Source organism: Sorangium sp. So ce281 (genome assembly GCF_051527395.1).
In the GTDB taxonomy this organism is placed as follows: domain Bacteria; phylum Myxococcota_A; class Polyangia; order Polyangiales; family Polyangiaceae; genus Sorangium; species Sorangium cellulosum_B.
The window spans coordinates 9,957,654-10,014,471 of record NZ_CP150322.1 but is presented as its reverse complement, the minus strand read 5'-3'; the positions used below and the strand labels follow the sequence as shown (position 1 = coordinate 10,014,471).

Sequence of the window (56,818 nt, the reverse complement as noted above, 5' to 3'; positions counted from 1 at the left end):
CTTCGTGATGTTCTTCGGCTGGGAGGGCGTCGGCCTCTGCAGCTACCTGCTCATCGGGTTCTGGTACAGCGACTACAAGAAGGCCTCTGCCGGCATGAAGGCCTTCGTCGTGAACCGGATCGGCGACTGGGGCTTCGTGTGCGGCCTCGCGTTCCTCTTCTGGGGGCTCGGCGCCAGGTGGCTCGACGACGGCCGGTTCCTCTCCGATTACCGCGCGCGCTTCATCGCGGTGGCCGCGGAGGCGCGCGGCGATGACGGCGCCTCCGCCGGGGCGCAGGACGGCGCCGCGGGCAAGGCGGGCGAACGCAGGGCGCAGCCGCTCGCCGGGGCGAAGGGGTACCTCACCTTCACCGGTCATCCCGGCGCGCGCGTGTACCTCGGTATCGCCGACGCCGCTCAGCTCGCCTCGAGCCCGCGGCCGTTCGGCGTGTCCCCCTTCATCCGCAAGGAGATCGACGCCGGGGCGCACTCCGTGGTGATCGTGCCGGGCGACGGCGCCGTGATCGGGGGCGACGGCGTCGAGATCGCCGCGATCGAGCGGATGCGCGTCGAGCCGGGCAAGGAGATCGTGGTGGCGACCGTGGGCTCGACGGTCACGTTCCGCGAGATCCACGATCAACTCGTGATCAAGGACGCGAGCGGCAAGGCGTTCCTCAAGGATGCCCTCGAGTCGAAGACGGTGTGGGGCGGCGTCGCGCTGATCACGCTGGCTTGCCTCTTCCTCTTCGTCGGCGCCGCCGGCAAGAGCGCCCAGATCCCGCTCCACGTCTGGCTGCCGGACGCGATGGCCGGCCCGACCCCCGTCTCCGCGCTGATCCACGCCGCCACCATGGTCACGGCCGGCGTTTACATGATCGCGCGCCTCAGCTTCCTGTTCTCGCTGAGCCCGGTCGCAGGCGGCGTCATCGCGCTGATCGGGGCCTCGACGGCGCTCCTCGCGGCGACGATCGGCTTCTTCCAGTACGACATCAAGAAGGTGCTCGCCTACAGCACGGTGAGCCAGCTCGGCTTCATGTTCATCGGGGTCGGCGTCGGGGCGTACTGGGCCGCCGTGTTCCACCTGATGACGCACGCCTTCTTCAAGGCGTGCCTGTTCCTCGGCTCCGGCTCGGTGATCCACGGGATGCACGCGGTGGAGCACGACGAGGCCGCGGCCCAGGACATGCGCAACATGGGCGGCCTCCGCCGCGTCATGCCGCGCACGGCGCGGGCGTACCAGGCGGCGTGCCTCGCCATCACCGCCGCGCCCATCCCGTTCTTCGCGGGTTTCTGGTCCAAGGACGAGATCCTCTGGAAGGCGTTCGGCACCGAGAACACCGGCCCGATCCCGGGGCTGCTCCTCTACGGGATGGGCCTCGCGGCGGCGCTCGGCACCTCGTTCTACATGTGGCGGAGCTATTTCCTGACGTTCGAGGGGCCCCACGCCCGCAAGGAGATCGAGACCCAGGTCCACGAGTCGCCGCCGGCGATCACCTGGGTGCTCGCGGTGCTGGCGGTCCTGTCGGCGTGCGCGGGCGCGGTGTTCGGCTTCTCCAGCCACTTCATCGGCGGCCACGGCGAGCCCCTGCTGGAGGCGTGGCTCCATCCGGTGTTCGCTCACGCGGACGTCTCGTTCCGGCGCCACGGGCTGGGGCTCGAGCTCGCGCTCATGGCGCTCTCCGTCGGCGGCGCGATCGTCGCCTTCTCGCTCGCGCGCTCCCGCTACGGCGCGCGTCGCTCCCCGCGCTGGGCCGAGGAAGAGCGGCGGCTCCCGGGCTTCCAGCTCCTCTCGAACAAGTACTACGTCGACGAGATCTACGACGCGACGGTGGTGCGCGCCGTCCTCTCGCTGCGCCTCTTCTTCGCCGAGATGGACCGCTGGATCGTCGACGGCATCGTCAACGGGGTCGCGGTCCTGGCCCGGGCCGCCGCCTGGGTCACCGGCGCCATCGATCGGTACCTCGTCGACGGCGTCGTGAACCTCGTCGCCGAGGGCACGCTGAGCGCCGGGGCGAAGCTCCGCTCCCTGCAGACCGGGCGCATCCAGAGCTACGTCTATTTCCTCCTGGGCGGCGTCGCCTTGTTCAGCATCGTTCATTACTTCCTGCGGTGAACGGCCGATGTCGAACCTCTCCCTCGTCAGCATGCGCCGTGGATTCGCACTCGCGAGATCGGCCAGGTCCACCTCGATGAAGCTCCTGATCCCCCTCCTGGTCGCGCTCTCCGTCGTGCTCGGGGCGGCGCCGCCGGCGCTGGCGCTCGATGCGCCGAGGGCGCCCGGGCCGCGCGGCCAGATCGCGCTGCGCGCGGAGCCGCCCGGCGCGCCGGTCGAGCTCGCCGCGAGCGGGCCGGATCACGCCGGCTCGTTCACGATCGAGAACCAGGGCGACGGCCCCTTGAAGGTGACGCGGGTGATCGTGCGGACGTCCCCCGAGGACCCGCGCGTCCCGCCGGGCGTCAGCGTGGAGCTCGAGGGCGGCGGCGCCGCGGCGACCCTCCCGCCGGGCGCGAGCCGGAAGGTCGTGGTCCGGTGGAAGACCGCGGGCGTGCGCGCGCGGGAGCTCTACGGGCACGTCGTCGTCGAGTCCGACGCGGTGGCGGCCGGCGCGGCCGGCGTGCTGGGTGTAGCGCGGACCGTCGCGATGGGCATCCACGCGGAGCGCGGGAGCAGCCTGGGCTTCGTCGGCGACCACATCCTCTCGATCCTGACGTTCCTGCCGCTGCTCGGCGTGGTCGCGGTCTTCCTCGCGCACCTCTTTCGTTACCAGGACGACAGGAAGCTCCGGCTGATGACCGTCGTGCTGATGGGCGTGAACCTCGTGCTCGCGGCGTGGCTCTACGCGCACTTCGACCGGGGCTTCACCCGGGCCGACGGGAACGACGGCTACCAGTTCATCGAGCACGGCGTGTGGATCCGCTCGCTGAACGTCGAGTACTTCGTCGGCGTCGACGGCGTGTCGATCTCGATGGTCCTGCTCACGGCGCTGATCTCGTTCGTGGGCGCCCTCGCGAGCTACAGCGTCCACGACCAGCTCAAGGGCTACTTCGCGATGTACAACCTCCTCGTCACGGGGATGTTCGGCGTCTTCATCGCGCTCGACCTGTTCCTCTTCTTCGTCTTCTGGGAGGTGATGCTCCTGCCGATGTACTTCCTCATCGGCATCTGGGGCGGACCGCGGCGCGAGTACGCGGCGATCAAGTTCTTCCTCTACACGCTGGCCGGCAGCGTCTTCATGCTGCTCGCGTTCATCTGGTTCTACCTGAACGCCGGCCACACCTACCTGGTCGACGGCCAGGCCACCGAGCGCATCTTCTCGATCCCGGAGCTCTCGCGGGTCGCCTGGGCGGCGCAGGGGCTCACGATCCTCGGCGTCGCCGCGGTGAAGGTGGTCTGGATCTGGCTCTTCGTCGGGTTCGCGATCAAGATCCCGATGTTCCCGTTCCACACCTGGCTGCCGGACGCCCACGTGGAGGCGCCGACCGCGATCAGCGTGATCCTCGCGGGGGTGCTCCTCAAGATGGGCACCTACGGCATCCTCCGCGTCAACTTCACCCTGCTGCCCGAGGCGACGCAGTGGGCCGCGCCGGCCATGGCGGTGTTCGGGGTGGTCAACATCCTCTACGGCGCCTTCTGCGCCATGGCGCAGAGCGACCTGAAGAAGCTCGTGGCCTACTCCTCCGTCAGCCACATGGGCTTCGCGCTGCTGGCGCTCGGCGCGATGACGCCGCAGGGCATCCAGGCCTGCCTCGTCCAGATGTTCAACCACGGCCTGATCACCGGGATGCTGTTCACCCTGGTCGGCGTGGTCTACGACCGCGTGCACACGCGCGACATCGACAGGTTCGGCGGCCTCGCCTCGGAGATGCCGCTCTACACCGCGCTCGTCGGCTTCGCGTTCATGGCGTCGCTTGGCCTGCCCGGCCTGTCCGGCTTCTGGGGAGAGGCGATGACGTTCATCGGCGCCTTCCCGCGCTACCGCGCGCTCACGATCCTCGCGGCCATCGGCGTCATCCTCACCGCGGCCTACCACCTCTGGGCCCTCCAGCGGATGTTCCTCGGCACGTTCCGCGCGTCGTGGCGGCAGAGCAAGTACCTCGAGCCGTTCGGCGGGAAGTTCCCGGAGATCAGCGGGCGAGAGCTCGCGTCGATCGCGCCGCTCGCGGCGCTGGTCCTCGTCCTCGGCTTCTGGCCGCGCCCGCTGCTCAGCCTCATCGATCGCGGGGCCCTCGACGTGCACCGCCTCGTCGACAGGCCCGGGCAGTCCCAGATCGCCGGCGCGCCAGGCGCAGACAGCGTGGGCGGCGCCGCGTACGCCCGCGCGGGCGCCCCGGGAGAGGGCGCCTCGCCGGGACAGGGCGCCCTCGCCAGCGCCAGGTAAGCCGTGGAACCCCGCACCCTCGACAACGTGGCGAGCCTCGCCTACTTCGCGCCGGAGCTCGTCCTCATCGCGGCGGCCCTGCTGCTCGTCGTGTGGGACCTCGCGTCCCCGGCGCGCTTCAAGCTCGCCGGCCTCGTGAGCCTCAGCCTCGCGGCGCTCGCCTGCTCGGGCGGGCTGGGCGCGTACTTCCTGGCGACGGACGCCGCCCCTCGCGCGCTCTTCCACGGACTGCTCGCGTTCGATCGCTTCTCGAACCTCTTCCGCGTGATCTTCGCGCTCGTCACCGGGGCGATCGTCCTCTTCTCGGTGCCCCCGCGGTCCCCCGGGATCGAGCCCGAGCTCCGCCGCGACTCGGGCGAGTTCTTCACGCTGATCCTCGTGCTCTCGCTGGGCATGAACCTGATGGCGGCGAGCCGCCACCTGCTGCTCATCTACCTGTCGATCGAGCTCGTCAGCGTCATCAGCTTCGTCCTGGCGGGCTTCAAGATCAACGACGCGAAATCGAGCGAGGCGGCGCTGAAGTACGTCATCTTCGGCGGCGTCGCGTCGGGGATCATGCTCTACGGGATGAGCTGGATCTTCGGCATCACCGCGTCGATGCGGCTCGACGAGTGCGCGGCGCGGATCGCCGCGCTCACGGCGCAGCAGGGCAAGGTGCCGGAGGCCGTGTTCGTCGGCACGGCCTTCATGCTCGCGGGCTTCGGCTACAAGATCAGCGCCGCCCCGTTCCACATGTGGACGCCCGACGTGTACGAGGGCGCGCCGACCCCGGTGACCGCGTTCCTCTCGGTGGGGCCGAAGGCGGCCGGCTTCGCGGTGCTGATCCGCTTCTTCTCGGACGCGCTCGGCGCCGGGAGCGCGCCGCCCGGCGTCGCGACGCCGTGGCCGGTGCTCTTCGGGTGCCTCGCGATGGCGACCATGACCGTCGGCAACCTGTCGGCGCTCGAGCAGGAGAACGTGAAGCGCATGCTCGCCTACTCGAGCATCGCGCACGCGGGGTACATGCTGCTCGGCTTCTCGGTGTTCAGCGGCGCCGGCGTCGCCGCGATCGCCTTCTACATCGTCACCTACTGCTTCATGAACCTCGGCGCGTTCATGGTGGTGATGGCCGTGGCCGAGGAGAGCGGCGGAGACGAGACGTTCGCCGCCTTCCGGGGGCTCGGGCGCCGCGCCCCGCTCGTCGCCGCGGCGATGGCCGTGTTCCTCGTCTCGCTCACCGGCCTGCCCCCGACGGCGGGCTTCATCGGCAAATTCTACCTCTTCTCGGCGCTGCTCGCCGCCGGGGGCGCGTGGAGCTGGGCTATCGCGGTCGTCGGCGTGCTGAACAGCGTGATCTCGCTCTTCTATTACGCGCGCCTGCTCCGCACGATGTATCTCGACAAGAGCGATCGCACCGAGCCCACACTGGTGCGGCCGCTGCTCGGCGCGACGACGTGCGCGCTCGCGGTTCCGACCGTGCTGCTCGGGGTCTACTGGGGGCCCGTTTACGACTTCGTGGCGCGCTCGGTGACGATCCTGCGCTGAGCGCTGTGCCGCGGCGCCGACGCCGTCTCGTCCGGCGCGCGCCGGGCCGAACGCGGCGGTATCGATCTCCCCGCGATCCTTGCTAGTGTGCGCGCGCGTGGCCACGACCCAGGACGCGATCTCTCCAGAGGAACGTTTCGCGCGGGGGGTACGCCTTGTCCCGGGCGGCCTGGACATCGGCGGCAAGCTGGTCCCGCTGTACGCCGGCAGCGTGCACTACTGGCGGCTCGACCCGCAGCACTGGCGCGCCTGCCTCGAGGCCACGCGCTCGCTCGGCGTTCACCTGATCGACATCTATGTGCCGTGGGCCGTCCACGAGACCGGCCCGGGGCAGTTCGATTTCGGCCGGCTCGATCCGCGCCGCGACGTCGGCGCCTTTCTCCGCCTCGCGCACGAGCTCGGCTTTTACGCCATCGCCCGCCCGGGCCCGCACATCAACGCGGAGCTCACCTGCTTCGGCATCCCCGAGCGCGTCATCTGGGACCCGAGCTGCCAGGCCCGCTCGGCGCGGAACAACCCAGTCGTGCTCCCGATGTTGCCGTACGGGTTCCCGGTCCCGAGCTATGCGAGCAACGCATTCCACGACGAGGTCGCCCGCTATTTCAACGCGCTCGCCCCGGTCCTGAAGCCGCACCTCTACCCGGACGGGCCCATCGTGCTCTTGCAGATCGACAACGAGGGCGCGCTCTACTTCCGCGACGGGGCGTACGACCAGGATTACCACCCGGACGCGATCTCCCTGTACCGCGACTTCTTGCGCGAGAAGTACCGGACGATCGAGGCGCTCCAGCGCGCGTATGCGACGAGGAGGGTGGAGCCCGCGCCGGAGGGCGACGCGACCGAGGACGTCGGCGCGGCGCTCGTGCGCGCGATCGCCCGCGAGCGCGCGCAGGCCGAGGAGGGCGATCTGCGGTTCGCCACGATCATGCCGCCGGTCGCGTTCGACGCCGAGACGCCGGCCGATCTCGCGCGCCACCTCGACTGGAGCGAGTTCCACGAGCACCTCCTCGAGACCGCCATGGGGCGCTTCGCGAGGGCGCTCTCCGCGGCGGGCGTCGACGGCCTGCCAACGATGCACAATTTTCCGATGGGACAGGACGCGACGCCGCTCAACCCGGCGCGCATCTCGCGCGTCGTCGACCTCGTCGGCCTCGACTACTACAGCGTCGCGAGCCCGAGCAGCCGGCAGATCATCGCGCGCCGGACGAGCGAGCTCGCCGTGCGCTGCGAGGCGCTCTCGCTGCCGCCGTTCGCGTGCGAGATGGGCGCCGGCTTCCCGCCGTTCTTCCCGCCGCTCGAGGAGCGCGACAGCGTGTTCGTGATGATGGCCGCGCTCGCGTACGGGCTGCGCGGGTACAACATCTACATGGCGGTCGAGCGCGACCGCTGGATCGGCGCGCCGATCGATCCGCGCGGCCGCCCTCGCCCCTTCGCCGCCTTCTGGCGGAAGCTCGCCGCGGCCCTCGAGGCCACGAGGTTCCACGAGCTCCGCCGCCCGGCGCCGGTGCGCATCGTCACGCCGCGCACGGAGCGCCGCCTCTCCCGTGTGATGCATGCCTTCGGCCCGCTCACCGGGGCGTTCTTCTCGATCATGAACTTCGGCGCCCGCGATCGCTGCCTCGAGGACGACCTCGGGCTCGGTTACCCGCTCGCGGTGGAGTCCGACACGTTCGTGCGTGCGTTCGAGGAGGCGCTCGACGCGCGCGGCGTCCCCTACGCCCACGTCGGCGGCGAGGATCGCGACATCTCGCTCGTCGGGGCGCGCTGGGTCATCTGCGCCACCTCGGGCGGCCTGAGCCCGGAGCTGTTCGCGTGGCTGGAGGCGACGTCCCGGCAGGGGACGCTGATCACGCTCGGCCCCCGCGAGCCCACCTTCGACGGCGCCTTCCGCCAGCTGCCGCGGCCCTACGATCTGAAGCGGCTCCTGGCCCCCGGACAGAACCTGCCGGCGCTCCTCCAGGACGACCCCGCCGCGGCCGACGCCGCGGTGTCTCGCGCCATCGACGCGCTCGGCCTGCCGGCCTTCGCGTGTGATCCCGACAGCGTCTTTGCGACGCTGCACGAGGACGCGTCGGGCACGCCGCGGGTGCTCTTCCTGCTGAACCCCGGAGACGCGGACGTGGTGGCGCGCGTCACCGTGAGCGCCCAGCGCGCGCGCGATGTGCTGGACGACGCGCACTTCGATGCGCGGCGCGGGGCGCTCGAGGTGCGGCTCGTGCCTCGCTCCGTGCGGATGCTCGCGCTGGAGTAGCCCCGTCGCCGCGCGCTGCGCGGCGACGGCCAGCGAGGCTCGGTATCTCCGCTCGCTCCCCTCCTGCCCCGGTGTGCCCCTCGATCAGCGCTCGAACCGCAGCGAGTTGCCCTCTGCGTCGCGGAAGCGGCCCATGCCGATCATGAGGATGTCGATCAGCGACCAGATGCCGAGCCCACCGCACGTCAAGAGCTTCGCTATGCCGAGCCCGGTCTGTCCCAGATAAAAGCGATCTACGCCAAAGTAGCCGAGGAAATAGGAGAGCAAGAACAGCGTGGACTGGCTCTTGGTCGGGTGACCGACGGGCGCGTCGCGCCTGAGCACGAGCCCCTGGGCGTCTCGCATCGATCCGGTGCCGATCAGGATCGTGTCGATGAGGCTCCAGAAGCCGAGGCCGCCACACGTGAACAGCTTGAGGAGCCCGAGCCCCGTCTGGCCCAGGTAGAAGCGATCGACGCCGAAGGTCCCGAGAAACACGGCGAGCATGAAGGCTGTCGCCTGGTCCTTGTCGGAATAGGCCTGCGCCGGGGCGCCGTGAGGCGGCCCGCCGCCGTGAGCCGGCGGCGGGCCCCAGCCGCCTCCTGGCGGCGCGCCGTAGCCGCCTGGGGGCGCGCCCCATCCTGCGCCAGGCGGCGGGTATCCTCCGCCCGGCGGCGGGGTTCCGCCCGCCGAGGACGCGCCGCCACCGCCGCCCGGCGCCACGCCCTGGCCGCCGGGCGGGCTCGACCCCCAGCCGCCATTCCCCCAGCCTCCGCCTGCGTTGCCCCAGCTTCCGCCGCCGGGCGGAACCCCGCCTCCGCTCGTGCTCATCCTCGTTCCCTCCAGCTGATGCGGTCGTGGAGGCGGACGCGTGCGCCCCGTGGTCGTCAGCCGAGCCTGACTGTATCCTGGAACCGCGGCGCCGCGCTTGCGCAACGCGGAAATCGCTGGTGGTTGCCAGATGCCCACCCTACCTTGACCCACGATGGGCCGCTGAGCGCGGCGCAGGAGCGAGCGCACCCGGCGATGCAGCAAGATTTTCAGTCCGATCGATGGCTGTCGTTCGCCCTCCGGGCGGGGCTCATCGCTCTGTTCTTCTGGATGGTGAAGGGGCTGCTCGTCCCCGTCCTGCTCGGCGGTCTGGTCGCGCTCCTCGTCTCCCCGCTCCAGCGCCGCCTCGCGCCTCGGCTCGGCCGCTTCCGCCAGTTCGCGCCCGCGATCTCGACGGTGGGCGTGATCATCCTCGTGTGCATCCCGCTCGCGGTGATCATCATCGAGGCCTCCGCCTCGATAAGCCGCTTCTTCGCGCGGGATTGGTCGAACACGATCGAGCGGGTCGAAGGCCTCCTGAACGACGGGAGGGTAACGGGGCTCCTCAACAGGGCTGGCCTGTCCGGGGACGATGTCCGCACGTACGTGAGCAACCTGTTCGAGCGGGTGGGCAGCTCGATCGCCGGCTTCGCGGGCGGCATGGTCGCCGCGGTGCCGCAGACGATCGTCGACGCCTTCCTGTTCGTCGTCGGGCTCTACTACCTGCTCCGCGACGGGGGCCTGCTGCTGCGCTGGCTGCTCACGCAGTCGCCGTTCAGGAACGAGGAGACGGACGTCCTCTTCGCGTCGATCCAGGACACGGTGCACGGCGCCGTCCTCGGCCTGCTCGCGACGGCGGCCGTCCAGGGGACGCTGACGACGATCGCGCTGTTTGCCTGCAAGGTGCCGGGCGCGTTCCTGCTCGGCCTCCTGGCCACGCTGCTCTCGCTGGTCCCCATGATCGGCACCACGCCGGTCACGCTGGGTGCGGCCATCTACCTGTTCGTCGTCGGGCGCATCGGGGCGGGCATCGGCATGTGCGCCGCGGCGGTCCTCATCGGGCTCTCGGACAACGTGATCCGGCCGTGGGTCCAGAGCTCGCACGGCGGGATGCACCCGCTCATCGCGCTCCTCGCCATCTTCGGCGGGCTCGAGCTGTTCGGCGCGGCGGGGATCTTCATCGGCCCGGTCGTCGCCGCGATCGTCCTCTGGGCGGTCGACACGCGCGCGGGCATCTCCGGTTCGGGCCTCCCGCTGGGCCCGCACACGTCGCAGCCGCCACCCTCGCTGACGTCGCCGACCTCGCGACCGCCGCCGACCTCGCGACCGCCTCCGACGTCGCGACCGCCGGCGTGACGGCCGGTGTGACGGGACGGCGCGCCGGAGCGCCGCGAAAGGCGCGGTCCGCGCCCTCGATCGAGGCGCTCACGGCGACAGGCCGTAGCCGCGGGCCAGGGTGAGGGAGAGGAGGTTGCACGCCGCGTGGAACACGAGCGGCGCCCCGATGCCGCCTGTGCGCGCCCGCAGCCATCCGAAGAGGAGCGCGGGGAAGAAGACGGCGAGCCGGGCCGGGTGCTGGATCGTGAGCACGTGGCCGATCGCGAAGATCGCCGACGAGAGGAGCCACGCCGGGCCGAGCGTCGCGCCGGCGACGCGGAAGCGCGGCGGGAAGACGCGGTCGAGGGCGCTCTGGAGGTAGCCCCGGAAGAACGCCTCCTCGGGCAGCGCGACCACGAGCAGCTGCGCGGCGATCTCGTCGGCGAGCGAGGGCGGCGGCCGCAGCACGAACGGCGAGGTCGCGCCCCAGTACAGCCGGTAGCCCAGCCAGAAGAGCGGGAAGACGATCGCGGCGACCAGCGTCGCCCAGGCGACGGCGTGGAGCGCGGCGCGGGCGAGGCGCCTCGCCGACAGCGGCACGGGCTCCAGGAGCCCCCCGAGGGACAGGCCGTGGGCGCGGATCGTCGACTCGTCGTACCTCAGCACGAGCCAGGACGTCGCCGCGAAGAACGTGAGGCCGACGAGCGTGCCGGCGTAGCTCTTCGGCGCGGCGTAGGACACCGCCGTCACGGCGGCGGTCGTGATGCCAGCGGCGAGGAGCGCGCGCCCCGCGGTCGGCTCGGGCGGCCGCGGGCGCTCGCGCTCGCGCTCGCGCTCGCCGACGCTCGCGTGCGCGGCGTTCGCGTCTGCCGGCGCGCCATGTGTCTCGTCGCCGGCAGGTGCGCGGGCGTCTCGGCTCGGTTCGATGGGTGTGGGCGGCTGCAAGGCGTGTCCGTCGCGGAGGGGAGCGCGCGGTGCGGGGGCTTACGCGGGGATCGCGGCGACCAGGGGTCGCGGCCGCGCGCGCTCAGCCTAGCCGCCACGATGTCTCTCCGCGATGGTCAGCGCTCGGGGCGGCGCGATTCAGGTGCTGTACACGGGTCCAGCCACCGCCCATTTTCTAGCCTTCCAGCCCGGTCACGTTAGAGTGCGGCCGCTGTGGCGTTTTCCCGACTTCGCTGTCTGATGAAGCCGTTGGCCTGCGCGCTGCTTGCGTCCGTCGCGACGCTCGGTCCGGCGCCCGCGTCGGCCGCGTCGCCGTTCCTCATGACGCCGGAGGCGAGCGTCGCCGAGGCGTCTCCGGCGTACCGCTACGCCAACATGACGAACGAGGAGGCGCTGGCGGAGCTGGATCGCCGGAAGATCCTGTACCTCAAGGTCGATCACGCGCCCGGGGTGCGCGCTCCGATCCGGCTCACGGGTCGGCTGAACGGCGTGAACTTTCATTCGGTGCTCCCGCCCGAGCAGCGCGTGACGAGCATGTTCGAGATCCTGGACGCGCGCCTCGCGCTCGCCCTCGACGATTTCGCGGCCGTGCTCTCGCGGCACGATATCGACGAGGTCGTCCATTACACGATGTATCGACCCAACGTGCCGATGCGCGGCCGCGAGGGCGTGGACGGCGACGGCGAGCACGGGCACCCGATCGCTCATGCCAAGGCCGCTGACAGCGCGGTGCAACAGGCAAAGGCCGCGGACGGCGCTGCCCGCGAGGAATCGACGAGGCAGGCCTCGCTGGTCGAGCCTGCGCCGCCGGTGGAGCTCGGCAAGAAGGGCGCGCTCGACGGGACGCCCAAGGCACCTGAGGAGCGGCCGCGACGCGTGAAGGAGAAGGGGGCGCCGGAGGCCGCGCCGAAGGAGAAGGGGTCCGCGGAGGCCGCGCCGAAGGAGAAGGGCGCAGCGGGGGCCGCGCCGAAGGAGAAGGGCGCCTCGAAAGCCGAGCCAGGCGCCGCTTCCAAGGCTCCCGGCCAGCGGACGCGGACGATCGCTGCGCGCAGCGGGCCGGCCAAGAAGGCCGCCGGCAAGGTCGGAGCGCGCCGCGCTGCTCGGCGCAAAGCCGCGGGGCCGACCCGGGCGACAACGTCTCCGGTCAAGCACCGTGGCGACGTCGCGCTGCGCAGCGATGCAGCGCAGAAGCCCCGCGGCACGTGGGCTCCGCCGGGCACGCGGCACCCCGCCGGCCTGGCCATCGACGTCGGTGCCCTCAAGAAGCGCGACGGCACCTGGATCAGCGTCGCGCGCCACTTCCACGGCCGCATCGGGGACAAGACCTGCGGTGAGGGGGCGCCCCAGCCCGAGCTCCCCGAGGCGCGCGAGCTCCGGTCCATCGTGTGCGAAGCGGCGGATCTCGGGATTTTTACCTACGCGCTGACGCCCAATTTCAATGCGGCGCACGCCGATCATTACCATATGGAGATCAAGCCGGGCGTCCGGTGGTTCCTCTATCACTGAGCGAAGGCCGCGCGCCCCTTGTACAGCCCTGAACGGCTCGCAGCGCGCCCCACTGCACATCCGTTGATTGCGCGTTTTTTGATGATCTGAGCGGTTTGTTCGCGCAACTTCTGCCACGAGGGCGACGATTCCCTTCCCGAACGAGGGCGCCGGCGCTCCGCCGCGCGCCCCCGCGAGGGAGGTCGACGGACATGGTGCAAAAGAAAGACGGACAGCCGCTGCCGGGGACTTCCTACCGTGTGCTCCGTCGGATCGGGGCAGGCTCGTGCTCGGAGGTCTTCGAGGTGACCGGGCGCCGCGGCCAGCTGCGCGCGCTCAAGCTGCTCCGCGCCATGCACGAGGGGTCGAGCGAGATCGGAGCGCGCCTGGTCCAGGAGGGGCGCGCTCTCTCGGCGCTGAGCCATCCCCACATCGTGAAGGTCGAGGAGGTCGGCGTGACGAGCGACGGCCGGCCGTTCCTCGTCATGCCGCGCCTCTTCGGCGAGACGATGCGCGAGCGGCTCGACGCGCGCGGACCGCTCGCGACGCCCACCGCCGTGCACATCGCCATCCAGGTGCTCGGCGGGCTCGCGGCGACGCACCGCGCTGGCATCGTCCACCGCGACATCAAGCCGGCGAACGTCTTCCTCGCGCAAGACAGCTGCGCCGAGCAAGGCGTCGCCGATCTGGAGAGCGCGCCCGGTGCGCCCGAGGCCGAGCACGCCGTGCTCATCGACTTCGGCATCGCGAAGGTGAGCCGCGAGGGGCTGGAGCCGTCGACGGGCTCGAACGTCCTCGGCACGCCGCGCTACCTGTCACCCGAGCAGATCCGCGGCGAGGAGGTCGACGCTCGCACCGACGTGTACGCGGTGGGCCTCCTGCTCTTCGAGGCGATCACCGGGCGCGGTCCATTTCCGGTGGTCGACTCGATGGCGGTGATGCGGGCGCACCTCGACACACCGGCGCCGCGGCTTCGCTCGCTCCTCTGGGTGCCCCCGGCGCTCGATCATGCCGTCGCGCGCGCGCTCGAGAAGGATCCGGGGCTCCGCTGGCAGACGGCGGACGCGATGGCCGCCGCGCTCGCGGAGGCGCTGGGCGAAGGCGGGGGCAGGGAGACGCCGGCTCACGGCGGAGCGGGGCGCGCCGCGCCGCCGGAGGGCGAGCGCAGCGCGCGGGCGCGCCTCGCGGTCGGAGAGGCGCGATGAGCGGCGCGTCCGCCGAGTGCTCCGGGGCGCGCACGCTGCTCTACGCGCGCGGGGTGTCGCTCGCGCCGAGGGCGCCTTTCGCGCGGTCGCTCCGAGCGCCGGGCGAGGGCGAGCCGTCCGAAGGCGCGTGGCCGCTCCGCGCGCTGGGTGAGGGCGAGCCGCTCCCCGGCACACCGTATGTCGTGCTGCGCCTGCTCGGTCAGGGCGGCATGGGCGAGGTGTACGAGGTCGAGCACCGGGCGCTCGGTCGCCGGTTCGCGGTGAAGGTGCTGCACCGCAGCCACGCCGGCCGCAGCGATCTCTCGGCGCGCCTGCGCGCCGAGGCGCGCTCGATCGCTCGCCTGCGCCACCCGGGTCTCCCCGACGTGTTCGACCTCGGCGTGACCGACGGCGCCCGCCCCTACTTCGCCATGGAGCTCCTCGAGGGGCGCGATCTCCGGACCGAGCTCGCGCGCCTCGGCGTTGTCGCGGTCCCGACCGCGCTCGACCTGGTCCTGCAGGCCCTGTCCGCGATGTCGCTCGCGCACGCGGCGGGCATCGTCCACCGCGATCTCAAGCTCGAGAACCTGTTCCTCTGCGACGACGGCACGCTCAAGGTCCTCGACTTCGGCGTCGCGAAGCTCCTCCACGCCGGCGCCTCGCTGACCGCCCCGGACGCCGTCATCGGCACCCCCAGGACGATGGCGCCCGAGCAGTGCGCCGCCCAGCCGATCGATCCGCGCGCGGATATCTATGCGATGGGTCTCGTCCTCTACGAGCTCGTCGCCGGGCGAGGCCCCTTCGACGAGCTGCGCGGCCGGGGCGACGCGCTCCGCTTCGCGCACTGCGAGCGGGAGCCTCCTGCTCCCTCGCGCTTCGCGCCGCAGCCGATCCCGGTGGCGCTCGAGCAGCTGATCCTGCGCGCGATCGCGAAGGCGCCCGAGCATCGCTTCCAGACGGCCGCCGACATGGAAGCCGCTGTGCGCCGAGTGCACGCCCGGTTGCACGACGGATCGCAGTCGAGCGCCGCGCCGGCGGTCAGCGCGGCCACGCTCACCCCGACCGCGGCCGAGGCCGTCGCGGCCTGCACGCCGGCGCGCGGCGAGGTGCCCGCCGAGCTGCTTCGCCGACCGCTGCTCGCCGCGTCGGCCGGCGCCGCGCGCCTCTCGCGCCGCCCGAGGGCGCGCTCGACGCGGCGCGCACCTCCGTCGCGGCCCGTCGCCCGTGCGGCGTCGCGCGCCTCCGCGCTCGCCGTTTGCGCGCTCGCCGTCGCGTCGGCCGCGCTCGGGCTCGCGCTCGCGCAGCGCTGGATCGCGGCGAGCGAGCACGCCGCGCCTGCGCCGCCGTCCGCGCACGCCGGGGCGCAGGCGCGCTCGGCTGTAAGGTAGCCTCGTCGCGCCCGTTCTCTCGTCGACACCGCAAATGCGGAGCGGAGGGACCATGAACCGGATGCGACGAATCGGGCTGGCTTGTTTGGCGCTATCGCTCCTCGCGGGCACCGCCGGCTGCGGCGGCAGCACAGCGGCCCGGCCGGCGGATTCCACGGCCAAGGGGGGGCGCGCGATCACGGGCGCTCCCGAGCCCTCCAGCGCACAGGGGTTCCAGGACGGCGCCGCGTTCGACGGGCCGGGCGCGCCCGCCGCGCCGCCGTCGATCGACGCCTCGCCCGCGGCGCCTTCGGCCGAGATCGAGCGGCCCTCCGCCACGGGCGGCGCCTCGCGCGCCGAGGGGGCCGCGCGCAAGGCGCCGAGCAGCCAGGTCGCGCCGGAGCCCATCGATCGCCCGGGCCTCGGCACCGAGTGGGGTGAGACGCGCGTGTCGCGCATCTCGACCGCGCCGTTCGTCCGGGCCGACGTCAACCGCCCCTTCGTGGTCGCGAGCCTGTTCTACAACGACGCCGAGGGCGCCCGCGCCATGGCGAGCGCGTCCGGCTTCCGCCGCACGTCGCCGCAGGCGTTCACCTTGGCGGGCGGCGCCGTCGCGGTCGGGCTCCGCGGCGAGGGCGGCGGCTTCCTGAGCGGCTTCGTCGCCGGCGAGAAGAGCCACGTCATCGGCGAGGCCGGCCAGCGCTACAGCATCGTGCTGCGCAACCTCACGCCGACCCGGCTCGAGTGCGTCGTCTCCGTCGACGGCCTCGACGTCATGGACGGCCAGGCCGCGACGTTCAGCAAGCGCGGTTACCTGATCGAGCCCCACGGCGAGCTCGAGATCGACGGCTTCCGCCAGTCCGTCGACACGGTCGCCGCGTTCCGCTTCGGCTCGGTCCGCGGCTCCTATGCGAACCAGAAGCACGGCGACACGAGGAACGTCGGCGTGATCGGCGTGGCCCTCTTCAACGAGCGCGGGACGACGCCCTGGACGTTCGACGAGGTCCAGCGCCGCCGCGAGGCGAACCCGTTCCCTGGGCAGTTCGCCACGCCGCCCGGTATCTGAGCCTTTTCAGCGCCCATCCCGCGTCCGCGCCGCGCTCCGGTAAAATCAAGCTCCCGCTCCGCCGCGCGCCGGGCTAGGCCACGGCACGGTGTCGGACTTATTGAACCCGTCTCAACGTGCGGCCGTCGAGCACGAGCTCGGGCCAATGCTGGTGCTCGCCGGCGCAGGTTCCGGCAAGACGCGTGTGGTGACCACGCGGATCGCCCGCCTGCTCGATCGCGGCATCCCGGCGCGCTCCATGTTGGCGATGACCTTCACCAACAAGGCCGCCGCCGAGATGCACGAGCGCGTCGGCAAGCTCGTCGGCTCCAAGGTCGCGCGCGAGCTCAAGGTCTGCACCTTCCACCGCTTCGGGCTCGACGTGCTCGGCGCGGAGACCCGCGCCCTCGGCCTGCGCGGCGGCTCCTTCGCCATCTTCGACCAGTCCGACGCCCTGGGGGTCATCCGCGAGATCCTCCGCGAGCTCCGCGCCGGCAAGAGCTACGACGTCAGCGCGATCCTCTCGCGCATCTCGAACGCCAAGAACGCGTTCCTCGACGCCGAGACCTGGGCCGAGGCGCAGCGGCAGGGCAAGGGCATCGACGAGTACGACGAGATCTCGATGCTCGTGTACCCGCGCTACATGGCGGCGCTGCGCTCGTTCCAGGCGTTCGACTTCGACGACCTCATCTGCGAGGTGGTCCGCCTCTGGCAGGCGCGCGCCGACGTCCTCGAGCGCTGGCGGATGCGCTACCGCTTCGTGATCGTCGACGAGTACCAGGACACGAACCGCGCCCAGCTGGAGCTCCTGCGCCTGCTCTGCGGCGAGCACCGCAACGTGGTGGTCGTCGGCGACGACGACCAGTCGATCTACGCCTGGCGCGGCGCCGACGTGCGCAACATCCTCGATTTCGAGGAGCACTTCTCGGGCGCGAAGGTCGTCAAGCTCGAGCACAACTACCGCTCCCGCAAGCCGATCCTCGACGTCGCGAACGCGGTGCTCGCCAAGTCCGGCGCCCGGCGGCACAAGAAGTCGCTCATCGCCACCCGGGTGGAGGGCGACAAGGTGCGGTCCATCATCTGCGTGGACCCCGACGTCGAGGCGAGCTTCGTGGCCACGGAGGCGCAGCGCCTCCTGGAGCGGGAGGCCGCGCGGCCGAAGGACATCGCCGTGCTGTACCGCTCGAACCTCCAGGCGGCCGCGATCGAGTCGGCCCTCAAGGAGCGGCAGATCCCGATCCGGATGATCGGCGGCCAGCAGTTCTTCGAGCGCAAGGAGGTCAAGGACCTCATCGCCTACCTCCGCGTCGCGCTCAACCCGGGCGACGAGATGTGCCTGCGGCGCATCCTGAACTACCCGGCGCGGGGCATCGGCGACGTCGCGGTGGCCAAGCTCGGCGCCTACGCGACGGCGCACGACGCGTCGCTCTGGACGGCGGTGTCGCGGCCGCACGCCGTCCACGAGCTGACCGCCGCCGCGATCGAGGGCTGCCGCCAGCTGCTCCGGATCATCGAGGCCACGCGCGCGCGGTTCGAGCGCGGCGAGCCCTCCGCGGAGGTCGCCCGCGCGCTCCTCGCCGACGCCGGCTTCAAGGAAGACATCATGGCCGGCTCGTCCACGGCCAACGCCGCGGCGCGCCGCTGGGGCAACATCGAGGGCCTGCTCAACGTCTTCGCGCGCCGCGACGAGAAGGGGAAGGGGGACCGCGCGAGCTTCGCCGAGTTCCTGCGGCTGCTCGCCCTGCGGCAGGACTCGGAGGAAGAGGAGGCCACCGATCGGGTGACGCTCACCACGATGCACGGCGCGAAGGGGCTCGAGTTCCCGTACGTGTTCGTGATCGGCCTGGAGGAGGGGCTGATGCCTCACCAGCGCAGCCTCGACGAGCGCGCCACGGACGCCGCGCCGAGCGGCGCGGAGGGCGGCGACACGGGCGGCCACAGCATCGAGGAGGAGCGGCGGCTCTTCTACGTCGCGGTCACGCGGGCCCGCGATCGGCTCTACCTCACGCGGGCGAAGCACCGCGGCTCGCGCGGCAAGATGGTGCCGAGGACGCCGAGCCGGTTCATGCTCGAGATCCCCCCCGAGCTCCTCGAGGAGCGCGAGGAGCTCGCGCCGGTCGCCCCGGGGATGGAGAAGGTGAAGGCGGGCGCGGCCGGCGTGCTGGCCGCGCTGTCGATGAACCCGTTCGCCGGAGATCCCCCCCTCATCCCGCGCCGTCGCACCTGAGCGCGGCGCGGGACGGCGGGGGCTCGGTCAGAGGGCGCCCTCGGCGGCCGCGAAGCCGGCGCGGGTGATCTCCTGCACGCCCTTGCGCGTGACGAAGTCGCGGAAGCTCTCGCCCTCGGCGCGGCCGGCCATGTAGAAGCGCGCGATCGCGGCGATGACCTTGGGTGTCTCCTCCTCGGGGATGCGGCCGTCGAGGCGCTCGCCGATGCGAGCGTTCGGGCCGCAGCCGCCGCCCACGCGGAGCGAGTAGTGCGGGCGCTCGACGCCGTCCTTGCCCTTCACCATCAGGCCCGTCATCCCGATGTCCGCGACGTGGTGCTGACCGCACGAGTTCGGGCACCCCGAGATCTTGATGTCGAACTCGCCGAGCGTGCTGACGAAGTCGTCGGCCTCCTGGCGGCTGCCGTTCGGCACCAGGTGATCCCGGATGCGCGCGCCGACCTCCATGCTCTTCGTGATGGCGAGCGTGCAGTAATCGCCGCCCGGGCAGGTCACCACGTCGGTGATGTGCCCCGAGTCCGCCTCGGCGAGGCCGATCTGCGAGAGCTCGCGGTGCAGGTTGAGCAGCTGCCCCTCCGGCACCCAGCGCAGCACGAAGTTCTGGGTGTTCGTCGCCCGCACCTCGCCGTTGCTGTAGCGCCGCGAGAGGTCGGCCAGGCGCCTCAGCTGCTCGCTCGTGATGTCGCCGAGCGGCAGCTTGACCGTCGCCACCCGGTAGCCGGTCTGCTTCTGCGCGATCGTGTTGGTCCGCTTCCAGCGCGCGAACGCGCCGTCGCCGAGCGTCTCCCGCAGCGGCGTGAGCGGGGGCGGAGCGTTCTCCCGGTACCCGGCCACCTGCTCCGCCAGCTCGGCCGCGAGCGCATCGCCGCGCTCCGCCTTGATGCGAGCGAACTCCTCGTCGAGCCTGCGCAGGAACTCGGCCTCGCCGATCTTGCGCAGCAGGAACTTGAGGCGCGCCTTCTTCCGGTTCTTCCGCTCTCCGTCGCGGTGGAACACGCTCACCACGGCCTCGCACATCGGCAGCAGATCGGACTCCGGGATGAACTCCTTCCAGAGGTGCGCGATCTCGGGCGTCGAGCCGAGCGAGCCGGCCACGTAGACCGTGAAGCCGCGCCCGCGGTCGCCGATCTTCGCGAGCAGACCGACGTCGTTGATCATGATCTGCGCGTGATCGCGCGCGCTCCCCGAGAAGGCCACCTTGAACTTCCGCGGTAGCCGCCGGTTGTGCTCGTGGAAGAGGAAATGCTCGGTGACCGCGAGCGCATAAGGCGTCACGTCGAACACCTCGTCCTCGACCACGCCAGCGAGGTGGGACGCGGTGATGTTGCGCAGCGTGTCCGCGCACGCGCCGACCGTCGTCACCCCCGCGCGCGCGAGCACGTGTTGCAGGTCGATCGTCTCCTCGATCTCCAGGTAGTGGAGCTGGATGTCCTGGCGGGTCGTGACGTGCGCTAGCCCGCGCCCCCACCGCTCCGTGACTTCCGCGAGGGCTTCCAGCTGCGCAGCCGTGAGCTGTCCTCCAGGAATCTTGATCCGCTGCATGTGCTTCACGTGCGCGAGCTGCGCATAGACACCCATGGCCAGCCGTAGAGGACGGAACTGGTCGGGGGTCAGCTCACCACGTTTGAATTTGGCGACGTTCTCGGCGTGTACGTCGATGGCCGCCGCAAGGCGCTCGACTCGTTGCGACATAACCGATGGTATTCCCTATATTTCCGACGCGTCAAGTGCGACAATTATCACCGCCGGTTCCACGAGGTATCCAGCCCCCAGCACCATGAAGACCGCTCTGCCGAACTCGACCGAAGCCGTGCACGCGGGCGTGCTCCGCCAGCGCCCCTCCCACACCCTCGCGCCTGCGATCGCGCAAACGGCGACCTACACCTTTGCGAACACGGCGGACCTCGAGCGCTATTTCGCGGGAGGCGACGCGGATCCCGAGCGCCAGGAGTACGGCCGTTACGGCAACCCCACCGTGCGCGAGGTCGAGCAGCGCGTCGCGGCGCTCGACCGCGCGGAGGACGCCCTGCTCTTCGCGAGCGGGATGGCGGCGGTGACGACCACGGCGTTCGCGCTCCTCAAGGCGGGCGACCACGTCATCCTGTTCCGCGACGTGTACCGCCGCACGCGGCAGTTCGTGATCAACGTGCTCTCGCGGCTCGGCGTCGAGCACACGCTGATCGACCCGGGCGCGTTCGATCAGCTCGAGGCGGCCATCCGGCCGCGCACCCGCTTCGCGCTCAGCGAGTCGCCGACGAACCCTTACCTCCACTGTATCGACCTGGCCCGCTTCGCCGAGATCTGCAAGAAGGCGCGGGTGAAGACGGTCGTCGACGCGACGTTCGCGACCCCCTTCAACTCCGACCCGATCGGCCGTGGCATCGACCTCGTGGTCCACAGCGCCAGCAAGTACCTGTCCGGCCACAACGACGTCCTGGGCGGCGCGGTCTCCGGCTCGAGCGCGCTGATCTCGCTGATCCGCGACATGCGGAGCGTCCTCGGGAGCATCATGGATCCCCACGCCGCGGCGCTGATCGGGCGCGGGATGAAGACGCTCGCGCTCCGCGTCGAGCGGCAGAACGCGACCGGGCTCGCCGTGGCGCGCGCGCTCGAGGCGCACCCCGCGGTGGAGCGGGTGTTCTACCCGGGGCTCCCGTCGCACCCGGATCACAAGGTCGCGGCCGAGCAGATGCGCGGCTTCGGCGGCGTCGTGAGCTTCACCGTGCGCGGCGGGCGAGAGGCGGCGTCGCGCGTCGTGGACGGCGCGCGCATCGCCGCGATCGCCCCGAGCTTCGGCGGCGTGGAGACGCTCATCGAGCAGCCCTGCATCATGAGCTTCCACGAGCTGAGCGACGAGCAGCTCGCGGCGATCGGCATCTCCCCCGCGCTGATCCGCCTGTCGGTCGGCATCGAGGAGACCGAGGACGTCGTGAGGGACGTCCTTAGCGCGCTCGACGCGCTCGGCGGGGCCTAGCCCCCGAGCTTCTTCAGCTTCCGCTGCAGCGTCCGCCGGTCGATCCCGAGCAGCTTCGCCGCGGTGGCCACCACGCCGCCCGACTCCCGGAGCGCGGCGCGGATCGCCTCGCGCTCCAGATCGTCGAGCTTCAGGCTCCCCGGCGGCGGCGTCGGCGCCGTCGAGGCCGAGGGCGGGGGCCGCTGGCGATCCCGGAGGCTCGCGGCCTCGCGCAGCAGCTTGTCCGCGTCGACGGGCTTGCTGAGCAGCGTGTCGGCGCCCTCGCGCATCGCCGCCACCGCGAGCGGGATGTCCCCGAACCCGGTCAGCATCACGATCGCCGCCTCGGGCTGCAGCTTGCGGTACTTGGCGAGCGCGCTGAGCCCGTCGCCGCGCGGCATGCGGTAGTCGATGACCACGAGGTCCACCGGCTCGTACTCGAGCGCCACGAGCCCCTCGTCGATCGTCGCCGCCGTCCTCGCCACGACCCCGCGGCGGCGCAGCGCGCCCTGCAGGGTGGTGCGGAACGCGTCGTCGTCGTCCACGAGGAGCGCCGTCTCGATCCGTCGCGTCATCTTCACCTCAGGCGGCCCCGGAGCGCTTCAGCGCGCCGGGGAGATCCGCGTCCATGGGGTCCGTGCTCCCGTCGAGGCGGAGGCGCAAGGTCGCCTTCGCGCCGCCGGTCTCGACGCTCTCCATGCGCAGCACCGCGTTCATGCGGGAGGCCATCATCGAGCTGATGTAGAGCCCGAGCCCCATGCCACCCTGCTCCATCTTCGTCGTCTGGAACGGCTCCCCGAGCCGCCCGGCGATGTCGGGGTTGAGCCCCGGCCCGCTGTCGGAGACCGAGATCTCGCAGACGTCGCCGCGCTCGACGACGCTCACCTCGATCCGCTGCTCGGCCGAGTCGGCCGTCGCCTCGGCGGCGTTGGCGAGCAGGTTGACGAGCACCTGGCAGAGCGCCGGCCGCAGCACGTCCGCCTGCACCGGCCGCGGGGTGTCGAACGCGAGCGCGCCGCGGTAGCCGAGCCGCGCGAGCTCGACCTTCGCCAGGTCGCGCACGAAGCGGGTGAGCTCCAGCGGCTCCATCCGCTGATCGAGCCGGATCTGGCCGCGCATCAGCCCGATGATGTCGCTCGCGCGCCGCGCCTCGCCGGCCACGGTCTCGGCCATGCGCGCCGCGTCCTCGGAGCCCGTCTCGCGGGCCACGTCGACGAGGTCCTTGCTCGCGAGGAGGATCGTCGCGAGCGGCGTGCTGAGCTCGTGCGACATCCCGCCGACCATGCGCCCGAGCATCGCCAGCCGCTCGTTCCGCTGGCTCTGCTGCCGGAGCTCCTCGAGCCTGTGCGCGTAGACGACGACGAAGAAGCCGAGGAACAGCGTCAGCGACGTGAGCGACACGAGGTCGCCGAGCCGCCGGATGCGCTCGCCGCCGAGCGGCGCCGCGTCGAGCGGCAGCGGCGTCGCGTACGTGAGCACGGCGATGGCGGCCAGCGTCAACAGGCCCACGAGCACGGTCGTGCGCCGCGGGCAGAGGAGGCCGGAGAGGGCGATGTGGAAGGCGAGGAAGACGGCGAAGGGGTTCGCCAGCCCGCCCGAGAACCAGAGCATCCAGGCGTTGGCGATCACGTCGCCCACGAGCTGGGCGCGCGCGTGATCCTGCGCGGGCTCGCGCGCCGAGGGCTCGCCCCCGTCCGGCCGGCGCGCGCGCCGGACCCGGAAGGTCCAGGCGACGTTGGCCGCCGCGATCGCGGCGATGCCGACGACCAGCGGAGCGAGCCCGAGGTCGGGGACGAGCTTCCTGCCCGCGACCGTGGTCGCGATCATCCCCGCGATCGCCCCCCACCGCAGCTGGATCAGCCACCTGTCGGCGGTGTCCCAGGACGGGGGCTTCGGCCCGGAGAGCAGGATCGCGAGCCGCCGGCGCGCCGCAGGGGGCGCGCTGCTCTTGGCGGGGTCGTGCCCTGCGTCAAGCGACCATGGCTGGAAGGAGGAGTGCATCCGCGCGGACAGGGGGGCTTTCCAGGGCGCGGTCGAGGCGTCCGGCGTCCATCCCGGAGCAGCCTTCCGACGTCGCCTTGTATCCGCTCCCTTGTACCGCGCACGGAAGCCGCGAGCACGCGCGAGGTGCGCCCCCGGCCCACATCCGGGGGGCATCAGGAAAAACCCCAGTGAATCCCGTGACTTGAAATTGTTGGCTGGCTTACGTTCGACCTCGCGCCGACGGGGCGCTCGGCCCCGGGCCGGTCACTTGGCCTCTTCGGCTCCGTTGCCGTGCGCGCCGTGCGCGCCGCGCGCGGGCGGCGGCGGCGCCTTGTGCGCCCGCTTCATCCTCCAGTCGTCGGCGGCGCGCTTGCCGTCGAACGGCGCCTTGATGTCCGCCGGCCGCTCGGCCTCGATCGCTTCGGCTCGGCCGCGGTTGGCCGTGTCGAACATGGTGAAGCCGATGAAGATCCCCAGGAAGATGAGCGACGACGCGAAGATCAGGGTGTGGAACTTATGGTCCCACTTGAGGTGCATGAAGATGAGCGCCACGACGCCCGCCTTCATCGTCGCGATGAGGATCGCGATCGCCAGGTTGGCCGCGCCGAGGTCGACGTAGCTCGCGCCCACGGTGACGATCGTGAGCACGAGCAGCGCGAGCCACGTGGCGATGTAGATCTTGAGCGGCAGGACGTGAGGCACGTGGTCTGCGCCGTGGCCATGGCCGTGCCCGTGCGCGCCAGCTGTTTCTGCGTGTGTCGACATGCTGTCCTCTAGTCCTCAGCCCACCAGGTAGAGCAGGGGGAAGAGATAGATCCAGATGAGGTCGACGAGGTGCCAGTACAGCCCCACCCCTTCGACCGGCGAGTAGTAACGGCTCGAGAACTCACCCCGCCGGTTGCGGATGAGGATCCACGTGATGAGCCCCATCCCGAGCACGACGTGGATGCCGTGGATGCCCGTCATCATGAAGTAGACGGCGAAGAAGATCCCCGCGTGGGCCGTCGTGAACCCCTCGGCCGTGAAGTACTTCCCGGGCAGGAGGCCGTCGTGGAACTTGTGCTGGTACTCGAAATACTTGATGACGAGGAAGGTGGCGGCGCAGAGCAGGGTGATGACGAGCAGCCGGGTGGTGTTCTTCTGGTCGCTCTTCTGCGCTGACCGGACCGCGAGCGCCATCGTCAGGCTGGAGCAGATGAGCACCACCGTGTTGACGCCGCCCATCACCTTGTCCAGGTGGTGGTGAGCTTCCACGAAGGAGTCGAAGAACCAGGTCCTGAAGACGGCGAACGCGCAGAACATCCCCCCGAAGAGGAGGATCTCGGTCACGAGGAAGAGCCAGATGCCCATCCTGCCGGCGTCGAACTGCGTATCCGCGGAATCGAAATGGTGAGCGACGTGGAAGTTGCGGGACAGGATCGGGCCTGCCTTGTTCGGCCGCTCGACGGCCTCGGCGTGCGCGCTCATGCGTCCTCCGTGTTGAAGTCGTATGCGCCCTTCGTCACGACCGGGGTGCGGACGAAGTTCTCGGTGATCGGCGGGGAGGCGGTGGTCCACTCGAGGCTGAGCCCGCCCCAGGGGTTCGCCGGCGCCGGAGCGCCGGAGCGCAGCGACTGGATGAAGTAGATGATCATCAGCAGGAACCCGGCGCCCAGGATCCACGAGCCCACGGTCGAGAAGGCGTGCAGCGGCTGGAACTGGTCGAGGTAGTTGTAGTAGCGGCGCGGCATCCCGCGGCTACCCAGGATGAACTGCGAGAAGAACGTGACGTTGAAGCCGATGAAGACGAGCGCGCAGGAGATCGCGGCGAGCTTCTCGGAGTACATCTTCCCGGTGATCTTGGGCCACCAGTGGTGGAGCCCGCCGAGGAAGGCGATGACCGTGCCGCCGACCATCACGTAGTGGAAGTGCGCGACCACGAAGTACGTGTCGTGCAGGTGCAGGTCGACGCTGAGCATGCCGAGGAAGATGCCGGTGAGCCCGCCGATCGAGAAGAGGATGAGGAACGAGAGCGCGTAGAGCATCGGCGTCTTGAAGCTGATCGACCCGCGCCACAGCGTCGCCAGCCAGTTGAAGATCTTCACCCCGCTCGGGATGGCCACGATGAAGGTCAGGAACGAGAAGATGATCGCCGCGTACTCGCTCTGGCCGGACGTGAACATGTGGTGGCCCCACACGAGGAAGCCGACCAGCGCGATGGCGATGCTGGAGAAGGCGACCGCCTTGTAGCCGAAGACGTGGCGCCGCGAGTGGACGGCGATGAGCTCGCTGATGATGCCCATTCCCGGCAGGATCATGATGTAGACGGCCGGGTGGCTGTAGAACCAGAAGAAGTGCTGGTAGAGCACCGGGTCGCCGCCGAGCGCCGGGTTGAAGATCCCGATGCCGAACGCGCGCTCCGCGATGAGCAGGAGGAGGGTGATGCCGAGGACCGGCGTCGCGAGGATCTGGACGACGCTCGTCGCGTAGAGCGACCAGAGCATGAGCGGCATCTTGTACCAGCCCATCCCAGGCGCCCGGAGCTTGTGCAGCGTGACGATGAAGTTCAGCCCCGTGAGGATGCTGGAAAAGCCGAGGATGAAGACGCCGAACGTGACGCTCAGGACCGAGGTCGTGGTCGTCGTGCTCGAATACGGGACGTAGAACGTCCAGCCGGTGTCGATGCCGCCCGTGATCAGCGAGGAGAGCGTGAAGAGGGCGCCGATCCAGTAGAGGTACAGGCTGAGGAGGTTCAGCTTGGGGAAGGCGACGTCCTTGGCGCCGATCATGATCGGCAGGAGGAAGTTGCCGAGCGCCCCGGGGATGGACGGGATGATGAACAGGAACGTCATCACCGCGCCGTGGAGCGTGAACATCTGGTTGTACATGTTCGCGCTCATGATCGTCGCCTTCGGCGTCAGGAGCTCGAGCCGGAGGAGGAGCGCGAACAGCCCGCCCATCAGGAAGGCGGTGAAGGTGCTGGCGAGGTACATAAGGCCGATCCGCTTGTGATCGACCGTGGTGAGCCACGACATGACCCCGCTCTGGGCACGGATGTAGTCGGTTCCGTGGCCGGCGGCGGGCGCCGTGTTGACGTCAAGGGTGGTTACGGTCTGCGACATGACTGCTTCTCCCCGGCGCTCACTTCACCGTCTTCAGGTAAGCGATGAGCGCGTCCACTTCTTTGTCCTTGAGGAGCCCCTTGAACACCGGCATCACCGGCGGGTACCCGCGCACGACCTGGCCGGTCGGGTTGAACAGGCTCTCGCGGAAGTAGTTCTCGTCCGCGATGACCTTCGAGCCGTCCGTGAGCTCCTCCTCGCGGCCGAAGAGCCCCTTCAGGGACGGGCCCTGGACGCGCGTGCCGTCGAGCGAGTGGCAGGTCGCGCAGCTCCGCTTGACGAAGAGCGCCTTGCCGAGCTCCTCGGGCGGGAGATCGCTGTTGTTGTTGCCCTCGAGCCACTTCTCGAAGTCGGACTGCTCCAGCACCTTGACGGTGGCGAGCATGTCCGAGTGGCCGGTGCCGCAGTACTCCGTGCAGAGCAGCACGGTCTCGGTCGTCTCCGTCGCCTCGAACCAGGCCGTCGTGTACGAGCCCGGGACCACGTCCTGCTTGATCCGGAACTCCGGGACGAAGAAGCTGTGGACGATGTCCTTCGAGCTCATGATGAGCCGCACCGGGCGCCCCCGCGGCACGGCGAGCTCGTTGATCGTCGTCGTCCCGTCGGGGTAGGTGAACGTCCACAGGTACATCTCCCCCGTGACGTTGATCTCGTAGGACTCGGCCGGCGCCACCGATGCGTGCACGTAGCCGCGCAAGCCAACGAAGAAGAGCGAGACGACGATGGCGACCGGGATCACCGTCCACACGACCTCGATCGCCGCGTTGTGCGTAATGGTGCTCGTCTTGTCCCGCTCCGTCCGCCGCCGGTACTTGATGGCGAACAGCACGACCGCCCCGGCAACCAGGGCGAAGAAGAACACGGCGACCCAATAAGCCGCAGCCCAGCCGGCGTCGACGTGCTCTGCAAGCGTCGAGCCCGGGCGGGGCAGCCAGAAGGAGCCGAGATCGATCGGGTTTTTCATCACCATAGTTGTGGCTCCGCCACCTTGTGTCCTAGGAAGCCTTGTTTGCGCGCGCCCGTATGTGGGAGCGCTCCATCCGCCAGAAGCGGATGAGCCAGAGCCCGAGCAGCGCGACGCAGGCGGCGCCGGACGCCTTCATCAGGCGCTGGGTCGCCAGGACGTACCCTCGGGCGTTGGGATCATAATGGAAACAGAACAACAGCACGCGATCCCACGCGCTCCCGACCTGCCCGCTGCCCGCTTCGCGCAGCGCGAGGTTGAAGTTCTTCTGTGGAAACGTGATGCCGTAAAGCGTCCGCGACAGGCGTCCGTCAGGGGTGAAGACGAACGCGCCTGCTGCGTGGGCGTACTGCTTGGTCGTCTCGTCCCACCGGTAGCCGAAGCCCACAGCGTCTGCGAGGGCGCGCACCGACCGCTCGTCCCCGACGAGGAAGTCGAAGCCGTCGCCGGCGACCGGCCTGCCGTAGGCCTCGACGTAGTTCGCCCTCTTCTTGCGCGCAGCTTCGGGCGTGTCGCGCGGGTCGAAGCTCACGACGAGGGCGCGGTACTCCTTGCCCGCGGTCCAGTCGCCCCCCTTCATGGCCTGCAGCACGCCGTTGAGGACCAGCGAGCACAGCATCGGGCACTCGTAGTAGGCGAGCAGCAGGACGAGGGGCTTGTCTCCCGCCGCGTATCGCCCCAGCTCGACCTCCTGCCCCGACTGGTCCCGGAGCTTGAGGTCGCGCGGGAGCAGGGCGCCTGGCCGCTCCACGATGTCGGCCCCGGTGAGCTCCGGCGGGACGGCGGTGTCCGCCGCCCGCGCGATCCGCGCCGGGGTGACCGTGGCCACCACGAGCGCGAGAACGGCGAGCAGGGCAGACAGCGGGCGGGACATCACTGCTCCGGAGCGGGGGTCGCCGGGGCTGCGGGCTTGGACGCCGCGCCTGCAGGCGCGGCGGGCTTGGCGTCCGCAGGCTTTTCGGGCTTCACGGCGTCGGCGGGCTTGGCCGTCTCGGCGGGCTTCGCGGGCGTGGCCGTCTCGGCAGGCTTGGCGGCGTCCGAGGGCTTCGCCGCGTCCTTGTCGCCCGGCTTCGCTGCGTCCTCGCCCTTCGACGGCTCGCCGGCGGCGCCCTCGGCGGGCTTCGCCGCGCCGTCCGCGGGCTGCGCGCCCTCGATCGTCGCGGCGGGAGCGGCCGCGCTCCTCACGCGCTTCTCCTGGTAGTCCTTCAGGGTGAGCGCGACGGCCTGATCGATCGGGATGCGGACGACGCCCTTCTTCTCGTCCGCCCACTGGTAGCGGCTGAGCCGCTCCTTCTCCGTGGCCCGCAGGCTGCGGAGCGCGCTGTTCGGCGGCTCGAGCACCTTTCTCGAGATCTCCCGCTCCATCGTCGACTTGAAGATCTCGTTGACGAAGAGCACGGTCACCACGATCGAGAGCAGCGTGGCGATCACGATCACGAAGATGAGCGAGTTGTTCGGTCGATCCACCTCGGCATGGGCCTCGGCGTGATCGGTCGCTGTGTTGTCGGTCGCTTCGCTCATGGCCGGCTCCTTACGGGTTGTCGATCCGAGCCGCTTCGGCAAGGTGAGGGTCGTTCAGGGGATACAGCGGGCTCTTGGCCGCCTGGAGCGCGAGCATCCACGCTCCCACGCCCAGCGGGCCGAGCAAGCCGGCGAGGTCGATCCAGCTCAGGTGCGCGCCGTGGTGATCCACGTTCGGCATGACGAGCCAGTAGAGGTCGACGTAGTGCATCACGAGGAGGAGCACCGAAGACGCGCCGAGCACGAGCGGGCTCCGCTTCGCGTGCCGCGAGAGGAGGACGAGGAACGGAACGACGAAGTGCCCGAACAGCAAGGCCAGGCTCACGACCTTCCACGAGCCCTCCCAGCGGTGCTGGTAGAAGATCGTCTCCTCCGGGATGTTCGCGTACCAGATCAGGATGAACTGCGAGAACGCGATGTAGGCCCAGAAGATCGTGAAGCCGAAGAGCAGCTTGCCGATGTCGTGCTGGCGCTCGACGTTGCTCACCTTGCGCAGGAGCCCCGCCTTGTGGAGCGCGATCGTGATCAGCGCGAGCGCCGAGAGGGAGCTCGTGGTCGCGCCGGCGAACACGTAGACGCCGAAGATCGTCGAGTACCAGTGCGGGTCGATGCTCATCAGCCAGTCGAACGCCGCGAACGAGATGGTCAGGGCGAAGACGATGACGGCCGGGGCCGCCCCGGCGCGCATCCTCGCGGTGGGCCGGAAATCGGCGCTCTTGTCCTGCGCGCGGGAGGTCTTGATGAACCAGAGCGCGAGGCCCGCCCACGCCGCGAGGAACACCGCCGCGCGGATGTAGAAGAAGGTCGGGTTCAGGTAGGGCGCCTTCTGGTGGAGCACATGATCGTTCGCCGCGTCGGGCCCCATCCAGTGATGGTAGATGTCGTGGGCGAGCACCGCGACCGGGAGGAAGAGCACGATGCAGGCGGGCAGGACGCCGCTCATCCACTCCATGTGGCGGCGCGCGGCCGCCGACCAGCGCGCGCGGGTCAGGTGCTGGATGATCACGAAGAACAGCGCGCCGAGCCCGATCGTCACGAGCCACGTGAAGCCGGTGAGGTACGAGAACGCAAAGCGCTTCGCGTCGGAGACCGCCGCCGCCGCCGAGAGCGCCACGCCGACGATCGCCAGCACCATGCTCCCCGAGACGAGCCGCTTCGCGACCGCCGGATCGAGGACCTTCGTGTCCTCGGCCAGAGCACTTCCGTGGGACTTCATGGAGTTCCGCTCTCCTTCGCGATGTTGCCCCGCTGGGCCTCGGGCACGTCGTCGACGCGCGCGTGCTGGCTGTGCTGCAGCACGCGCACCCACGTGACGATCGCCCACCGGTCCTTGACCGGGATCTGCTTCCGATAGGACGGCATGTTGCGCACGCCGTGCGTGATGACGTTGAAGATCTCGCCGTCGGGCAGGCCGAGGGCCCGGTCGGACGCGAGGTCGATGGGGGGCGGGTACCCGCGCTTCACCACCATGCCCTGGCCGCTCCCGCTCTGGTCGTGGCACGGCGCACAGTAGATGTTGAAGCGATCCTGGCCGCGCCGGATCACCGCCTCATCGACGGTGATGGGCGCGAACGCCAGGAACGTCTCGCCGTCCTTGCCGGTGCGGTAGGCCTCGCTCTCGTCGAGCGCTCCCTGGGCTACCGTGCCTTCGACGATCGGCCGCATCGCCCGCCCGTCGGGGAACAGGCGGGTGCCCTCCTCGGGCTGGAACTTGGGCTGCCAGTCCATGTCTCCGAAGATGTGGAGCGGCGGATCGCTGCTCGCCTGTCCGCGGCAGCCTGCCAGGACGACGAGGAGAGGAATGCACCAGCGCTTCACGAGGAGACCTCCCTGATGCCCTGGGCACCGAGGCGCTGGAGGAGGTTGCGCGTCTCCGTGGAATCGAACTTCGGGTCGCTCGCCTCGACGCTGATGAAGAAGGCGTCGTCGGTCGCCCGCGGGAACGAGGGGTGCGTCATGGTGGGGTGGAACAAGGTGGGCAGGCGCCCGAGCGCGAAGAGCCCGAAGAAGCACGTGAGCGCCGCGACGAGGACCGTGAGCTCGAAGAAGATGGGGATGAAGGCCTGGTACGAGAACGACGGCTTGCCGCTGATGATGAGCGGATAGTCGTAGTACTGGGTGTACCAGGCGAGCGCGATGGCGCCGGCGAGCCCCGCCGCCCCGCCGCCGAGCACGAGCCACGGCAGCGGAGACGGCTTGAGCCCCATCGCCTTCTCCAGCCCGTGCACGGGGAACGGCGTGTGCGCGTCGAAGCGGCTGTACCCGGCGTCCCGGAGCGCCTCGCACGCGTGGAAGATGTCCTTCGGGGTCGTGAAGTAGCCCATCACCCCGAACAGGGCCGACTCCCCGTCCGCCTCCTGCTCGGCCTTGCGCTCCAGCTTGCGCTCGATCGCGAGCGCGGCCTGCCCGTGCGGCCCGCTCTCGCGGGGCTCGTCGTACTCCGCGTCGTCCTCGGGCACGTGGCCCTGCGGCTTGATGTCGGGCTGGCTGTCGCGCGCGGGGTCCTTGAGCGCCCGTGCCTCCTCGGCCGAGGCAGGCTTCCCGGAGCGCTTCTGGCGTCGGGCATCGCTGTTACGCTGCATGATGAGCCTCGTCGTTGCTGTGCGAGCCGTGAGGATCGGCCGCCGCCGTGACCCCCTTCACCTCGCTGATCGCGACCATCGGCATGTAGCGGACGAACAGCAGGAAGAGCGTGAAGAAGAGGCCGAACGAACCGAAGAAGGTCGAGATGTCCCAGATGGTCGGGCGGAAGTAGGTCCAGCTCGAGGGGAGGAAGTCGCGGTGGAGGCTCGTCACGATGATGACGAAGCGCTCGAACCACATCCCGATGTTGACCAGGAGCGAGAGGATGAACATCGCCGGGATGCTGGTGCGCACCTTCTTGAACCAGAAGAGCTGCGGGAAGATCACGTTGCAGCTCACCATGGTCCAGTAGGCCCAGGCGTACGGGCCCAGGATGCGGTTCCGGAAGGCGAACTGCTCGTAGCCGTTGCCGCTGTACCAGGCGATGAAGAGCTCCATCCCGTACGCGTAACCGACCATGGTGCCGGTCGCGAGGATGACCTTGTTCATGTTCTCGAGGTGCCGCATCGTGATGAGCCCCTCGAGACCGAACGCCTTGCGCGCGAACACCATCAGCGTGACGACCATCGCGAACCCGCTGAAGATGGCGCCGGCGACGAAGTACGGCGGGAAGATCGTCGTGTGCCAGCCGGGGATGATCGAGACGGCGAAGTCGAACGACACGATCGTGTGCACGCTGAGCACGAGCGGCGTCGAGAGCCCGGCGAAGATCAGGTAGGCCTTCTCGTAGTGGAGCCAGTGGCGGTGCGAGCCGCGCCAGCCGAGGCTGAGGATCCCGAAGACGATCTGCTTCGTCCGGGTCGTGGCCCGGTCGCGCATCGTGGCGAGATCAGGGATGAGCCCGACGAACCAGAAGAGGGTCGAGACCGTCGCGTACGTCGAGACGGCGAACACGTCCCAGAGCAGCGGGCTCTTGAAGTTCGGCCAGAGGCTCATCTGGTTCGGGATCGGGAACAGCCAGTGGGCGAACCAGATCCGGCCCAGGTGGGCCACCGGGTAGATGGCGGCGCACGCGACCGCGAAGATCGTCATCGCCTCCGCGGCGCGGTTGATGCTCGTCCTCCACTTCTGGCGGAAGAGGAAGAGGATGGCGCTGATCAGCGTGCCGGCGTGGCCGATACCGACCCAGAACACGAAGCCGGTGATGTCCCACGCCCAGTTGACCGTGGTGTTCAGCCCCCAGATACCGATACCGGTCCCGACGAGGTGAACGAGCGAGCCGGCGAGGATGAAGAGGATGCTGATGGCAAGGCACAGCAGGACGAGCCACCCGGGGGGGCGCTTGCTGAGGACGATGCCCGAGATCTTGTCGGTGAGAGAGCGGAAGTCGTCCTTCCCCTGCACGAGCGGCGCCTCGTCCAAGAGGGCGGCGCGGTCCGAGAGCCGGGGGTGATCGACCTGGAGGGGTGCTGTGGCGCTCATGCGTCGGCGAGCTCCGGGTTCTTGTTGCGGATCTTGGCGAGGTAGGTGACCCGCGGCTTGGTGTTGATCTCGTCCAGCAATCTGTAACCGCGCGGGCTAGCGGACGTGGCGGCCACCTGGCTCTCGGGGTCGTCGAGGTCGCCGAAGACGATGGCCTGCGTCGGGCAAGCGCCCTGGCACGCGGTCACGATCTCGCCGTCCTTGATGTGCTCCCGCCCCTCTCGCTTGGCGTCGATCTTGGCGTGGTTGATCCGCTGCACGCAGAAGGTGCACTTCTCCATGACGCCCCGCGATCGAACGGTGACGTTGGGGTTGAACTGCATCTTCCGCTCCTCCGAGTCCGGCTGGCCGTACTCGAGGAAGTTGAAGCGGCGGACCTTGTAAGGGCAGTTGTTGGCGCAGTACTTCGTGCCGACGCACCGGTTGTACGCCATGTCGTTCAGCCCCTCGGGGCTGTGCGTCGTGGCGGCGACCGGGCAGACCTGCTCGCACGGCGCGTTCTCGCAGTGCTGGCAGGGGAGCGGCTGCGAGATGCTCTCCGGCTCGTTCGGGTCCGTGCCCTGGAAGTAGCGGTCGATCCGGAGCCAGTGCATCTCGCGGGTCTGCCGCACGCCGTCGGCGCCGACGACCGGGATGTTGTTCTCGGCCTGGCAGGCGACGACGCACGCGTTGCAGCCGAGGCAGGCGTTGAGGTCGATGGTCATGCCCCAGGCGTGCCCCTGCCGCCGGTTCGGCTCCTTGAACAGGCTGAGGAGCGGCGGCACGTGGACCTGCTTCTGGGCGAACGCCGCGTCCTTCTGGAACTCGGCGAGCGTCCCCTCCCGCGCGAGCGGGCGGCCCTCCATCACGAAGTGCTCCTGGGTGCGCGCGAGCTCGACGACCTCGCCGGTCTTCTCCAGCGAGAAGCCGCCGGCGAGCTCGAAGGCGTCGCTCTTCCGCAGCGGGGTCGTGTCGACGCCGACGCCATGGCCGACCCGGAGCCGCGCGCGCCGCCCCTGGCCGACGGTGATGCCCACCGAGTCGTCGGCCTGCCCCGGCGCGACGAGGACGGGGATCCGCACCGACGCGCCGCTGCCCGTCAGCGTCACGACGTCGCCGTCCTTCAGGCCGAGCCGCGCCGCCGTCGAGGGCGAGAGGTTCGCGGCGCTGCCCCAGGTGAGCTTCGTCATCGGGTGGGGCAGCTCCTGGAGCCACCCGTTGTTCGCGAACCGGCCGTCCCACGCGTGCACGTCGGGCCGGAAGGTCACCTCCAGGCCCTCGCCCACGGCGGGCGCGAACGCGCGCAGCGCCTCGATCGCGCCCTGCGCCGCGGCGGCCACCTGCTCGTCCGCGAACTGACTCCCCGCGACGAGCCCGTCGTGCAGCGCGCGGCGGAACTCGTCCTCGGTGCGCTTCGCGCCCTCGGCGGTCAGCCAGGTCGCCCGCACCAGCTCGTACGCCGTCCGCGAGCCGCCGAGCAGGAGCTCGATGACCTCGGCGTCGGTCCTGCCGCCGAAGAGCGGCGCGATGAGCGGCTGCGCGACGCTGGCCGTCCCGTCCTCCGCCCGCACGTCGCTCCACGACTCCAGCGGGTGGGCGCGGTTCATGTGCCATTTGGTGCGCTCGCTCGTCTCGTCGACGTGCGTCGAGACGTGCACGCTCGCGGGCACCTTGGCGAGCGCGTCGGCGAAGCGCGCGTCCGCGGGCGCGTCGAAGGCCGGGTTGCCGCCCAGGATGATCAGCGTCTCGACCTCGCCCTTCTCGATGGAGTGCGCGAGCTCGACGAGCGCCTCGGGGCCCTCGCGCGCGTCGTCGAAGGGCGCGACGAGCCGGACCGCCTTGCCCGTGTTGTCGAGCGCGAGGTTGATGAGGTGCACGAGCCCGTGGACCTCCTTCGGCAGCGAGCGCCCGGCCACGACAGCGCCCTGGCCCCGGTTGGCGGCGAGGTCGGCGGCGATGGCGGCGACGTGCCGGGTCGCCTTGGCGTCGAGCCCCTCCGATTTGCCCTCGAGCGCGTTGAGCAGCTGCGGGTCGAGCGCGACCCCGCGCTTGCCGAGCTCGGCCGCGAGGGCGAAGGCGAAGGCGGGGATCTTGCGGCTCTGGATGCGGAGCCGGTGATCCGCGGCCGCGCCGGTGATCGTGAAGGCGCTCTCGACGGCGTAGAGCCGGTTCATCGCCTTCGGGTCCTTGTCGACCGCGCGGCCCGCCGTGAACGCGCGCCCCTGCTTGAGCGGGCTGCCGTCGGAGGCGAACAGGTCGGCGTCGAGCGCGACGATCACGCGCGCCTTCGTCAGGTCGAGCGTGGTCTCGAGCGGCTTGCCGAACGCGAGCCGCGCGCCCTCACGCGCGGCGTCGCGCGAGAAGGGCTCGTACCGGACGACGCGCGCCTCCGGCAGCGTCTTGCGGAGATCGGCGAGGCGCGCGGCCAGCGTCGGCGACCGGTGCGCCTCGGTCAGGATCGTGAGCCCCTTGCCGCCGCGGCCGCGGAGCTTGTCGCCCTCGGTGCGGAGGAACGCCGCGGCGTCGTCCCAGGACTTTTCGTTCGCGCCCTCGCGCGGCGACTTGCTGCGATCGGGATCGTAGAGGTCGAGGACCGCGGCCTGGGTATAGAGGGTGGTGCCGCCGAGGCTCTCGGGGTGCTTCGGGTTGCCCTCGATCTTGGTGGGCCGCCCCTCGTGGCTCTCGACGATGACGCCGAATGCCGTGCCCATCATCGGCAGCGCCGTCGCGAAGAACAGCGGCTTGCCCGGGATGACCTCCTCCGGCGTCCGCGAGTACGGCAGGATCTGCTCGACGGGCCGGCGGCAGCCCACGAGGCCACCGAGCGCGAGCGACGCGCCCATGAGGCTCAGGAACGTGCGCCGCCCGACGCCCTCCGGCGGCTCGAACGCGGCCGGCGGGAACTCGCGCCCGAGCGCGTCGACGAAGTCGGGCGAGCCGGAGAGCTCGTCCAAGCTGCGCCAGTAGGTCTTTCCAGAGAGGTCCTGGGCGAGGGGGAGGGGAGTTCGTTTACTCATCGGTGGCACCCCGAGCAGTGAAGCGGCGCTTGCACCTGCCGCCCGGAGGAAGTGACCGCTGGCACGCGATCGTTGTAAGGCTCGTGGCTCGCGGGGATGCCGGCGCCCGCCATGGCGGCCGTCGCGGGTGCCATATCCATCTTGGTGACGTCCGCGGGATTGCGGAGGTGGGGCGCCGGATCGCGGTGGCAGTCCAGGCACCATCCCATCGAGAGCGGCTGGACCTGCCGGACCTTGTGCATCTGGTCCACGCGGCCGTGACAGCTCACGCAGCCGACCCCTGCGGCCAGGTGGGCCGAGTGGTCGAAATAGGCGTAGTCAGGAAGGTTGTGGACGCGCACCCAGGGGATGGGTTGATCCGTCGCCCAGCTCTCCTGCACGAGGAGGAGCTTGTCGCTGTCCCGCCGCACCTTGGCATGACAGTTCATGCACGTCTCGGTGGGGGGAACCGCGGCGAAGCTGGATACCTCTACTGTGCTGTGACAGTAGCGGCAGTCGATGCCGAGGTCGCCGGCGTGCAGCTTGTGGGAATAGTCAACCGGTTGATCCGGCTGATACCCGACCTCGAGATGTTTGTTGGTACCGTAGTACCAGAATCCGCCGATCACAGCGGTGCCGAGGGGCAGGACTCCGAAGAGCAGCCCCAGCGGAACCACTTTGTTGGCCCATCGTGGGAACAGGAACCGAGCCATAGGGTTGTGGTGGGCGTCGGAAGGACGCGCGGGCGCAGTTATGGCTTGCTGGCGGGGTGCGACAAGACGGCAAAGTGCCGCGTGACCGTGGCAGATTGCCGCTGTGGGTAATTGAGGCTCCACGCCGCGGCAGGTCGCCGCGGGGGTGCGGCAAGTTGCCGCGGGCGCAGGCGTCCGTCCTTACGATACGGGAACGAACTGGATGCGCCGCCGGATCGAAAAATTCTCGAAACGCCGGCGCCGGCCGGGGAACGTTCCGGGGAAGCCGGGGGAAGCCAGGGGAAGGGGAGGGCTGGCGAGCGAGGGGCGCCGGCCGCGCCGGGGCCGCCTGCCCGGGGGCGCTCAGAACACCGGCGTGAACGTGCGTGGGGCCTTCTTCTTCCGGAGGCAGCGGGTCGCCCTGCTCATGTAGCAGACGGTGAACGCTCGCCTCGGCTGGCCGCTCCGGTTCACGGCGGAGCAGTGCCAGAGGTAGTTGTGGATCAGCAGGGCCTCGCCCGCGCGCGCCGGCAGCGCGATCTTGCGGGCGTCCGCGTCGGCCGCGCGTACGCGGTCGGCCGGAATGACGCCGCCGAGCGGCGTCGCGAGCCCGTCGATGTGGCTGCCTTCCAGCACCTCCACGCAGCCGCCGCCGGCGGGCGCGTCGTCGAGCGCGGTCCAGATCTGCAGCTCGGGGTCGCGATCGAGCCCCCAGTAGCTGCCGCCGTCCTGGTGCCAGGGCAGCGGCGTCCCTCCGGACGCGGGCTTGTTGAAGAGCACGGCCCGGTAGATGGAGACCTCTCCGTCGATGAGCGCGCGCGCGATCCTCTCGAAGAGCGGGTTCTCGATCCAGGCGAGGAACAGCGGGTCCTTCTCGAGCTTCTCGAGCTTCCGGTACGACGTGCTCGGCCCTTGGTAGCCCTTGCCGTACGGCAGATCCTCGTAGCGGCCCGACGCGGCGTCGTGCTGGAAGAAGAGCCCGGGGTACGTGACGCGCCCGAGCATCAGGTCATCCGAGCGCGCGCGCAGCGCCGCGAGCCCCGCGTCGGTCATCACGCGCCCGAGGCGGGCGTGGCCGCGGGCGGCGTAGTCGGCCAGGGGGCCCGCGAGATCGAGGTCCCTGGCCCCGGGCAGCAGGAGCTCGATCATCGCGCGTAGCTCGCGTCGGTGCCCAGGTGATCGCGGTAGAGCGCGTCCATGCGCCGCGCCGCCTCCTCCGAGAGCGGGCGCCCGACGGCGTCGGCCGCCGCGTCGAGGTGCTCTGCCCGGACCGGGCCGACCAGGATGGAGTCGACGACGTCCCGCCCCGCGAGCCAGGCGTACGACAGCGAGAGCAGGCTCATTCCTTCGTCCGCCGCCACCGCGGCGTAGCCGGCCGCGAGCTCGAACATGCGCCTGCTCCAGTACCGGCGCTGGTAGAGGCCGTTGCGCTCGAAGCGCGAGCCCGCCTGCGTCGCCTCCGGCCCCGCGTGCCGCCCCGTCAAGAGCCCGCCGGCGAGCGGGTTGTACACCGCGGTGGCCAGCGCGTACCGCCGCGCGAAGGCGGCGTACTCGACGTCGAGCTGGCGGATCAGCGCGTTGTAGAGCACCTGAGAGACGGCGGGGCGCGGCGCCCCGACGGCGTCGCGGCGCGCGATGATCTCCAGGATCTGCCACGACGCGAAGTTGCTGACCCCGTACTGCAGGATCTTCCCCTGCTCGAGCAGGGCGTCGATCGCCGACAGCGTCTCCTCGACGGGCGTCTCCGGGTCCGGCGCGTGGAGATAGCAGACGTCGACGCGGTCGGTGCCGAGGCGCGCGAGGCTCTCCTCGACGGCGCGGATCACGCGCTCGCGCCCGAGGCCCTCGGGCCTGCCCCGGACGCGGCGCAGGCCGACCTTGGTGGCGATCTGCGCCTCGGCCCGGCGGCCCCGGAGCGCCCGGCCGAGGATCCGCTCGGACGCGCCGTCCTGGTAGAGGTTGGCCGTGTCGAACGCGGTGATCCCTCGCTCGAGCGCGCGCAGGGTGATGCGCTCGGCCTCCTCGGGCGGCGTGCGGCCGCCGAAGTTCATCGTGCCGACGAGGATCGCGGGCGGCGCGCCCGGCCGCCGCTTCGCCGTCATTCCCGCCCTCACGTCGTCTGCCTTCACGTCAGGCGCCACGCCCTGCTCCTCACGCCCGCGCGACGAGGAGCGCGAGCACGTACACGATCAGCCATACGAGCCACAGGGTGCTCGTCCGCCGCCACCCCAGCCGGAAGCCGTACATCGGCGCGAGCGGCGGCACCACCAGCGCGACGAGCCCGCGCCAGCGCGGCTGGCTCCGGAGCGCGAGCCGCGCGGCCAGCGCGACGTGGGTGGTCACCCAGGCGGCGAACGAAAGGACGAGCGTCGCGGTCGCCGCGATATCCTTCACGGGGCGAAGCCTAGCGTCGCCCGCGCGCCTCGCCTCTGGAAAACGGCGACCCTGGGCAGCGCGGTGACCTCCCGGCGCGGCCCGCGCCCCCGCTCTGTCGCGCTACCAAATCCGGGCTAAGCTTGGCCCGTGCCTCTGCGCAACATGCCGTGGTTTCGTCCGGATTCCTTCCTCTTCGCGCGCGCCGCCCCGCTCGCGACCCGCGGCGCGAGGGCGATCGCGCGCGCCGCCCGCGCCGTCGTCGACCGCGACGGCCGCCTCATCCCCCTGAGCCTGCTCGCCGGCGCGGCGTGCAGCGTCGCCGTCGGCGTCGGCGCGGCCCGAGCGATCTCCGCTCCGCCCGATACGTTGCCGCTCTCCGAGGTGAAGCCGGGCATGAAGGGGTACGGCCTCACCGTCTTCTCCGGCACCACGCCCGAGAAGTTCGACGTCGAGGTCATCTCGACGCTCCGCAATTTCCGGCCGAACCAGGACCTCGTCCTCGTCAAGACGCAGCACCCGCGCCTCGAGGTCGCGCGCACCGTGGCGGGGATGAGCGGCAGCCCGATCTACCTGAACGGCAAGATGATCGGCGCCTACGCGTACGGCTGGCTCTTCGGCGCGGAGGCGATCGCCGGCGTCACCCCGATCAAGTCGATGCTCGACGAGCTCGCGCGGCCGCTCCCGCGCGGGATCGCCCCGAAGGTCGGCGGCCCGCTGCCCACCCCGGTGAGCCGCGCCGGTGGTGCGACGCCGCCGCCGCGCGCCGCCGCGCCGGCCCGCCTGCACGGGAGCCGCGGCTTCCTGGGGGCCGTCGACGCCTACGACCTCGCCGGCCACGCCAGCCAGATCGCCGCGCGCGTCGCGCCGTCGCTCGCCCCGCCCGAGTCGACGGGCCTCGCGCGCGCCTCGACGCCGGTGATGCTCGGCGGGCTCGGCGGGACGTCGCTGCGCATCGCGAGCGATCTGCTCGGCCCCATGGGGCTCGATCCGATGCAGGCCGGCGGCGGCTCGTCCGCGAGCCCAGAGCCGGGCGCGCCGACCAGGTACGTCGACGGGGGGGCGATCGGCGTCGAGCTCGTGCGCGGCGACATCTCCGCGATGGGCATCGGCACGGTCACGCGCGTGTCGGGCGACAAGCTGGTCGCGTTCGGCCACCCGATGATGAACGGCGGCGTCACGAACCTCCCCGCCGCGATCGCGCGGGTCCACTGGATCCTCGCGAGCCAGAACCGGAGCTTCAAGATCGGCGAGGCGGTGCGGCCCCTGGGCACGCTGGTGAACGATCGGCAGGCCGCGATCGTCGTCGACAGCTCGGCGAAGGCGCCGGTCTTCCCGATGCGCGTCCAGATCGACGGCGTGGACGGCGCGCCGCACCCGACGTGGAACGTTGAGGTCGCGCACGATCAGTTCCTCGCGCCCGCCTTCGTCTCGATGGCCGTCGGCAACGCCGTCGAGGCGACGACGGCCGAGCGGCGCGACATGACCTGGCGGGCGGTGAGCCAGGTGAAGATCGGGCGCTACGGCACCATCTCGCTCGTCGACTTCGGCGCCGGCAGCGGCACCCCGCTCAGCAGCGACGATTTCGTCCGCAGCCGGCTCGTCCGGGCGATGGGGGCCCTGCTCAACAACCCCTGGGAGGACGTCTCGATCGAGCGCGTCGACACCCGCGTGAAGGTCACCTTCGACCGCGAGGTCGTGCTGCTGCGCGGCGCGAAGGTGCTCGAGCCCGAGATCGAGGCAGGCGCGCCCGCGCGGATCCGCCTGGATCTCCAGCCACATCAGGGCCCCATCGAGTCGCGCGTCATCGAGGTGCCGGTGCCGCGCGAGCTCGCCGGCAGCCGGGTGGACATCGATCTCGCGCCCGGCTACGAGGTGGAGCGCCCGATGGCGACCCCGAACAACGTCGCCGAGCTCGTGGCGATGCTGCCGAGGCAGACCCACGACGCGGAGAGCGTCGTCGCGACGTTCCGGCTCCGGGAGAACGGCGCGGCGTACCGCGGCAAGGTCGCCTCGCGGCTCCCCCCGGGCGCGATGGACACGCTGCGCCCGACCTCCGCGTCCGACGCGCCCGAGACCTTCGGCGCGCAGGTGCAGGTGCCGGTGCGCCTCAAGCGCTTCCTGGTCGGGAAAGACTCCGTGAGCGTCACGGTCCGGCCTATCCTCCGCTGAGCCCGCCGGTCTCCCGCCTCCCTCTCTTCACCTGACCCCCCCTCCATCTTGCGACCCATGAGCACAGAGCGCTCTTCTGCCCATTCCCGAACGCCTCACCCTCGCGCCGTCCCCTCTCCGCGCAGGCTCCTCGCCGCCGCCGTCGCCGCCGCGGGGCTCGTGGCGCTGCCGGCCCACGCGGTGGGCACGCGCAGCTTCGAGCTCCGATCGCTCGAGGACCTGAAGGGCGGGGATCTCACCGGCGTCAGCGTGGACTCGAACGGCGCCGTGCGCGCCGGGCTGACGCTCGGCGCGACGCCGCTGCCGGACGCGACGTCCATCTGGAGCTCCGTGGTGCTGCCGGACGGGACGGTGCTGCTCGGCACGGGCAACGAGGGGAAGATCTACAGCGTCTCGGGCGGCCGGGTCGCGCTCGTGGCCGCGACCGGGCAGATGGCGGTCAGCGCGCTCGCGCTCGCGTTCGATGGCGACGTCATCGCGGGGACCTTCCCCGAGGGCAAGCTCTTCCGCCTGCCGCGCGGCGCGGGCAACGGCGGTCCTGCGAAGGTCTTCGCCGAGCTCCCCGACACCGAGGACGTGTGGGGCCTCGCGTACGATCCCAGGGCGAAGGCGCTCTACGCGGCGACCGGCTCGGGGGGGAAGCTGTTCCGCGTCGACGCCGCGGGCAAGGCCCAGGTGTACTTCGACAGCGACGAGCCGCACCTCATGTGCGTCGCCGTCGGGGACGACGGCGCCGTCTACGCCGGCTCGAACGGCAAGGCGCTCCTCTACAAGCTCACGGCGCCCGGGCGCGCGACCGTGCTCTACGACTTCGACGCCGACGACGTGAAGGCCATCGCCATCGCGCCGGGCGCGAAGGGCGGCGCGATCTACGCGATCGCCAACAAGTACGCCGAGGCGTTCGCCCCCCCGAAGCGCAACCGGAACGGGCCGCCGTCGCCGCAGCCGGCGCGCGCGCAGAAGCCCGGCAAGGGCGTGCTCATGCGCTTCGATCGGAGCGGCGTCGCCGAGAAGATGATGAGCGACGACGACACCCACTACGTCTCGCTCGGCCTCGGCGACGACCTGACGCCGTACGTCGGGACCGGCGCGGAAGGCCAGCTCTACGCCGTGAGCGACAACCACGTCGCGCGGCTCGTCGCCGACACCGACGAGCGCCAGGTCGGCGCCTTCCTGATGGCCGGGCGGCGCAGGTTCGTCGCGACCACCGACCCCGCGGTCTTCCACGAGGTGAAGGGCGTCGGCGGCGCCGACGCGGTGTGGACGAGCAAGGTGCTCGACGCCGGGCTGCGGGCCACGTTCGGGCGCCTTTCGTGGCGCTCCGACGGCGCGCTGGAGCTCGAGACCCGGAGCGGAAACACCGACACCCCGGACAGCACCTGGAGCCCGTGGTCGACGGCGCTCGCCGCGCCGGGCGACGTGAAGAGCCCGCCGGCGCGCTTCGCGCAGATCCGCGCGCGCTGGCGCCGCGATCCGGGCGCGGTGCTCCGCGAGGTGAAGCTCTCGTTCGTCACCGACAACGCGCGCGCCGTGGTCACGTCGATCGAGGCCGCGCCGAAGGGGCAGGCGAAGCCCTCTCGCTCGAGCCTCCCGCCGTCGGGCGGGGAGGCGCCGAAGCCCGTGAGCTCGCTCCAGCTGACATGGAAGGTCGACAATCCAGATCAGGACGACCTCCGCTACCGCCTCTCTTACCGGATGGAGGGGCAGTCGACCTGGCGCAGCTTGCTGAAGCCGGGCGAGAAGGTGACGCGCGCCGAGCACGTATGGGACACGACCGCGCTTCCGGAAGGCGAGTACCGCCTCCTCGTCGAGGCGAGCGACGAGCTGGCGAACCCGCCCGAGCGCACGCTGCGCCACAGCCTCGAGTCCGGCACCGTCCTTGTCGACAACACGCCGCCGGTGTTCCGGGCGCTCGCGCTGCAGGGGCGCCGGCTCACGGGCGAGGTCGCGGACGGCCTCGGTCCGGTCGCGCGCGTCGAGGTCTCGATCGCGGGCCTGGAGGAGTGGCGGCCCATCTTCCCGAGCGACGGCGTCTTCGACGAGGCCGTCGAGCCGTTTGAGGCGGATCTCGGCGCGATCGTGCCGCCGGGCGCGCACCTGCTCGCGGTGCGCGCCTATGACAGCGCGGGCAACGTGGTCACCCGCGACATCGAGGCGCGGTAGGCGCCATCACACACCCTCGCGCGCGGCCCGGCGCTCGGCGCGACACGGGCGTCATGCTTGCGCCAGGGGCGCCCCCGGGCCGAGGCGCGTCCGTGTGCGCGGCGCGCAGGGCGGCGCCCTCCCCCAGGTTGCGCTCGGCGCCCTGGCGGCGACACACCGAATGGGCACATTCTGTGAATGCAAGAGGCGACATGATACGCTCATTCCGCTTGTGCTTTTCTGGTGGTCCTGGAATGAGCTCACACCACGCCCGTCTGCTTTCTGGCCTCGCGGCGGCCTGGGTTTTCGTGCTCTCCGCGTGCTCGATGGGCGACGCCTCGGCGGGTGGGTACGAAGACGGCGGCGGGGTGTTCGGGAGTGGGGGCGGCGAGGGCGCGTCGACCCAATCGGGTGGCAGCCCCCCTCCGCCCGCCAGCGCCAGCGGCAGCGGCAGCGGCGGTGCCGGCGGCGTCGTGAACGAGGACCTCAACATCCCGGCGGCTCCGGAGGCGCAGGACCCCTACACCCGCTTCGCTTACCTGTGCGGCGATGGCTGCACCCCAGGCGGGGAGCCGACCGAGTGCTCGTCGGACGGCGGCGCGAGCACAGGGACGGGGCTCCCTGCCGCGCAGACGCTGCACTGCCAGCTCGTGCTCGACGACGGCGATGCGATCCCGAGCTGCCGGCCGGCGGGCCGCTTCGAGGCAGGCGGCCCTTGTCACAGCGGCGCCGACTGCGCGGCTGGCCTGGGGTGCGTGGCAGCCGACGGGGAGGGCGGCGTGTGCCGGCAGTACTGCTGTGGTCACGTCGAGAGCTGCGCGGCGGGGACGTACTGCGACGAGCGACCGATGGCCGAGTCGGTCGTCGAGGCGAGCGCGAGGGCTCCGGTCCCGATCCCCGTCTGTGTCCCCGCGATGAACTGCGAGCTCTTGAACGACAGCGTGTGCCCGACGGGCCTCACCTGCACGATCGTCCGCGAGGATGGGACGACGAGCTGCGTGGTGCCGGGCGAGGGGCGGGCCGACGAGCGTTGCCCGTGCGCGCCCGGCTTCGTGTGCTCGATGCTGACGAACCAGTGCAAGCAGCTCTGCCGCATCGACAGCAGGGCGCCGGAATGCGGCGCAGGCGCCAAGTGCCAGGGCGGCAGCGCGATCTACCCCGCCGGGTTCGGCGTGTGCGTGAGCACGTCGTAGCCGCCGTCCGCGCGTCGCTCCGTTAAGAAATGTTGTCGAGCCTGGCTCCGGCGCGGATCGGAGCGGCGGGCGCGCGCCGCCGTGGTCATGCTGGACGCGTGCAGCGGCCTCTCCTCTCCTTCGTCGTCTTCATCGCTGTCTTCAGCGCCATCGTGGCAGGCGTCCACTACTACCTCTGGCAGCGCATGATCCGCGCGCCCGAGCTCGGCCCGCTCTGGCACCGCGTCGGCAGCGTGGCCCTGGTGGTGCTCGCGTCGCTGGTGCCCCTCGGCCTCTTGCTCACCCGCGCGCTGCCCCGGCACGTCGCCGGCGTCGTCGCCGGCGTCGTCTACACGTGGGTCGGGCTCGCCGTCCTGCTCTTCTTCCTCCTGCTGACCTCCGAGTTCGTCCGCCTCGGCGCCCACGGCGTCACCGCGCTGCTGAACCAGCCGCTCGACGGCGAGCGCCGCACCTTCCTCTCGCGCGCCCTCGCGGGCGCGGCCGGAGCGCTCGCCATGAGCTTCGGCGTCGCCGGCGCCGCGAGCGCCCTCGGCGACGTCGCCGTCCGCCCGGTGCGCGTCCGCCTCCGCCGCCTCCCCGCGGCCATGTCGGGCTTTCGCGTGGTTCAGCTGACCGACCTCCACATCGGCCCGACGATCGGCCGAGCCTGGCTCGAGCGCGTCGTCGCGCGCGTGAACGCGCTCGAGCCGGATCTCATCGCGATCACGGGCGATCTCGTCGACGGCTCCGTGGGCGAGCTCCGCGAGCACACCGCGCCGCTCGCCGATCTGCGCGCCAGGCACGGGGTCTTCTTCGTGACGGGCAACCATGAGTACTACTCCGGCGCCGAGGCGTGGATCGCGGAGCTCCGCCGGCTCGGCGTGACGGTGCTGCGCAACGAGCGTGTCTCGATCGGCGACGGCGAGCACGGCTTCGACCTCGCCGGTGTGGACGACTGGAGCTCCCGCGGCATGGGCCGCGGCCATGGCCCCGACCTCGCGCGCGCGCTCGCGGGGCGGGACCCTTCTCGCGAGCTCGTGCTGCTCGCGCACCAGCCCAAGCAGATCCTGGAGGCCGCGGAGCGGGGCGTGGGCCTGCAGCTCAGCGGCCACACCCACGGTGGTCAGATCTTCCCGTGGAACTTCTTCGTGCGGCTCGACCAGCCCTACGTGGCCGGGCTGTCCTCGCACGGCGACAGCCAGATCTACGTGAGCCGCGGCACGGGCTACTGGGGGCCGCCGATGCGCGTCGGCGCGCCGTCCGAGATCTCGCTGATCGAGCTCGAAGGCGCCGCCGCGGCGGAGGCCGTGGCGTGACCCGACCGGGCGCTCACTCGAGCGGGTTCGCCGGGTCTCTCTTGCAGTTGATGACCGGCGCCGGGTAGCTGCTCGGATCGGCGATTCGCTCCATGGCGAAGGTAGAGCCCTTGAGATTCAGGGGGAGCGGCCTCGCCGTCGTGCCGGTGATAACGCCACAGATAAAATCGGCGGGCGCGCAGAGGGAGCCGCCGGTCAGCGTGATGGTGGCCTCGAGCTCGCTGCCGGAGATGGAGTTGGCGTCGCCCGGCACGACGAGCGTGGGCAGCTGCGCGGTGAACGTCCCATCGGCGGACAGCTCGAAGGGACCCACGTCGAACGGCTCGCCCGTGGGCGTCTCGCGATCGGCGGCCACGAGCGGCTGGAAGGTCAGCGAGAAGCTCAGGCCGCCGTCGCTGGCCTCGGTGGTCAGGCTGGCCACGAAGAGGATAGGGGCCCGCGGGTTGAGATAGGCCGAGAGGCTGAAGAGGAAATCGCCGTCGACGGCGCCCGCTTCCGGCAGGCAGTTGTCCCCGCCGCCTCCAGCGCCGCCATTCCCGCCGCTGCCACCACCACCCTCGCCGCTGCTCTGGTCTTCGCGGATCGTGGTATCGCGAGCTTCGAAGTCATCGTATCTGCCTTCCGGGTCGGCGCAGCCGATGAGGAGCGCGGCGGTGGTGAGGGCAGCTGAGGCGAGCGTTGTCCGGATGGTGCGGGAGAAAAGCATTTGACACCGTGCGAGAGGTGACATTTGACTTGAGCGGGTAGAACGTTCCCCGACGTGGCAGGTGTTGCAACCCTACCATGCAGGGTCCGCCGCATGCGCCGCATTCCTCCGCCCTCAGAATCGAGAACACCGGATATGTCCATCCACCGCCCCTGTTTCGCGATCTCCGTCGGCCTCCTCGGCGGCCTCGCCTGGACCGGATCCGCGCTCGCCGGTGGGTTCGCGACCGCGCGGTTTGGCGGCGAGCACGGCAACCCGATCACGAGCAATCCGACCGCGGTCTACTACAACCCCGCAGGCCTCGCCGAGAGCGAGGGGATTCATCTATTCCTGGACGGAAATATCGCGCTGCGCGCCGCGTCCTACACGCACTCGGCGGCGGCGACCGATGACGTGACGGTGCCGCGGGCGAACACGGGGGAGGCGAGCCTGTTCAACGTGGCTGCCTCGCCGATGCTCGGCGCGTCGGCCAGGCTCGGCGATCTGGCGCTGGGCGCCGGCGTCTATGTGCCCTTCGGCGGCGCCGCGTCCTGGGACACGAACGCGGCGTTCGAGGGCAATCGCGAGCTCGCCGGGCCGGTGGACGGCGTGCAGCGCTGGCACTCCATCGAGTCTTCGCTCCAGACGATGTTCTTCACCCTCGCCGCCGCCTACAAGATCCCGTCGCTCCGCCTCAGCCTCGGCCTTTCGGGCAACCTGATTCGGACCCAGATGAACACCGTGCGCGCCCGCAACGCCTCCGGCGACAACCTCCTTGCGACCGAGGGGCGCTCGCTGCTCGAGGTGAGCGGCTTCCACGCGAGCTTCGGCGTCGGCGCGCTGGTCGAGGCGGCGCCGGAGCGGCTCTGGATCGGCGCGTCGTACCAGTCGCGGCCGAACGTCACGGGGGGAGAGTCGCTCGAGGGCACGCTCACCAACCGCTTCAGCGGGGTGTCGAGCTCCCCGAGCGACGTGGAGCTGCACCAGGGCCTGCCGGACATCGTGCGGCTCGGCGCCCGCTTCGTCCCGGCCGAGCGCTTCGAGGTCCGGCTCTTCGGCGACTGGACGCGGTGGAGCTCGATGGAAAACCAGTGCCTCACCCAGGTCGGCGCGGCGTGCGAGATCGACCGCGACGGCTTCGCCGGAGAGGGCGCCCGCGTGGTGCAGAACATCGCCCGCCGCTGGGACGACACGTTCGGCGTGCGCGTGGGCTGGAGCCACTGGCCACGGCCCGCGATCGAGCTCTTCGGCGGCGTCGGGTACGACTCCAACGCAGTTCCGGACGAGACCCTGGATCCATCGGCCGTCGATTTCCACGACGTCTCGTTCGCCCTCGGCGGGCGCTTCCATGTCGCGAAGCAGCTGCACCTCGCCGCGTCGTATACCCACCTGTTCTACGTCAGCCGGGACACCACGGGGGACAGCATCACCGCCAGCCTGCATCCCAACTCGAGGGCTCCCGACTCCGGCGGGCACTACGCGCAGAGCATCGGCGTGATCAACCTCAACGTCGATGTCGCCTTCTGAGCGCGGAACCTGAGCGCGGAACCTGAGCGCGGAACCTGAGCGCGGAACCTGAGCGCGGAATCTGCGTGCGGTGACCGAGCGCGAGCCCGCGTCGCCGCGTCGCCGCTCCTCAGGAGGTCGAGCGCCGCGTCCGGCGGAGCAGGCTGAAGATGCGAGCCCCCAGCTCGGGGGCGCGGAAGGGCTTCACCATGTAGTCGTCGGCGCCGCTGGCGAAGGCCTCGACCATGTCCTGCGAGGAGGCGTGCGCCGTCAGGAAGAGGACCGGGAGATCGCGGAGCCCGGGGTCCTGCCGCAGCGTCCGGCACAGGTCGATGCCGGTCATCTTCGGGAGGTTCCAGTCGAGGACCACGAGGTGAAACGGTGAGCCGCGGACCCGCGCCAGCGCCTCTTCCGCGCTCGCGACGGCGACGACGGCGAGCTCGACCGCCTCGAGCATCGCCGACAGGAGCTCGCGGATGTGGGGGTCGTCGTCGACCACGAGGACCCGCGAGCCTTTGCCCTTCAGCCGAGGCGGCGCAGGGGGCGGCGGCGCCCGGCCTGCCGGGCCGGCGCCCTGGACGCCGGATGACGCGGCGGGCCCGGCCCCGTCCGCGGCGCGGAGGAGCGCCGCGGCGTCGGTGTCGGGCACGGATCCGGGGCGGGGCGCCTCCGTCCGCGCGAACTGGGCGAGGCGATGCCAGTCGCGCGGCTCGAACGTGAGCCGCGCCCCCTCCGGTGAGACCGACGCGCACGCCGCGGCCGACGTCGCGCGGCGGTTTTCACCCAGCTCGAAGATGGCGAGCACCCACTCGCCATCGGCCACGACCTCCCCCGCGGGCAGCCCGAGCTCGAGGTCACGCTCCTCCGGATCGCACACGATTTGCTCGAACTGCTGCAGATCCGGGAAGCGGTAGAGGACGCTCCGCACCTCTTGACGCTACACCCGCGCTAGCATCTCGCAAGGGGTCCGACTAAGCTCGCGCCGCGATGTCATTCCTGCGCTGGATGCCGCCGCTCCTCGCGTCGCTCGCGATCGGCGCCACGGGCTGTCCTGGGAACCCGAGCTCGAACGAGCCCAAGCCGGCCGCGAGCCCGGAGGTGTCGGTCTCGCTGCCGGGCGTGGACACCTCCTCGTTGACTCCCCGCGAGCGCCGGGAGTGGGCGGCTCAGGTCTCCGAGCTCCTCTCCCCTTGCCCGGACACGCCCGTGAGCATCGCGCAGTGCGTGAAGGAGCAGCGCCCCTGCAAGGCGTGCCTCCCCGCCGCGCAGCTCCTGCTCGATCTGGTCAAGGACGGCCGGTCGAAGAAGGAGCGCGACGACGCGTTCCACATGCGCTTCGACGCGAACAAGGTGAAGACGCTCGCCACCGACGGCTCGCCGGAGATGGGGCCGCCCGACGCGCCGATCACGATCGTCGAGTGGGCCGACTTCGAGTGCCCTTTCTGCAGGCTGATGTCGCCGCTGCTCGAGGCGCTCGTGAAGCGCTTCGACGGGCAGGTGCGCCTCGTCTTCAAGTTCTACCCGCTCTCGGCGCACGTCCACGGCGAGCCCGCCGCGCGCGCGGCGACCGCCGCGCTCAACCAGGGCAAGTTCTGGGAGATGCACCACCTCCTCTTCGAGAACCAGGACAAGCTGGAGCAGGCCGACCTCGAGCGTTACGCGCAGCGGCTCAAGCTCGATATGGTGAAGTTCCGCGCCGATCTCGTCTCGACCGACACCAAGGCGCGCATCGACAAGGACAAGCTGCAGGCCGACGGGGTCGGGCTCGAGGGCACGCCCCTCGTCTTCATCAACGGCCGCGAGGTCAACCTCCAGCTCCTCTCGAACCCCGGCCAGGATCTCGAGGCGTGGGTCAAGCTCGAGCTCGAGCTCCTCGGCAAGACGCCGCGGCCTGCGCCCCCGAAGCCGGACGACGCGTCGCCCTCCGGCAGCGCGATCTCCGCGGCCAGCGCGATCCCCGCCGCCGGGACCAGCGCGCCGGCGGGCGGCGCGGCGCGCCCCGCGACCTCGGCTGCGCCCGTCCAGCCCGCCAAGCCGAGGACGCCGTGAAGGTCGCCGACCCGTGCGGCTGCTTCCCGACGGGCCGGCACTACCCTGGGATCGCGCACCTCCTCAAGGTGCGCGCCGTCGGTGTCGCGTCGGAGATCGACGCGGGCTGCGCCTGGATCGACCAGCCCATCGCCTTCGTCGACGTCGAGACCACGGGGCGCGATCCGGCGGGCGATCGGATCATCGAGCTCGGCATCGTCATCGGCCGCTCCGGGGAGATCCTGACGCGTTACAACTGGCTCATCCACCCGGGGCGGCCCATCCCCGCGGAGAGCACCGCCATCCACGGGATCAAGGACGCGGACGTCGAGGGCAAGCCGTCGTTCGCCGAGGTCGCGGAGGAGATCCTCACCTGCTTCAAGGGGGCGATCCCCGCGGCGTACAACGCCACCTTCGATCGTTCGTTCCTGCTCGCCGAGCTCGAGCGCGTGGGCATGCGCCCGCACGAGCCGCCGCCCGCCATGCGGCGCGAGGTCGACTGGGTCGATCCGCTCACGTTCGCCCGCGAGCTCTACAAGAACGAGGAGAGCCGCGCCCTCGGCGACATGGCCGCTCGGCTCGGGATCTCGCTCGAGAAGGCGCACCGCGCGACGGACGACGCCGAGGCGGCGCTCCAGGTCCTGTACGCGCTCGCGAAGGATCCGCGTGTGCCTCGCGCCTACGGCGGCCTGATCCAGGAGCAGCGCCGGCTGGTCCGCCTGCAGGACGAAGCGCGGAAGTTCTGGCGGAAGGCCCCTGCCGCCGCGCCGCCCCCGACCTCGAAGCCCAGCTGACGCCATGGGGGACGCGCCGAAGCGACGCCTCCCGGTCGTCGGCAGCGGCGCGGCAGGCGCGGCGCCTCCTCGGGGTGGCGCGGCAGCGCCGGAGAAGCGCAAGCTCCCCGTGCTGCAGAGCAGCGGCGACGACGAGGGCGAGGACCGGCCGCCGTGGCACTGGATCGCGCTCGGGACGGTGGCGATCTTCATCGCGTGGCTGCCGCTCGCGGGGGTCGTCAACACGCTGCTGCGCCGGATGATCGAGCGGGCGGGGGACGCCGGGGCACAGGGCTCGGTGCGGCTCGCGATGGTGGGGCTCAACGCGCTCGCGTTCGCGCTCGCCGGGGTCGCCGGCGGCTACCTCGTGGGGCGGTTCGGCGGGCGCGCCGGGCGGCGCGAGGCCGCCGCGAGCGGCGCCGTCGTCGCGGCGCTCGCGTGGGCGCTCGCGCTCGCCGACGGCGCGCCGGCGGGCGCGCTGGGGTGGGCGCTGCTGCTCGTCGTGGTGGTCACGATCGGCAGCGCGGCGTCGTACGCCGGCGGCAGCGCCGGCCTCCGATCCCGCGCCGCTTCCGGCCCGCCGCGCTCGCGCTGAGCGCCGCGCGCGCGGCGCCGATCAGATCGGATCGAGCTTGCGAATGGGCGCGCTCGCCTCGGGGAGCGCGGCGTACGCGACGGTCGTGCGAGGGTCGCGCGCGCCGGGGGCGACGTCGAGCAGCGGCCTGAGCGCGAACACACGGCCGCAGAGCCGCGGGTGAGGCACCTCGAGATCCGGCTCCGCGACGACCTCGCCCTCGATCCAGAGCAGGTCCAGATCGATCGTGCGCGGCCCCCATCGCACCGGATCGGGGCGCGTCCGCCCGAGCGCGCGCTCCACGGCGAGGGTGCGCTCGAGGATCTGGCGCGCGGGCAGCGACGTGGCCACGAGCACCGCGGCGTTCACGTAGTCGCCTTGCGGAGGGCCGCCAGCGGGCGGCGACTCGTAGCGCGACGACTCGCGGATGACGTCGAGATCGGGATCCGCGCCGAGCGCCGCGATGGCGGCGCGGAGGGTCGCCAGGCGATCGCCCAGGCTCGACCCGAGCCCGATGACGACATGCCGGCGGGATCTCATGGCGAGAACCTACCACGCGCCGCGCGCATCCGGCGGCCCGCGGCGCTCCGCGCGGAGAGCGGGCGCCGCTCCGGGGATCGGCGCGAGCAGGGCGCCGGCGCGGCCGCCGCGATCACTCCCCCGGATCGCTGGCGCGGCGTCCTGCGCCGAGCCGCCGGCCCTCCGGCCGCGGGGGGAAGACGCGCCGATCCTCGGGGTTGCGGCGCGGGATGGGGGAGCGGCGCTCGATGGACGGATCGCGCTGCGCCGGCTGCGCGCCGCGCTGCGCCGGCTGCGCGGCGCGCTGCGCCGGCTGCGCGCCGCGCTGGAGCCCCACGAACAGCGCGCGCATCTCCTCGAACGTCTCCGGCATGGCGGCGGCCACGGTCGCCGCGTGCGTCCGGCACAGGCTCAGCGAGCGCCCCTGGATGACCACGCGCGCCATCCGCGTCCTCGCGCGAGGATCCCCGGGCGCACCGCCGTCCCGATCGCCCTGCTCGCCGTCGCTGCAGACGGCACACCGCTCGAATGACTCGCCCATGGGGGACCCTTCGCAGAGGCGGGCGCTCCGGGCCAACTTTCCAGATCGAGGCGGCTCACGCGCGCGCGGCCTGGCCGCGCGCTCGCTCCTCGGCCCAGGCGATCACCCTCGCCGCCGGATCCGCGCCGGTGAAGCGCCCGAGCTCCTGGATGCCCGTCGGGCTCGTGACGTTCACCTCGGTCAGGCGCTCGCCGATGACGTCGAGGCCCACGAAGAAGAGGCCGTCGGCGCGGAGGCGAGGGGCGACCGCGCGGACGAGATCGAGCTCGCGCGGCGAGAGCTCCGTCGAGACCACGCGCCCGCCGACGTGGATGTTCGAGCGGTGATCGTCGTCGCGGGGCACCCGGAGGATGGCGCCGAGCAGCTCGCCGTCGAGCAAGAGGACGCGCTTGTCGCCGTGGACGACGGCGGGCAGGTACTCCTGGACCATGGCGAGGCGGTGCCCCTCGTTCGTCATCATGTCCGCGATGGCGCGCGCGTTCTTGTCGCGCTCGTTGATCTGCAGCACGCCGAGGCCGCCCGCGCCGTCGAGCGGCTTGATCACCGCCGTGCCGCCGAGGGCGCGCACGAACGCGTGGATCTGCTCGCGGTCCGCGGTGACCAGCGTCCTCGGCGTCCACTCGGGGAAGTTCAGCGCGTAGAGCTTCTCGTTGGCGTCGCGCAGCCCGCGGGGGTCGTTCACGATGAGCGGGCAGCGCCGCGCGCGCTCCAGGATCAGCGTCGCGTACAGGTAGCTGCGATCGAACGGCGGGTCCTTGCGGATGAAGATGGCGTCCACGTCCGCGAGCCGGAGCCGCTGCGCGCCCCCCGCGAGCGAGATGAACGGGGGCGCGTCGCCGATGAGCACCGGCGAGGCCGAGGCGTGCGCCTCGCCGCCCTCGATCGAGAGGTCGCGCGGCAAGCAGTGGTAGCTCTCGTGGCCGCGCGCCTGCGCCGCGCGGATGAAGGCGAACGACGTGTCCTTGTCGTGCGTCACGCGGCTCAGCGGATCCATGACGAAGACGAAGCGCATGCGGTCTCTCGCGGTAGGGGGTGGTCGGGGTGGGAGGGAAGGACGGCGCCTCGCCATGGAACGAGCGCCGGCGCGCTCACTGCATCGCAGCGAGGACGAGCTGCGTGCTGACGTCGTCGCCGAGATCCGAGGCGAGCGCGTAGCCGACGCCGCTGCGCTCGGCGGCGGCGACCGAGTAGCCGTTGATGTTGCCCACGTAGACGGGGCGCTCGCGCACGACGCGCGGCTGCAGGATCGGCTGCGCCTTCTGCACCGGGACCGCGCGCGAGTTGAACATGTAGACCGTCACGCGGTGGTTGCCCCGCACCACGAACTGGAGCAGCGCGGCGCGCCGATCGCGCATCGTGTGCACGCGGGCGCCCATGAAGTTCGCCGGTATCGACTGGAACTTCGGCCTGCGGACCGGGACGCCGACGAACGGATCGAAGCGCGGGAGGTCCTCCGGGTTGGTCGTCTCCGGCGGCAGCGGCTGCGCGTGCTGGGTGACGAGATCGTCGAGCAGGACCTCGACGCTCGCGGCGGCCGCCGCGCGATCGGCCGCCGCCCTCGCGGCGTCCGCCCTCGCGGCCTCCGACGGCGCGTCCGGCCGCCGCGCCACGCCCACGACGAAGACGACGCCCGCCGCCGCGGCGAGCGCGATCGCGTACCCCCTGTGCACGAGGCGCGGCCTCGCCTCGGCCGCCTGCGCCGCGTCGCGCGCCTGCTCGTGCGCGACCGCCGCGGCGACGCGCGCCCGCAGCGCGTCCGGGCACCCCGAAGGCCGCGCCCGCTTCAGGCTCGCCCGCAGCGAGCGCAAGAGCCTCACCTGCTCGAAGCACGGAGGGCACTGGACGAGGTGGGACTCGAGATCGACGGCGTGGTCCGGATCCAGCTCGCAGTCGACGTAGGCCGACAGCGCGTGGTCGAACCGCGAACAGCTCTCGATCGATTTCGCAGCGCTCATGCGGCACCCCGCTTCCGCTTGCGGTACGCGTCCAGGTCAGCGGGCGCGTCCTTCGCCGCGTCTTCGCTGACGATGCCCATCAGGACCGCGTGCTCGCGCAGCGTCTTCTGGAGGAGCTTGCGGCCCCTGTGCAGGCGCGACATCACCGTGCCGATGGGGCAGCCCATCGCCTCGGCGATCTCCTTGTAGGAGAGCTCCTCGATGTCCGACAGCACCACGGCCAGCCGGAACTCCTCGGGCAGCGCGTCGAGGGCGCGCTGCACCTCCGCCTCCACCAGCGGCGTGAGCGCCTGGGTCTCCGGATCGCGCATCGCGCGCATCGTCGTCGCGCCGACCCACGCATCGGTGAGCGGCTCGGCGTCGGGACCGTCGAAGATGCCTCGCTCGAGGCCCCCGCGACGGTACCGGTTGATGAACGTGTTCGTCAGGATCCGAAGCAGCCAGGCCTTGAGGTTGGTGCCCGGCTCGAACTGATCCCGGGCGCGCATCGCCTTGACGATGGTGTCCTGGACCAGATCTTCCGCCTCCGTCGAGCTCTTCGTCATCCGGCAGCTCACGCCATAGAGCGTGTCCAGATGACCCAGCAGCTCGATCTCGAAGGCGTCGACGCGGCCACCGTCGGCGCTGGCCAACGACAGGTCCTGCGCTACGGACGCAGGTTTCTTGCTGAAGAAGAACGGCATGGGCTCGCTCGGGGGAACAGAGGAGCGCCCAGAGCTATTCCAGCCTGGTCTCGCTCCCTTGACCCTCGCGACCCTCGCCCGCGGGTTCGTCCGCGCCGGAGCCCGCCTGGTGCGGAGCCGCGCCCTCGATGGGTTCACCCGCGCGTCCCTGGAGCTTCGCCTCCAGCTCGTCAATGCGCTGCGACAGGCGCTTGACATCGGACTGGAGATCGCGGACCAGCCCGAGGCCCGGGAGGATGGCCCGGATGCGCTCGTCGACGGCCTGCTGCCACTGATCGAGCGTCTGCTTCGAGCTCTCGACGATCCCGCTCAGGCGCCCCTTCGCGTGGCCCGACCTGTCCGCGTCGAGCGGCGGGGGCGGATGGGACGAGGGCGACGCGGGCGCCGCCTGCTCCGTCCCCGGGGCGGGCGCCGTTCCAGGCGCCGCCACGCCGCCCTCGCCAGGGACCGCGCCGGGGATGAGCCGGCCGATCGGGCCCTCGCGCAGCTGCGAGAGCAGCCGCTCGCCGCGCTCCTGGATCAGATCTCTCAGCGTGCCGAGCGGGACCGAGCGCGGCTGCGATTTGAGATCTTCCGAGATGATCAGCGCCAGCGTGACCTCGGTCTTGTCCTCCTTGGTCGCGTTGTCGATGATCTGGACCTCTTCGCCAGCCCGGACCATCTCCCCTATCTGCTGCAGGGTGACGTAACGACTGTCCTTCGTGTCGTAGAGCTTCCGATTGGAGTAGCGCTTAATAACGCGACGCGGTACCTCGCCGCCTCCCAGAGTCTCCTTCGCCGTTTCCATCTCCTCTACGCCTCGAGTCGATTGGACCACCGCGAGAAACCTCGCGCAAGGGAAGATCACTCGATATCACTCAAATCATTCGACAAAAGAGACCGCGTGCAGGGGCCTGCGATCGATCTGCGTGACGTGGCCGCGAGCTATCCCACCGGGAGGCTGGCGCTGGAGGGGATCAGCCTGGATGTGCGCGCGGGCGAGCTCTGCGCCGTCCTGGGGCCGAACGGCGCGGGAAAATCGACGCTGGTCCGGGTCCTCTCGGGGGCCCTGCGGCCGGGGCGGGGCGAGGCGACCCTGCTGGGGAGGCCGCTCGCCGGCATGGACCGGCGGGCGATCGCGCGGTGCGTGGCGGTCGTGCCGCAGGGGATCGCCTCGGCGCCCGGCTTCACGGTGCGCGAGGTCGTCATGATGGGCCGCGCGCCCCACCAGGGCGCGTGGATGCTCGCCGCCGGCCGGGACGAGGAGGCGGTCGCCCGCGCCCTCGACGCCTGCGATCTCGTGGGGCTCGCGGGGAGGCCGGTGGCCGAGCTCTCGGGCGGCGAGCAGAAGCGGGTGGCCATCGCCCGCGCGCTCGCGCAGGAGGCGCAGGTGCTGATCCTCGACGAGCCCGGGGCGCACCTCGACATCCGCCACTCGATCGAGGTCCACGAGGTCGTGCGCAGGGAGGTGGCCGACCGGCGCCTCGCGTGCGTCGCGGTGCTGCACGACCTCAACGCGGCCGCCCAGTACGCCGACCGCGTGGCGCTCCTCAAGGCCGGGCGGCTGGTCGCCCACGGCACCGTCGAGGAGGTGATGACCTACCGCCGGCTCAAGGACGTGTTCGAGGCAGAGCTCTACGTGGGCGTGAACGAGCTCGACGGCAGCCGGTACTTCCTCCCCGTCCGAGGCGGTAGGTAGGTAGGTAGACAGACA

The 56,818-nt window shown here is 71.1% G+C and carries 48 protein-coding genes (1 of these 48 running past the window's edge); 20 read left to right on the top strand and 28 right to left on the bottom strand.

Features of this window, described 5'->3' with window-relative positions:
• From WMF27_RS38230 to WMF27_RS38215, 4 genes are all read left to right on the top strand, one after another.
• Positions 1–2,092, top strand: the 3' portion of a protein-coding gene (locus tag WMF27_RS38230) for an NADH-quinone oxidoreductase subunit L (RefSeq protein ID WP_437763971.1). The gene continues 500 nt to the left of window position 1, outside the view; 2,092 of the gene's 2,592 nt are visible here — the last part of the coding sequence; the start codon falls outside the window, past its left edge; the stop codon is at positions 2,090–2,092.
• 7 nt (positions 2,093–2,099) lie between these two features.
• A complete protein-coding gene (locus tag WMF27_RS38225; protein ID WP_437763972.1) occupies positions 2,100–4,358 on the top strand; it encodes a complex I subunit 4 family protein in 2,259 nt (752 codons plus the stop codon).
• 3 nt (positions 4,359–4,361) lie between these two features.
• On the top strand, positions 4,362–5,882 hold the full coding sequence (locus WMF27_RS38220) for an NADH-quinone oxidoreductase subunit N (protein WP_437763973.1): 1,521 nt from the start codon (positions 4,362–4,364) through the stop codon (positions 5,880–5,882).
• 97 nt (positions 5,883–5,979) lie between these two features.
• Complete coding sequence (locus WMF27_RS38215; RefSeq protein ID WP_437763974.1) at positions 5,980–8,133, top strand: beta-galactosidase; 2,154 nt, start codon at positions 5,980–5,982, stop codon at positions 8,131–8,133.
• Positions 8,134–8,217: 84 nt separating this feature from the next.
• On the opposite strand, the gene WMF27_RS38210 is transcribed toward WMF27_RS38215, so the two are convergent.
• Positions 8,218–8,943, bottom strand: coding sequence for a TM2 domain-containing protein (locus tag WMF27_RS38210; protein ID WP_437763975.1), 726 nt, complete (start codon positions 8,941–8,943; stop codon positions 8,218–8,220).
• 144 nt (positions 8,944–9,087) lie between these two features.
• Here WMF27_RS38210 and WMF27_RS38205 point away from each other — a divergent pair, with 144 nt between their 5' ends.
• On the top strand, positions 9,088–10,278 hold the full coding sequence (locus WMF27_RS38205; RefSeq protein ID WP_437763976.1) for an AI-2E family transporter: 1,191 nt from the start codon (positions 9,088–9,090) through the stop codon (positions 10,276–10,278).
• A 69-nt stretch (positions 10,279–10,347) separates the two neighbouring features.
• On the opposite strand, the gene mrtC is transcribed toward WMF27_RS38205, so the two are convergent.
• Positions 10,348–11,184 carry a myxosortase MrtC gene (gene mrtC, locus WMF27_RS38200; protein WP_437763977.1) on the bottom strand — a complete coding sequence of 279 codons (837 nt, stop codon included), beginning with the start codon at positions 11,182–11,184 and terminating at the stop codon, positions 10,348–10,350.
• A 240-nt stretch (positions 11,185–11,424) separates the two neighbouring features.
• Here mrtC and WMF27_RS38195 point away from each other — a divergent pair, with 240 nt between their 5' ends.
• From WMF27_RS38195 to WMF27_RS38175, 5 genes are all read left to right on the top strand, one after another.
• Entirely contained in the window at positions 11,425–12,690 is a 1,266-nt protein-coding gene (locus tag WMF27_RS38195) for an extensin family protein (RefSeq protein ID WP_437763978.1), read from the top strand.
• Between the two features lie 191 nt (positions 12,691–12,881).
• The gene (locus WMF27_RS38190) at positions 12,882–13,874 is read left to right on the top strand and encodes a serine/threonine-protein kinase (RefSeq protein ID WP_437763979.1); all 993 of its coding nucleotides are present in this window, start codon (positions 12,882–12,884) and stop codon (positions 13,872–13,874) included.
• On the top strand, positions 13,871–15,241 hold the full coding sequence (locus WMF27_RS38185; RefSeq protein ID WP_437763980.1) for a serine/threonine-protein kinase: 1,371 nt from the start codon (positions 13,871–13,873) through the stop codon (positions 15,239–15,241). Before WMF27_RS38190 ends, WMF27_RS38185 begins: the two co-directional genes overlap by 4 nt.
• A gap of 52 nt (positions 15,242–15,293) precedes the next feature.
• Complete coding sequence (locus WMF27_RS38180; RefSeq protein WP_437763981.1) at positions 15,294–16,286, top strand: hypothetical protein; 993 nt, start codon at positions 15,294–15,296, stop codon at positions 16,284–16,286.
• Between the two features lie 88 nt (positions 16,287–16,374).
• Entirely contained in the window at positions 16,375–18,492 is a 2,118-nt protein-coding gene (locus WMF27_RS38175; protein ID WP_437741959.1) for an ATP-dependent helicase, read from the top strand.
• A gap of 27 nt (positions 18,493–18,519) precedes the next feature.
• On the opposite strand, the gene WMF27_RS38170 is transcribed toward WMF27_RS38175, so the two are convergent.
• On the bottom strand, positions 18,520–20,184 hold the full coding sequence (locus WMF27_RS38170) for a nitrite/sulfite reductase (protein WP_437763982.1): 1,665 nt from the start codon (positions 20,182–20,184) through the stop codon (positions 18,520–18,522).
• An 85-nt stretch (positions 20,185–20,269) separates the two neighbouring features.
• Here WMF27_RS38170 and WMF27_RS38165 point away from each other — a divergent pair, with 85 nt between their 5' ends.
• Positions 20,270–21,466 (top strand): trans-sulfuration enzyme family protein, encoded by a 1,197-nt coding sequence (locus tag WMF27_RS38165; protein WP_437763983.1) that lies wholly within the window; start codon positions 20,270–20,272, stop codon positions 21,464–21,466.
• Here the strand turns inward: WMF27_RS38165 and WMF27_RS38160 are convergent.
• The 17 genes from WMF27_RS38160 to WMF27_RS38080 all read right to left on the bottom strand — a co-directional run bounded on the left by WMF27_RS38160 (position 21,463) and on the right by WMF27_RS38080 (position 39,080).
• Entirely contained in the window at positions 21,463–22,020 is a 558-nt protein-coding gene (locus WMF27_RS38160; RefSeq protein ID WP_437763984.1) for a response regulator transcription factor, read from the bottom strand. The two genes, WMF27_RS38165 and WMF27_RS38160, sit on opposite strands and share 4 nt — an antisense overlap.
• Before the next feature lie 7 nt (positions 22,021–22,027).
• Positions 22,028–23,446, bottom strand: a complete 1,419-nt coding sequence (locus WMF27_RS38155) for a sensor histidine kinase (protein WP_437763985.1) — start codon at positions 23,444–23,446, stop codon at positions 22,028–22,030.
• Between the two features lie 246 nt (positions 23,447–23,692).
• Positions 23,693–24,193, bottom strand: coding sequence for a cytochrome C oxidase subunit IV family protein (locus WMF27_RS38150; protein WP_437763986.1), 501 nt, complete (start codon positions 24,191–24,193; stop codon positions 23,693–23,695).
• 15 nt (positions 24,194–24,208) lie between these two features.
• The gene (locus tag WMF27_RS38145; protein ID WP_437763987.1) at positions 24,209–24,895 is read right to left on the bottom strand and encodes a cytochrome c oxidase subunit 3 family protein; all 687 of its coding nucleotides are present in this window, start codon (positions 24,893–24,895) and stop codon (positions 24,209–24,211) included.
• A complete protein-coding gene (gene ctaD, locus WMF27_RS38140; protein WP_437763988.1) occupies positions 24,892–26,529 on the bottom strand; it encodes a cytochrome c oxidase subunit I in 1,638 nt (545 codons plus the stop codon). The genes WMF27_RS38145 and ctaD overlap by 4 nt, the downstream gene beginning before the upstream one ends.
• Before the next feature lie 19 nt (positions 26,530–26,548).
• On the bottom strand, positions 26,549–27,493 hold the full coding sequence (gene coxB, locus WMF27_RS38135) for a cytochrome c oxidase subunit II (protein WP_437763989.1): 945 nt from the start codon (positions 27,491–27,493) through the stop codon (positions 26,549–26,551).
• 31 nt (positions 27,494–27,524) lie between these two features.
• The gene (locus WMF27_RS38130) at positions 27,525–28,367 is read right to left on the bottom strand and encodes an SCO family protein (RefSeq protein ID WP_437763990.1); all 843 of its coding nucleotides are present in this window, start codon (positions 28,365–28,367) and stop codon (positions 27,525–27,527) included.
• Positions 28,367–29,014 (bottom strand): hypothetical protein, encoded by a 648-nt coding sequence (locus WMF27_RS38125; RefSeq protein WP_437763991.1) that lies wholly within the window; start codon positions 29,012–29,014, stop codon positions 28,367–28,369. Before WMF27_RS38125 ends, WMF27_RS38130 begins: the two co-directional genes overlap by 1 nt.
• Before the next feature lie 10 nt (positions 29,015–29,024).
• Positions 29,025–30,230, bottom strand: coding sequence for a hypothetical protein (locus tag WMF27_RS38120; protein WP_437763992.1), 1,206 nt, complete (start codon positions 30,228–30,230; stop codon positions 29,025–29,027).
• Positions 30,227–30,832, bottom strand: coding sequence for a c-type cytochrome (locus WMF27_RS38115; protein ID WP_437763993.1), 606 nt, complete (start codon positions 30,830–30,832; stop codon positions 30,227–30,229). The genes WMF27_RS38120 and WMF27_RS38115 overlap by 4 nt, the downstream gene beginning before the upstream one ends.
• On the bottom strand, positions 30,829–31,596 hold the full coding sequence (locus tag WMF27_RS38110; RefSeq protein ID WP_437763994.1) for a DUF3341 domain-containing protein: 768 nt from the start codon (positions 31,594–31,596) through the stop codon (positions 30,829–30,831). The genes WMF27_RS38115 and WMF27_RS38110 overlap by 4 nt, the downstream gene beginning before the upstream one ends.
• Positions 31,586–33,019, bottom strand: a complete 1,434-nt coding sequence (nrfD, locus tag WMF27_RS38105) for an NrfD/PsrC family molybdoenzyme membrane anchor subunit (RefSeq protein WP_437763995.1) — start codon at positions 33,017–33,019, stop codon at positions 31,586–31,588. The genes WMF27_RS38110 and nrfD overlap by 11 nt, the downstream gene beginning before the upstream one ends.
• A complete protein-coding gene (locus WMF27_RS38100) occupies positions 33,016–36,015 on the bottom strand; it encodes a TAT-variant-translocated molybdopterin oxidoreductase (protein ID WP_437763996.1) in 3,000 nt (999 codons plus the stop codon). Before WMF27_RS38100 ends, nrfD begins: the two co-directional genes overlap by 4 nt.
• Positions 36,012–36,443, bottom strand: coding sequence for a hypothetical protein (locus WMF27_RS38095; protein WP_437763997.1), 432 nt, complete (start codon positions 36,441–36,443; stop codon positions 36,012–36,014). Before WMF27_RS38095 ends, WMF27_RS38100 begins: the two co-directional genes overlap by 4 nt.
• 606 nt (positions 36,444–37,049) lie before the next feature.
• Complete coding sequence (locus WMF27_RS38090) at positions 37,050–37,835, bottom strand: phytanoyl-CoA dioxygenase family protein (protein ID WP_437763998.1); 786 nt, start codon at positions 37,833–37,835, stop codon at positions 37,050–37,052.
• Positions 37,832–38,827, bottom strand: coding sequence for an aldo/keto reductase (locus tag WMF27_RS38085; RefSeq protein WP_437763999.1), 996 nt, complete (start codon positions 38,825–38,827; stop codon positions 37,832–37,834). The genes WMF27_RS38090 and WMF27_RS38085 overlap by 4 nt, the downstream gene beginning before the upstream one ends.
• A gap of 10 nt (positions 38,828–38,837) precedes the next feature.
• Complete coding sequence (locus tag WMF27_RS38080) at positions 38,838–39,080, bottom strand: hypothetical protein (RefSeq protein ID WP_012240189.1); 243 nt, start codon at positions 39,078–39,080, stop codon at positions 38,838–38,840.
• Between the two features lie 129 nt (positions 39,081–39,209).
• Here WMF27_RS38080 and WMF27_RS38075 point away from each other — a divergent pair, with 129 nt between their 5' ends.
• The 4 genes from WMF27_RS38075 (at position 39,210) to WMF27_RS38060 (ending at position 45,861) form a co-directional block, all read left to right on the top strand.
• Positions 39,210–41,231 (top strand): SpoIVB peptidase S55 domain-containing protein, encoded by a 2,022-nt coding sequence (locus tag WMF27_RS38075; RefSeq protein WP_437764000.1) that lies wholly within the window; start codon positions 39,210–39,212, stop codon positions 41,229–41,231.
• 57 nt (positions 41,232–41,288) lie between these two features.
• On the top strand, positions 41,289–43,394 hold the full coding sequence (locus tag WMF27_RS38070; RefSeq protein ID WP_437764001.1) for a hypothetical protein: 2,106 nt from the start codon (positions 41,289–41,291) through the stop codon (positions 43,392–43,394).
• A 233-nt stretch (positions 43,395–43,627) separates the two neighbouring features.
• Positions 43,628–44,566: a hypothetical protein gene (locus WMF27_RS38065; RefSeq protein ID WP_437943412.1), complete on the top strand. Its 939-nt coding sequence runs from the start codon at positions 43,628–43,630 to the stop codon at positions 44,564–44,566.
• Between the two features lie 98 nt (positions 44,567–44,664).
• On the top strand, positions 44,665–45,861 hold the full coding sequence (locus WMF27_RS38060; protein ID WP_437764003.1) for a metallophosphoesterase: 1,197 nt from the start codon (positions 44,665–44,667) through the stop codon (positions 45,859–45,861).
• A gap of 13 nt (positions 45,862–45,874) precedes the next feature.
• Here the strand turns inward: WMF27_RS38060 and WMF27_RS38055 are convergent, their stop codons facing one another.
• Positions 45,875–46,567 carry a hypothetical protein gene (locus WMF27_RS38055; RefSeq protein ID WP_437764004.1) on the bottom strand — a complete coding sequence of 231 codons (693 nt, stop codon included), beginning with the start codon at positions 46,565–46,567 and terminating at the stop codon, positions 45,875–45,877.
• A gap of 135 nt (positions 46,568–46,702) precedes the next feature.
• Between WMF27_RS38055 and WMF27_RS38050 the strand changes: the two genes are divergently transcribed.
• Entirely contained in the window at positions 46,703–48,073 is a 1,371-nt protein-coding gene (locus WMF27_RS38050) for an OmpP1/FadL family transporter (RefSeq protein WP_437764005.1), read from the top strand.
• A 109-nt stretch (positions 48,074–48,182) separates the two neighbouring features.
• Here the strand turns inward: WMF27_RS38050 and WMF27_RS38045 are convergent, their stop codons facing one another.
• Positions 48,183–48,980, bottom strand: coding sequence for a response regulator transcription factor (locus WMF27_RS38045; RefSeq protein ID WP_437764006.1), 798 nt, complete (start codon positions 48,978–48,980; stop codon positions 48,183–48,185).
• 59 nt (positions 48,981–49,039) lie between these two features.
• On the opposite strand from WMF27_RS38045, the gene WMF27_RS38040 reads away from it, so the two are divergent.
• Genes WMF27_RS38040 through WMF27_RS38030 form a run of 3 tightly spaced genes read left to right on the top strand, consistent with a single transcriptional unit; the run spans position 49,040 to position 51,448 of the window.
• A complete protein-coding gene (locus WMF27_RS38040) occupies positions 49,040–50,101 on the top strand; it encodes a DsbA family protein (RefSeq protein ID WP_437764007.1) in 1,062 nt (353 codons plus the stop codon).
• Complete coding sequence (locus WMF27_RS38035; protein WP_437764008.1) at positions 50,098–50,874, top strand: 3'-5' exonuclease; 777 nt, start codon at positions 50,098–50,100, stop codon at positions 50,872–50,874. Before WMF27_RS38040 ends, WMF27_RS38035 begins: the two co-directional genes overlap by 4 nt.
• Positions 50,875–50,878: 4 nt before the next feature.
• Positions 50,879–51,448, top strand: a complete 570-nt coding sequence (locus WMF27_RS38030) for a hypothetical protein (protein WP_437764009.1) — start codon at positions 50,879–50,881, stop codon at positions 51,446–51,448.
• A 21-nt stretch (positions 51,449–51,469) separates the two neighbouring features.
• Here WMF27_RS38030 and folK read toward each other — a convergent pair whose 3' ends face one another.
• The 6 genes from folK to WMF27_RS38000 all read right to left on the bottom strand — a co-directional run bounded on the left by folK (position 51,470) and on the right by WMF27_RS38000 (position 55,912).
• A complete protein-coding gene (folK, locus tag WMF27_RS38025; protein ID WP_437764010.1) occupies positions 51,470–51,967 on the bottom strand; it encodes a 2-amino-4-hydroxy-6-hydroxymethyldihydropteridine diphosphokinase in 498 nt (165 codons plus the stop codon).
• Positions 51,968–52,079: 112 nt separating this feature from the next.
• Entirely contained in the window at positions 52,080–52,487 is a 408-nt protein-coding gene (locus WMF27_RS38020) for a hypothetical protein (RefSeq protein WP_437764011.1), read from the bottom strand.
• 55 nt (positions 52,488–52,542) lie between these two features.
• Positions 52,543–53,499: a glutathione synthase gene (gshB, locus tag WMF27_RS38015; RefSeq protein WP_437741930.1), complete on the bottom strand. Its 957-nt coding sequence runs from the start codon at positions 53,497–53,499 to the stop codon at positions 52,543–52,545.
• A 76-nt stretch (positions 53,500–53,575) separates the two neighbouring features.
• Positions 53,576–54,442 (bottom strand): anti-sigma factor family protein, encoded by an 867-nt coding sequence (locus WMF27_RS38010; RefSeq protein ID WP_437764012.1) that lies wholly within the window; start codon positions 54,440–54,442, stop codon positions 53,576–53,578.
• Positions 54,439–55,125, bottom strand: a complete 687-nt coding sequence (locus WMF27_RS38005; protein WP_437764013.1) for a sigma-70 family RNA polymerase sigma factor — start codon at positions 55,123–55,125, stop codon at positions 54,439–54,441. Before WMF27_RS38005 ends, WMF27_RS38010 begins: the two co-directional genes overlap by 4 nt.
• Before the next feature lie 34 nt (positions 55,126–55,159).
• Positions 55,160–55,912 carry a polyhydroxyalkanoate synthesis regulator DNA-binding domain-containing protein gene (locus WMF27_RS38000; RefSeq protein WP_437764014.1) on the bottom strand — a complete coding sequence of 251 codons (753 nt, stop codon included), beginning with the start codon at positions 55,910–55,912 and terminating at the stop codon, positions 55,160–55,162.
• A gap of 96 nt (positions 55,913–56,008) precedes the next feature.
• Between WMF27_RS38000 and WMF27_RS37995 the strand changes: the two genes are divergently transcribed.
• Positions 56,009–56,803, top strand: coding sequence for an ABC transporter ATP-binding protein (locus tag WMF27_RS37995; RefSeq protein ID WP_437764015.1), 795 nt, complete (start codon positions 56,009–56,011; stop codon positions 56,801–56,803).
• The last annotated feature ends 15 nt before the right edge of the window (positions 56,804–56,818 follow it).

What these genes read in the sequence shown, in the direction of transcription:
- WMF27_RS38050 (WP_437764005.1), top strand. Translation starts at nt 46,703, where the DNA reads ATGTCCATCCACCGCCCCTGTTTCGCGATCTCCGTCGGCCTCCTCGGC.
- WMF27_RS38145 (WP_437763987.1), bottom strand. Translation starts at nt 24,895, where the DNA reads ATGAGCGCGCACGCCGAGGCCGTCGAGCGGCCGAACAAGGCAGGCCCG.
- WMF27_RS38100 (WP_437763996.1), bottom strand. Translation starts at nt 36,015, where the DNA reads ATGAGTAAACGAACTCCCCTCCCCCTCGCCCAGGACCTCTCTGGAAAG.
- WMF27_RS38120 (WP_437763992.1), bottom strand. Translation starts at nt 30,230, where the DNA reads ATGAAGTCCCACGGAAGTGCTCTGGCCGAGGACACGAAGGTCCTCGAT.
- WMF27_RS38165 (WP_437763983.1), top strand. Translation starts at nt 20,270, where the DNA reads ATGAAGACCGCTCTGCCGAACTCGACCGAAGCCGTGCACGCGGGCGTG.
- WMF27_RS38010 (WP_437764012.1), bottom strand. Translation starts at nt 54,442, where the DNA reads ATGAGCGCTGCGAAATCGATCGAGAGCTGTTCGCGGTTCGACCACGCG.
- WMF27_RS38125 (WP_437763991.1), bottom strand. Translation starts at nt 29,014, where the DNA reads ATGAGCGAAGCGACCGACAACACAGCGACCGATCACGCCGAGGCCCAT.
- WMF27_RS38130 (WP_437763990.1), bottom strand. Translation starts at nt 28,367, where the DNA reads ATGTCCCGCCCGCTGTCTGCCCTGCTCGCCGTTCTCGCGCTCGTGGTG.
- WMF27_RS38170 (WP_437763982.1), bottom strand. Translation starts at nt 20,184, where the DNA reads ATGTCGCAACGAGTCGAGCGCCTTGCGGCGGCCATCGACGTACACGCC.
- nrfD (WP_437763995.1), bottom strand. Translation starts at nt 33,019, where the DNA reads ATGAGCGCCACAGCACCCCTCCAGGTCGATCACCCCCGGCTCTCGGAC.
- WMF27_RS38030 (WP_437764009.1), top strand. Translation starts at nt 50,879, where the DNA reads ATGGGGGACGCGCCGAAGCGACGCCTCCCGGTCGTCGGCAGCGGCGCG.
- WMF27_RS38190 (WP_437763979.1), top strand. Translation starts at nt 12,882, where the DNA reads ATGGTGCAAAAGAAAGACGGACAGCCGCTGCCGGGGACTTCCTACCGT.
- WMF27_RS38150 (WP_437763986.1), bottom strand. Translation starts at nt 24,193, where the DNA reads ATGTCGACACACGCAGAAACAGCTGGCGCGCACGGGCACGGCCATGGC.
- WMF27_RS38055 (WP_437764004.1), bottom strand. Translation starts at nt 46,567, where the DNA reads ATGCTTTTCTCCCGCACCATCCGGACAACGCTCGCCTCAGCTGCCCTC.
- WMF27_RS38185 (WP_437763980.1), top strand. Translation starts at nt 13,871, where the DNA reads ATGAGCGGCGCGTCCGCCGAGTGCTCCGGGGCGCGCACGCTGCTCTAC.
- WMF27_RS38160 (WP_437763984.1), bottom strand. Translation starts at nt 22,020, where the DNA reads ATGACGCGACGGATCGAGACGGCGCTCCTCGTGGACGACGACGACGCG.
- WMF27_RS38005 (WP_437764013.1), bottom strand. Translation starts at nt 55,125, where the DNA reads ATGCCGTTCTTCTTCAGCAAGAAACCTGCGTCCGTAGCGCAGGACCTG.
- WMF27_RS38090 (WP_437763998.1), bottom strand. Translation starts at nt 37,835, where the DNA reads ATGATCGAGCTCCTGCTGCCCGGGGCCAGGGACCTCGATCTCGCGGGC.
- WMF27_RS38225 (WP_437763972.1), top strand. Translation starts at nt 2,100, where the DNA reads ATGTCGAACCTCTCCCTCGTCAGCATGCGCCGTGGATTCGCACTCGCG.
- WMF27_RS38210 (WP_437763975.1), bottom strand. Translation starts at nt 8,943, where the DNA reads ATGAGCACGAGCGGAGGCGGGGTTCCGCCCGGCGGCGGAAGCTGGGGC.
- WMF27_RS38110 (WP_437763994.1), bottom strand. Translation starts at nt 31,596, where the DNA reads ATGCAGCGTAACAGCGATGCCCGACGCCAGAAGCGCTCCGGGAAGCCT.
- gshB (WP_437741930.1), bottom strand. Translation starts at nt 53,499, where the DNA reads ATGCGCTTCGTCTTCGTCATGGATCCGCTGAGCCGCGTGACGCACGAC.
- WMF27_RS38180 (WP_437763981.1), top strand. Translation starts at nt 15,294, where the DNA reads ATGAACCGGATGCGACGAATCGGGCTGGCTTGTTTGGCGCTATCGCTC.
- folK (WP_437764010.1), bottom strand. Translation starts at nt 51,967, where the DNA reads ATGAGATCCCGCCGGCATGTCGTCATCGGGCTCGGGTCGAGCCTGGGC.
- WMF27_RS38195 (WP_437763978.1), top strand. Translation starts at nt 11,425, where the DNA reads ATGAAGCCGTTGGCCTGCGCGCTGCTTGCGTCCGTCGCGACGCTCGGT.
- WMF27_RS38000 (WP_437764014.1), bottom strand. Translation starts at nt 55,912, where the DNA reads ATGGAAACGGCGAAGGAGACTCTGGGAGGCGGCGAGGTACCGCGTCGC.
- WMF27_RS38020 (WP_437764011.1), bottom strand. Translation starts at nt 52,487, where the DNA reads ATGGGCGAGTCATTCGAGCGGTGTGCCGTCTGCAGCGACGGCGAGCAG.
- WMF27_RS38095 (WP_437763997.1), bottom strand. Translation starts at nt 36,443, where the DNA reads ATGAACTGTCATGCCAAGGTGCGGCGGGACAGCGACAAGCTCCTCCTC.
- ctaD (WP_437763988.1), bottom strand. Translation starts at nt 26,529, where the DNA reads ATGTCGCAGACCGTAACCACCCTTGACGTCAACACGGCGCCCGCCGCC.
- WMF27_RS38070 (WP_437764001.1), top strand. Translation starts at nt 41,289, where the DNA reads ATGAGCACAGAGCGCTCTTCTGCCCATTCCCGAACGCCTCACCCTCGC.
- coxB (WP_437763989.1), bottom strand. Translation starts at nt 27,493, where the DNA reads ATGAAAAACCCGATCGATCTCGGCTCCTTCTGGCTGCCCCGCCCGGGC.
- WMF27_RS38065 (WP_437943412.1), top strand. Translation starts at nt 43,628, where the DNA reads ATGAGCTCACACCACGCCCGTCTGCTTTCTGGCCTCGCGGCGGCCTGG.
- WMF27_RS38040 (WP_437764007.1), top strand. Translation starts at nt 49,040, where the DNA reads ATGTCATTCCTGCGCTGGATGCCGCCGCTCCTCGCGTCGCTCGCGATC.
- WMF27_RS38155 (WP_437763985.1), bottom strand. Translation starts at nt 23,446, where the DNA reads ATGCACTCCTCCTTCCAGCCATGGTCGCTTGACGCAGGGCACGACCCC.